46 protein-coding genes, 1 tRNA gene and 1 pseudogene are annotated in these 57,671 nt (G+C 47.5%); 15 read left to right on the forward strand and 33 right to left on the reverse strand.

Annotated elements, in window-relative coordinates; all coding sequences use genetic code 11:
• Nucleotides 1-8: 8 nt before the first annotated feature.
• Together speE and ACSNJE_RS06640 are read right to left on the reverse strand one after the other, a co-directional pair.
• The gene (gene speE, locus ACSNJE_RS06635) at nt 9-836 is read right to left on the reverse strand and encodes a polyamine aminopropyltransferase (RefSeq protein WP_495252269.1); all 828 of its coding nucleotides are present in this window, start codon (nt 834-836) and stop codon (nt 9-11) included.
• A gap of 87 nt (nt 837-923) precedes the next feature.
• Complete coding sequence (locus ACSNJE_RS06640; RefSeq protein ID WP_495252270.1) at nt 924-1,382, reverse strand: pyruvoyl-dependent arginine decarboxylase; 459 nt, start codon at nt 1,380-1,382, stop codon at nt 924-926.
• 162 nt (nt 1,383-1,544) lie between these two features.
• Here ACSNJE_RS06640 and ACSNJE_RS06645 point away from each other — a divergent pair, with 162 nt between their 5' ends.
• Nucleotides 1,545-2,594: a PRC-barrel domain-containing protein gene (locus ACSNJE_RS06645; RefSeq protein ID WP_495252271.1), complete on the forward strand. Its 1,050-nt coding sequence runs from the start codon at nt 1,545-1,547 to the stop codon at nt 2,592-2,594.
• On the opposite strand, the gene ACSNJE_RS06650 is transcribed toward ACSNJE_RS06645, so the two are convergent.
• The 6 genes from ACSNJE_RS06650 to ACSNJE_RS06675 form a co-directional block, all read right to left on the reverse strand.
• Nucleotides 2,591-2,893 (reverse strand): EscU/YscU/HrcU family type III secretion system export apparatus switch protein, encoded by a 303-nt coding sequence (locus tag ACSNJE_RS06650; protein WP_013119937.1) that lies wholly within the window; start codon nt 2,891-2,893, stop codon nt 2,591-2,593. The two genes, ACSNJE_RS06645 and ACSNJE_RS06650, sit on opposite strands and share 4 nt — an antisense overlap.
• Nucleotides 2,894-2,903: 10 nt before the next feature.
• Nucleotides 2,904-4,547 (reverse strand): flagellar hook-length control protein FliK, encoded by a 1,644-nt coding sequence (gene fliK / locus ACSNJE_RS06655; protein WP_495252272.1) that lies wholly within the window; start codon nt 4,545-4,547, stop codon nt 2,904-2,906.
• A 16-nt stretch (nt 4,548-4,563) separates the two neighbouring features.
• Nucleotides 4,564-4,863, reverse strand: a complete 300-nt coding sequence (locus ACSNJE_RS06660; RefSeq protein ID WP_013119935.1) for a hypothetical protein — start codon at nt 4,861-4,863, stop codon at nt 4,564-4,566.
• A gap of 90 nt (nt 4,864-4,953) precedes the next feature.
• Complete coding sequence (locus ACSNJE_RS06665) at nt 4,954-5,793, reverse strand: L,D-transpeptidase family protein (protein ID WP_495252273.1); 840 nt, start codon at nt 5,791-5,793, stop codon at nt 4,954-4,956.
• A gap of 67 nt (nt 5,794-5,860) precedes the next feature.
• Entirely contained in the window at nt 5,861-6,457 is a 597-nt protein-coding gene (locus ACSNJE_RS06670; RefSeq protein ID WP_495252274.1) for a tetratricopeptide repeat protein, read from the reverse strand.
• A 224-nt stretch (nt 6,458-6,681) separates the two neighbouring features.
• Nucleotides 6,682-6,758: transfer RNA gene (locus ACSNJE_RS06675), tRNA-Pro, on the reverse strand.
• A gap of 135 nt (nt 6,759-6,893) precedes the next feature.
• On the opposite strand from ACSNJE_RS06675, the gene ACSNJE_RS06680 reads away from it, so the two are divergent.
• Nucleotides 6,894-8,108 carry a metal-dependent hydrolase family protein gene (locus ACSNJE_RS06680; protein WP_013119931.1) on the forward strand — a complete coding sequence of 405 codons (1,215 nt, stop codon included), beginning with the start codon at nt 6,894-6,896 and terminating at the stop codon, nt 8,106-8,108.
• Nucleotides 8,109-8,112: 4 nt separating this feature from the next.
• Here the strand turns inward: ACSNJE_RS06680 and ACSNJE_RS06685 are convergent, their stop codons facing one another.
• Nucleotides 8,113-11,037: a diguanylate cyclase gene (locus ACSNJE_RS06685; RefSeq protein WP_495252275.1), complete on the reverse strand. Its 2,925-nt coding sequence runs from the start codon at nt 11,035-11,037 to the stop codon at nt 8,113-8,115.
• A 160-nt stretch (nt 11,038-11,197) separates the two neighbouring features.
• Nucleotides 11,198-11,674 carry a ferritin-like domain-containing protein gene (locus tag ACSNJE_RS06690; protein WP_013119929.1) on the reverse strand — a complete coding sequence of 159 codons (477 nt, stop codon included), beginning with the start codon at nt 11,672-11,674 and terminating at the stop codon, nt 11,198-11,200.
• A 153-nt stretch (nt 11,675-11,827) separates the two neighbouring features.
• Here ACSNJE_RS06690 and ACSNJE_RS06695 point away from each other — a divergent pair, with 153 nt between their 5' ends.
• On the forward strand, nt 11,828-12,196 hold the full coding sequence (locus ACSNJE_RS06695; RefSeq protein WP_013119928.1) for a hypothetical protein: 369 nt from the start codon (nt 11,828-11,830) through the stop codon (nt 12,194-12,196).
• Nucleotides 12,197-12,219: 23 nt separating this feature from the next.
• Here the strand turns inward: ACSNJE_RS06695 and ACSNJE_RS06700 are convergent, their stop codons facing one another.
• Nucleotides 12,220-13,254: a NapC/NirT family cytochrome c gene (locus ACSNJE_RS06700; protein ID WP_013119927.1), complete on the reverse strand. Its 1,035-nt coding sequence runs from the start codon at nt 13,252-13,254 to the stop codon at nt 12,220-12,222.
• A 148-nt stretch (nt 13,255-13,402) separates the two neighbouring features.
• Nucleotides 13,403-13,918, reverse strand: coding sequence for a hypothetical protein (locus ACSNJE_RS06705; protein WP_013119926.1), 516 nt, complete (start codon nt 13,916-13,918; stop codon nt 13,403-13,405).
• A 453-nt stretch (nt 13,919-14,371) separates the two neighbouring features.
• Between ACSNJE_RS06705 and ACSNJE_RS06710 the strand changes: the two genes are divergently transcribed.
• A complete protein-coding gene (locus tag ACSNJE_RS06710) occupies nt 14,372-15,631 on the forward strand; it encodes an L-lactate MFS transporter (protein ID WP_013119925.1) in 1,260 nt (419 codons plus the stop codon).
• A gap of 66 nt (nt 15,632-15,697) precedes the next feature.
• Here the strand turns inward: ACSNJE_RS06710 and ACSNJE_RS06715 are convergent, their stop codons facing one another.
• From ACSNJE_RS06715 to ACSNJE_RS06725, 3 genes are all read right to left on the reverse strand, one after another.
• Nucleotides 15,698-18,208, reverse strand: a complete 2,511-nt coding sequence (locus tag ACSNJE_RS06715) for a PEP/pyruvate-binding domain-containing protein (protein ID WP_495252276.1) — start codon at nt 18,206-18,208, stop codon at nt 15,698-15,700.
• A gap of 246 nt (nt 18,209-18,454) precedes the next feature.
• On the reverse strand, nt 18,455-18,688 hold the full coding sequence (locus ACSNJE_RS06720) for a hypothetical protein (protein WP_483030424.1): 234 nt from the start codon (nt 18,686-18,688) through the stop codon (nt 18,455-18,457).
• Nucleotides 18,689-19,277: 589 nt separating this feature from the next.
• Nucleotides 19,278-20,015, reverse strand: coding sequence for an N-acetylmuramoyl-L-alanine amidase (locus tag ACSNJE_RS06725; protein WP_474661602.1), 738 nt, complete (start codon nt 20,013-20,015; stop codon nt 19,278-19,280).
• 237 nt (nt 20,016-20,252) lie between these two features.
• Here ACSNJE_RS06725 and ACSNJE_RS06730 point away from each other — a divergent pair, with 237 nt between their 5' ends.
• The 4 genes from ACSNJE_RS06730 (at nt 20,253) to ACSNJE_RS06745 (ending at nt 25,323) form a co-directional block, all read left to right on the forward strand.
• The gene (locus tag ACSNJE_RS06730; RefSeq protein ID WP_495252277.1) at nt 20,253-21,371 is read left to right on the forward strand and encodes a DNA polymerase thumb domain-containing protein; all 1,119 of its coding nucleotides are present in this window, start codon (nt 20,253-20,255) and stop codon (nt 21,369-21,371) included.
• Nucleotides 21,352-21,594: a DUF6504 family protein gene (locus ACSNJE_RS06735; RefSeq protein ID WP_013119921.1), complete on the forward strand. Its 243-nt coding sequence runs from the start codon at nt 21,352-21,354 to the stop codon at nt 21,592-21,594. Before ACSNJE_RS06730 ends, ACSNJE_RS06735 begins: the two co-directional genes overlap by 20 nt.
• A 6-nt stretch (nt 21,595-21,600) precedes the next feature.
• Nucleotides 21,601-24,693, forward strand: a complete 3,093-nt coding sequence (locus ACSNJE_RS06740) for a DNA polymerase III subunit alpha (protein WP_495252278.1) — start codon at nt 21,601-21,603, stop codon at nt 24,691-24,693.
• 267 nt (nt 24,694-24,960) lie between these two features.
• Nucleotides 24,961-25,323: a hypothetical protein gene (locus tag ACSNJE_RS06745; RefSeq protein ID WP_013119919.1), complete on the forward strand. Its 363-nt coding sequence runs from the start codon at nt 24,961-24,963 to the stop codon at nt 25,321-25,323.
• A 54-nt stretch (nt 25,324-25,377) separates the two neighbouring features.
• On the opposite strand, the gene ACSNJE_RS06750 is transcribed toward ACSNJE_RS06745, so the two are convergent.
• The gene (locus ACSNJE_RS06750; protein WP_495252279.1) at nt 25,378-25,539 is read right to left on the reverse strand and encodes a hypothetical protein; all 162 of its coding nucleotides are present in this window, start codon (nt 25,537-25,539) and stop codon (nt 25,378-25,380) included.
• Between the two features lie 377 nt (nt 25,540-25,916).
• Between ACSNJE_RS06750 and ACSNJE_RS06755 the strand changes: the two genes are divergently transcribed.
• Complete coding sequence (locus ACSNJE_RS06755) at nt 25,917-26,456, forward strand: YpiB family protein (protein WP_474661609.1); 540 nt, start codon at nt 25,917-25,919, stop codon at nt 26,454-26,456.
• A 240-nt stretch (nt 26,457-26,696) separates the two neighbouring features.
• Nucleotides 26,697-27,122, forward strand: coding sequence for a gamma-glutamylcyclotransferase family protein (locus ACSNJE_RS06760; RefSeq protein ID WP_495252280.1), 426 nt, complete (start codon nt 26,697-26,699; stop codon nt 27,120-27,122).
• Between the two features lie 71 nt (nt 27,123-27,193).
• Here ACSNJE_RS06760 and ACSNJE_RS06765 read toward each other — a convergent pair whose 3' ends face one another.
• The gene (locus ACSNJE_RS06765; RefSeq protein ID WP_013119916.1) at nt 27,194-27,409 is read right to left on the reverse strand and encodes a hypothetical protein; all 216 of its coding nucleotides are present in this window, start codon (nt 27,407-27,409) and stop codon (nt 27,194-27,196) included.
• A 519-nt stretch (nt 27,410-27,928) separates the two neighbouring features.
• Between ACSNJE_RS06765 and ACSNJE_RS06770 the strand changes: the two genes are divergently transcribed.
• A complete protein-coding gene (locus ACSNJE_RS06770; protein WP_495252281.1) occupies nt 27,929-28,063 on the forward strand; it encodes a hypothetical protein in 135 nt (44 codons plus the stop codon).
• Nucleotides 28,064-28,748: 685 nt separating this feature from the next.
• Complete coding sequence (locus ACSNJE_RS06775; protein ID WP_013119914.1) at nt 28,749-29,030, forward strand: zinc-ribbon domain containing protein; 282 nt, start codon at nt 28,749-28,751, stop codon at nt 29,028-29,030.
• 86 nt (nt 29,031-29,116) lie between these two features.
• Here ACSNJE_RS06775 and ACSNJE_RS06780 read toward each other — a convergent pair whose 3' ends face one another.
• From ACSNJE_RS06780 to ACSNJE_RS06835, 12 genes and pseudogenes are all read right to left on the reverse strand, one after another.
• Nucleotides 29,117-30,586 (reverse strand): hypothetical protein, encoded by a 1,470-nt coding sequence (locus ACSNJE_RS06780; protein WP_495252282.1) that lies wholly within the window; start codon nt 30,584-30,586, stop codon nt 29,117-29,119.
• 52 nt (nt 30,587-30,638) lie between these two features.
• Nucleotides 30,639-31,571: a hypothetical protein gene (locus tag ACSNJE_RS06785; protein WP_495252283.1), complete on the reverse strand. Its 933-nt coding sequence runs from the start codon at nt 31,569-31,571 to the stop codon at nt 30,639-30,641.
• A 17-nt stretch (nt 31,572-31,588) separates the two neighbouring features.
• Nucleotides 31,589-32,434 carry a cytochrome c biogenesis protein gene (locus ACSNJE_RS06790; RefSeq protein WP_495252284.1) on the reverse strand — a complete coding sequence of 282 codons (846 nt, stop codon included), beginning with the start codon at nt 32,432-32,434 and terminating at the stop codon, nt 31,589-31,591.
• A gap of 14 nt (nt 32,435-32,448) precedes the next feature.
• The gene (locus ACSNJE_RS06795; protein WP_495252285.1) at nt 32,449-33,441 is read right to left on the reverse strand and encodes a cytochrome c biogenesis ResB family protein; all 993 of its coding nucleotides are present in this window, start codon (nt 33,439-33,441) and stop codon (nt 32,449-32,451) included.
• 70 nt (nt 33,442-33,511) lie between these two features.
• The gene (locus ACSNJE_RS06800) at nt 33,512-42,667 is read right to left on the reverse strand and encodes a cytochrome c3 family protein (RefSeq protein WP_495252286.1); all 9,156 of its coding nucleotides are present in this window, start codon (nt 42,665-42,667) and stop codon (nt 33,512-33,514) included.
• Between the two features lie 14 nt (nt 42,668-42,681).
• Complete coding sequence (locus ACSNJE_RS06805) at nt 42,682-45,129, reverse strand: fibronectin type III domain-containing protein (protein WP_495252287.1); 2,448 nt, start codon at nt 45,127-45,129, stop codon at nt 42,682-42,684.
• A gap of 64 nt (nt 45,130-45,193) precedes the next feature.
• The gene (locus ACSNJE_RS06810; RefSeq protein WP_013119907.1) at nt 45,194-46,192 is read right to left on the reverse strand and encodes a 6-bladed beta-propeller; all 999 of its coding nucleotides are present in this window, start codon (nt 46,190-46,192) and stop codon (nt 45,194-45,196) included.
• A gap of 789 nt (nt 46,193-46,981) precedes the next feature.
• Nucleotides 46,982-47,431 (reverse strand): annotated as a pseudogene (locus tag ACSNJE_RS06815) (cytochrome c3 family protein); the annotation flags it as partial.
• A gap of 58 nt (nt 47,432-47,489) precedes the next feature.
• Nucleotides 47,490-48,434, reverse strand: a complete 945-nt coding sequence (locus ACSNJE_RS06820) for an NHL repeat-containing protein (RefSeq protein WP_495252288.1) — start codon at nt 48,432-48,434, stop codon at nt 47,490-47,492.
• A gap of 40 nt (nt 48,435-48,474) precedes the next feature.
• Complete coding sequence (locus ACSNJE_RS06825; RefSeq protein WP_013119904.1) at nt 48,475-49,128, reverse strand: tetratricopeptide repeat protein; 654 nt, start codon at nt 49,126-49,128, stop codon at nt 48,475-48,477.
• An 18-nt stretch (nt 49,129-49,146) separates the two neighbouring features.
• Nucleotides 49,147-49,725: a hypothetical protein gene (locus ACSNJE_RS06830; protein ID WP_474658737.1), complete on the reverse strand. Its 579-nt coding sequence runs from the start codon at nt 49,723-49,725 to the stop codon at nt 49,147-49,149.
• Nucleotides 49,726-50,068: 343 nt separating this feature from the next.
• Nucleotides 50,069-50,977, reverse strand: coding sequence for an ADP-ribosylglycohydrolase family protein (locus ACSNJE_RS06835; RefSeq protein WP_013119902.1), 909 nt, complete (start codon nt 50,975-50,977; stop codon nt 50,069-50,071).
• A 334-nt stretch (nt 50,978-51,311) separates the two neighbouring features.
• Here ACSNJE_RS06835 and nuoE point away from each other — a divergent pair, with 334 nt between their 5' ends.
• Genes nuoE through ACSNJE_RS06850 form a run of 3 tightly spaced genes read left to right on the forward strand, consistent with a single transcriptional unit; the run spans nt 51,312 to nt 54,404 of the window.
• Nucleotides 51,312-51,851, forward strand: coding sequence for an NADH-quinone oxidoreductase subunit NuoE (nuoE, locus tag ACSNJE_RS06840; RefSeq protein ID WP_013119901.1), 540 nt, complete (start codon nt 51,312-51,314; stop codon nt 51,849-51,851).
• A complete protein-coding gene (locus ACSNJE_RS06845; RefSeq protein WP_495252289.1) occupies nt 51,848-53,752 on the forward strand; it encodes an NADH-ubiquinone oxidoreductase-F iron-sulfur binding region domain-containing protein in 1,905 nt (634 codons plus the stop codon). The genes nuoE and ACSNJE_RS06845 overlap by 4 nt, the downstream gene beginning before the upstream one ends.
• Nucleotides 53,745-54,404 carry a 2Fe-2S iron-sulfur cluster-binding protein gene (locus tag ACSNJE_RS06850; RefSeq protein ID WP_052218258.1) on the forward strand — a complete coding sequence of 220 codons (660 nt, stop codon included), beginning with the start codon at nt 53,745-53,747 and terminating at the stop codon, nt 54,402-54,404. Before ACSNJE_RS06845 ends, ACSNJE_RS06850 begins: the two co-directional genes overlap by 8 nt.
• A gap of 131 nt (nt 54,405-54,535) precedes the next feature.
• Here ACSNJE_RS06850 and ACSNJE_RS06855 read toward each other — a convergent pair whose 3' ends face one another.
• The 4 genes from ACSNJE_RS06855 to ACSNJE_RS06870 all read right to left on the reverse strand — a co-directional run bounded on the left by ACSNJE_RS06855 (nt 54,536) and on the right by ACSNJE_RS06870 (nt 57,559).
• Nucleotides 54,536-54,730: a hypothetical protein gene (locus tag ACSNJE_RS06855; protein ID WP_052218259.1), complete on the reverse strand. Its 195-nt coding sequence runs from the start codon at nt 54,728-54,730 to the stop codon at nt 54,536-54,538.
• Between the two features lie 195 nt (nt 54,731-54,925).
• On the reverse strand, nt 54,926-55,609 hold the full coding sequence (locus tag ACSNJE_RS06860) for a DUF4130 domain-containing protein (RefSeq protein WP_495252290.1): 684 nt from the start codon (nt 55,607-55,609) through the stop codon (nt 54,926-54,928).
• On the reverse strand, nt 55,590-56,810 hold the full coding sequence (locus ACSNJE_RS06865; protein WP_461567648.1) for a putative DNA modification/repair radical SAM protein: 1,221 nt from the start codon (nt 56,808-56,810) through the stop codon (nt 55,590-55,592). The genes ACSNJE_RS06860 and ACSNJE_RS06865 overlap by 20 nt, the downstream gene beginning before the upstream one ends.
• A gap of 71 nt (nt 56,811-56,881) precedes the next feature.
• Nucleotides 56,882-57,559 carry a rhomboid family intramembrane serine protease gene (locus ACSNJE_RS06870; RefSeq protein ID WP_474773371.1) on the reverse strand — a complete coding sequence of 226 codons (678 nt, stop codon included), beginning with the start codon at nt 57,557-57,559 and terminating at the stop codon, nt 56,882-56,884.
• Nucleotides 57,560-57,671 lie beyond the last annotated feature (112 nt).

Below are 57,671 nucleotides of genomic sequence, written 5' to 3' on the forward strand. Positions count from 1 at the left end.
CTCACCGCCTATTTTAGCAAATCACTGACAAACCTGGGCAACTCAAAAGCTGCCCGGTGCAATCCCTTGGTATAATACCTGGTCTCAAAGGATAGCTCCTTATCCACAGCCGGGTTTAAGGGATCATATTTCTTGGAACCGAGGGTAAAAGACCAGAGACCGCTCGGGTAAGTCGGCACACTGGCCAGGTAAAGCCTGGCAATAGGAAATACATCGGCAATATCCTTAAACACCCGGGAAATCAGGTCGTTGTTAAAAAAGGGAGATTCCGTCTGTGCCACAAACAGCCCGTCCTCTTTCAGGGCTTTAAATATAGACCGGTAAAACTCCTTGGCAAACAGCCCCACAGCCGGGCCGACGGGCTCTGTCGAATCCACCAGGATTACATCATAGGTATTGGGGTTGTCCTGAACATGCTTAATGCCATCGGCATATAAAACAGTTACTTTCTTATCCTTCAGACCGCAGCTAATTTCCGGCAGGTATTCCTGAGAAAGCTCCACTACCCGCCTGTCGATTTCACACAGTACCGCTTCTTCCACCGAAGGGTGTTTGATTATCTCCCTGATGGTCCCACCGTCCCCTCCTCCGACGACCAATACTTTTTTTGGCGCGGGATGAGTCATCAAAGGTACATGGCTGATCATTTCATGGTAAACGAATTCGTCCTTGACAGTCGTCTGCACCATGCCATCGAGCACCAGCATGCGGCCAAACTGCAGGGTATCAATAATGGCCAAATCCTGAAACTCTGTTTTTTCCCGATGCAGGGTTTGCGAAGTTTTACAGGTTATCCCCACGTTTTCTGTCTGTTTTTCTGTATACCATAATTCCATCGAATTCAGCCTCCTTAATTATGTTAAGCATAAAAAAGGAGTTACCGTAATTCCTGTAACTCCCCCGTCTACTTCCATCAAAGCAAATTAGTACCACATAGGAACAGCCGCCAGGACGCATCCAATGTTAACTACAGTATGTTCAGCAGCAGCGATTTTTATTTCTTTCAGGGGCTTCTGACGAACTTCAAAGGCTTCTTTCACCATTTGTTCAATGGCTTTTTCCGCCTCTTCCTTGGTGCACTTACCGGAAAATTCCATAATCACGCCAAAATCGTCTTCGGATATACCGACACCTACGGCGGCCGCAATAGTTTCTCCCGGCACATCGCTCACGATTGAGCCGTAGGCTGTAGGAACCAGTGAACCGGGTGGGATAACTAAATCGGGATCGTATTCAGTATTTGGCGGTAAAATACTACTTACCCGGATAAGATTTATATTTCCGACCCTAGCCTTTAACAAGGCATTGTCAAAAGCAGTCAGTTTGGTTTTCCCTTCTGCGGCGGCTGCTGTAACAAAATATTTCTTTGGTGTTGGCAACATAGTATAAACCTCCTTATGTATAGTCCTCAAAAGAACATAAGAATATTATACCAAAAATCAAAAAAAAATAAATAAAAATTTTTTACCTCCGCCAAAAAAGGAAGGATATGGGCTCAGTTTCATCAAAGTAAACAACTATACCTTGTAAAGGAGGAATGTTGCATGAATGCAAATCCGGAAAAAAGATTATTCAAAACCCAGGAGGTCATCGGCAAGCAGGTAATTACCCTGCAAGGCGAGGACCTGGGTGCAGTGGCCCGGGTACTGGTAGACCCCGAAACAGCCATGGTAGCAGGGTTTACTTTAAACACCAAAGGCTGGTTCAAAGGCGAAAAAGCCCTCAGCTTTTCTTCTGTCAAAGCAATCGGAAATTATGCCATAACCGTTGAAACAAAAGATTTGGTGGATAACTTAAATAACTTACCCTCCCTGGAAAAACTGGCCAATGATTTCAACATTTACAGTACCAGGGTAATAACCCCCTCCGGCGAATTGATGGGGACTGTCGAAGACTTCAGTTTTGATGCGGATTCCGGTAAAATCGAAAGCTTTCTGTTATCGGGCGGCGTAATCAGAAATCTTATGCAAGGTAAAGCCCTCATCCCCGTCTCAGCAATCACGAAAATAGGCCCTGATGTGATCATTGCGAAAGACAACGCCGGAGAATCCCTGCAAAAAGCCGATTCAGGAATTGTTGATAACATTGACAGTTGGAAGGAGAACCTGCAATCCTGGAAAGGTAACCTGGCTAACCTGAAAGACGATGTGGAAAAGGGATGGGAAGTAACTTTGTCCACAGCTAAAGAGGTCAGCAAAAAGCTTGGCGAAAAAGTAAAAGAAATGAAAGAAGAAGGTACAGATAAATCCAAAGCACTTATCACAAAAACTGCCGCCAAAACTACCACATTTTTGTCCGACAGTAAAAATGAACTGGTGAGTACCTATGAAGCATGGATGGAAAAACTACAGAATTTCAAAAACAGGAACAAACTTTCACCCGAGGAATTATCCTCTCTTCTCTGGAAAAAAGTTGGCAAAGACATCTATGATAACGACGGCCAACTTATCATTGCCCAGGATGGTGAAGTAAGCCCGGAAATTTTGGATAAGATTCAACAGGCAGGGAAAACCAAAGAACTGCTTTTATCCATAGCCACCCGTGATGTAGCCGAAAAGCTGGAAACCCTGGAAAAAGACAGCGAGGAAATTTAATTCCTCGCTTCTTTGTCCAAATCCATGACAAACACCAGAATTTCAGCCACTACCCGGTATAACTCAGGCGGAATTTCTTCCCCCAACTGCAATACCCGCAAGGCATCGACCAGTACCGGATCTTCTTCAATAGGAATATTATATTCCTTTGCCAGCCGGACAATATTTTCCGCCACCAGCCCCTGACCCGTGGCCACCACCTGCGGCGCATCCTGTAAACCGGGTTTATATTCAAGGGCAACGGCTTTTTTTATGTGCCCGGAATTACCCCCGTTATTTTTTTCACTTGCACCCGCCATTTTTGTCCCCCTACACCCGCAGGTCGATTTGATTAATCTTCAGCGGATCTTTATCGTTGTCAGTAAAGACTACACTTCGTTCCTTTTCTTGGACTACTTCGGTAGAAAGAATTTTTGCCGTAAACCCTAGACCCTGTAAACGCTCTTTTAATAATCCAACTTTGGCATCAACGGTTTTTTTCACTTGTTCGTTTTCCACTATAAATCTGCCGGTTAATTCCCTCCCTGTTAACCTCACCCTGGCCCTGACCAGGCCCAGTTTAACCGTATTCAGGGAAACCGTTACCTGGCAGTTTTCATAGTTGACCTTTCTTTTCGTCCCGTCTTTTTTAAATCTGATCAATACCTCATATGCCCCGGCAGGGTTATCAGGGTCAACCAAAGATTGCAGGAAAACAAAACTTTCCCGTCCCGGGTCAACTGTCCGGTTGACCTCCTGGTAGACACCAAACTTATCGACCAGGTCGGAAATCTTCGCTACCAGTTCCCTGGCCGCCTGGTGAGGTTCATCTTTCACAAAATCCAGCAACCGGTTTAAGAGGTCAGGCAGCTTGTCATTTTTGGTATCAGCAAAAATTTCCCTCTGGCGGTCCAAAAATTGATCAAGCTTTGTCATAAACTCCGTTTTGCTATGTATATCTCTGACCTGCACCAGTTTAATAAGCCGCGGCAGAATTTCTCTTGCCGGAAAAGACTCGGTTTCCGCTTCCGAGCGGTTCGGTCCCTCCAAGACATTGCCTTTATGTACGTTTGTTTGTAATAACTGTTGTTCCGGCGCCGTTGGTTCCAGCGCCGCAACCGGTTTTTCCCGTGCACCGTTATACCTACCGACAACGGGCTGCTCCGAACCATCCGGGGCGGCAATAATACTCCCTGATCCAAACAAATTCTGGGTTGCCGTATCTAACGCCCGGTCAGTTCCGCCCGCCAGATTTGCCCGGGCCAAAGCAATTTGCATAACTGTATTCCGGCCGCTTTCCCCGGGCTTTACAGTCAATTGGTTGAGCAGGTTAATGATCCTTTCAACGGTCTGCACTGCTTCGGGGTTCTTCAGTATTTCCGGGCCCGCGCTATCCTTTAAGGCTATCAGCATGTTTCTTAAATCAGCCAACTGCCTACCCAAACTATCAGGGCTATCGATAGAATTTTTTAAGGCGGACAAAATCTTATCTTCAATGGGCAAGCCCATTTTATGCAGGAAAACCAACAGGTCCAAATCCTGTAAGGAGGCCTGTACTTTCTTGGCTCCCGCCAGTACAGCCTCGACGTTTTCCCTGGTCACGGCCATACCCTGATGCAACATCGACAAAGCTATCTGTTTGGTATACGAAGATTCGGCGATGCCAGCCTTTTTCAAAAGCCTACCGATTAAATCATCGGCCTTCCAGTCGAGGTTTTTCCCTTCCGCAAGAAGCTTCAGTTGAATTTTGCCATCCCGCTCGCCCTGGACCAGGCACTGCAGCCTGGCCCCTGCCTCAACATTAGCTTCCAGCCGGGCCAAAAACAATTGACCCTGGTACCGGAGTAGCGCCTGATTTCCTGTCACCTGTTTCACAAATACATTAATAACATCTCCGGGCCTGAAGACTATTCCTGGTTCTCTGTCAACCGATTCGCCGAGATAAGATAATACTTGAAAGATTATTCCGTCCATAAGCTTCCCCCTTTGATTAAACATTCCAATGAGGTATTTTTTGGGGGTTGTACATCTCTTCGCCTTTTAAACACCTTAAATAATATATCAAGTCTTCTTCCTCCGGGTAAAATTGCCGCATTAAAGGGTCATCGTCGTGGAAGTGCTGCAGCGCCTGAATAACATCCTTTAAAATACGCTCGTGACCCGGTTCATATTCTATATTTGCCTCAACAAATATATCAAAGGCCCACCAACCAATATCAGCCGCAGAAATCTTCCTGGCCAGATATTTTTCAATACGGTCTATTACTTCGGTGCGGGTAAGACAAGCCAATGGGCCTCACCTCCCATGTTCAAATATTTAAATAAAACTTGGCAAAGTCCTGCTTTGGAAAAAATTATAACAAGCATATTTTAAAGGCGTTTAAGGGTAACGGAGCCCTAAAGCCTGGTCATAAGCTTTTTCCAACTCTTCATATGTACGGGGCCCTACAATGCCGTCAGGGACAAGGCCTCTAACCCGCTGGAAGGCTATAACAGCGTTACGGGTGGTCGGCCCGAACTGGCCATCCAATTCTTCTTTATAATATCCTAAAGTCTGCAGCCGCTGTTGAACCTGAACTATGTCCGACCCGGGAGGAACCCCAATTTGCAGCAGGCGTCCCGTAAATACCCTGCCGGTTATTTTGACAGGTGTTCCAATACCTACTATATCATATAACTTTATCACATCCTCGTTATACATTCTGATACAACCGTGGCTGGCCGCCGTTCCTATGGACGCCGGGTTGTCTGTGCCATGAATACCATATCCTCCCCAGGGAACGCTTATACGCATCCACCGAGCCCCGAAGGGCCCTCCCGGGTTCATAATTTTCTCAGTGATGACCCAGTCTCCAATGGGAGTGGGAGTACTTGGCTTGCCAACTGCAACGGGCCAAGCAGCCTGGTGAACCCCGTCTTTAAACAGGCTTAAACGGAATCTCTCTGTATCAATAAAAATTCTATACCCTTGTCCCGGCGCAGCGCTAACCGCCATATCCGTTCCTAAGGCGCTCCAGGTATCCGGCCCGACCACACCGTCGGCCTTCAGCCCCCTTGAGTTTTGAAAAGCCACCACTGCATTGGCCGTTGCCGGGTCAAAAACACCGTCAACACGGCCTTTGTAATATCCCAGGTCTACTAACCTTTCCTGAACTGCTTTGACATCAGGCCCCGACAAATAAGGAGTCATTAACCTTAAGAACCGACTGCTAAACAGCAAAAGAAAACACCTCCTTCTTTCACCTATAATATGCAAGGAGGTGTTCAGGCGTGTTGAAAAAGCTTAGTTATAAGTTAAAGTTGCGCAACAGGGCAAAAAGCAGCCAACGCCACTCTTTCCTGCGCCTGTATTTTAACTGTTCTTTATATCCCTGAATTACTTGGTTAAAAATTCTCCTGGCCTTTTCTTTTTCCCCGGAAATCCTGTACAATTCCCCCGTTTCGCAAAGAGTGCTTAATGTAGGGAACCAATCAACAGCCTTATCCAGCATCTGCAGGGCTTTTTCGCGGTTTCCCTCCCGCAGGTAACACTCAGCCAGCCTGGTATACGGCCTGCCATTAAACAAATGGAGGTCCAAGCACAAGGCTGCTTGCAGTTCTTTTTTGGCTTCTTCCAGCATGCCTGAGCGCAAATAAGCTTCTCCGAGGTAATAATGTATTTCCGGTTTCTGCCCTTTGGCCTGTAAACCAGTACGGTTGAAATGGGGTGGAACTTTATACTGTAGAGGTTTTAACTTAAACAGTTTGGCGCGGAATGTAAACAAAAAATCTATAAGTTTTTTATAATACCGGTTTAGTAAATAATATACTATTGCCACACTTAGAAAGGAAACGGCCTCTTCAGGCAAAAAACAGCTTATACCAGACGCCCACCAATCGTCCATATCCATGCCCTCTTTTTAACATAGCTGCCCTTTTCGTTTTGTTTCCGTAGCAAAAAGTTTAAAAACCAAGTGAAAATTCTTCAATCCGTTCCTTATATATACTATGTTTAATTACATTTTACTACGAGTTGTCCAAAAAATTTGTCAAAACGTGTAAAACACAAAAAAACTTCTTTGTGTGACACAAAGAAGTTTTATAATAAAATAAAGTTATTTTTTATTAATGGTCGGGATGACAGGATTTGAACCTGCGACCTCACGGTCCCGAACCGTGCGCTCTACCAAACTGAGCCACATCCCGATAAAACAACGGCAGAAACAAACTACGTAAGATATGATAACATAAAGGCCTGCTCGTGTCAATTGCAACCGCTTCCAGATAAACAAAGTTATTTGTGCTATAATGATAATAACATAATTAAGCAGGAGACTAGCTATGAAAACGATAAAAATTAAGCCCGATAAGTATTACATCATCCATGCCGGCCAGGTTTGGGAAGGGGCCGGTAGCTCAGGTCTTTTACAAAACTGCACCGTAACAATTAAAAAGGGGCGGATTGAACGGGTCTCTACAGGCGGTTTAAAAACTGAAATTAACGATGCCCAGCATGATGCGCAGGTTATTCGCCTGCCGGAAATTACACTGATGCCCGGTTTAATAGACTGCCATGTCCATTTGGCTTTCGATTCCCAAAACCTGCTGAAAACCGTTGAAGAATGGACGACCAACCCAGCCGCTACGCGTTCCCGCATCAAACAATGGATGCAGGATTCCCTTTCCTCCGGCCTGGTAGCGCTGCGGGACGGAGGCGACCTGTATGGTTTTAGTCTTCAGACAAGAGAAGCGCAAAAAACAGGTCAACTTGAGGGGCCAAAAATACTATCGCCTGGCACAGCTCTTTATAAAAAAGGCAGGTATGGACATTTCCTGGGACCGGGAATTGAAACCCTGGCTGATGCAAAAGATCAGATTGCAGCTTTGGCAGAGCAGAAAGTTGACCATATTAAAATTGTTGTTTCCGGCCTGGTCAGCTTTAAAGAATATGGCCTGGTAGGCAAGACCCAGTTTACCGCCGAGGAACTGCGTGCTATCGTGGATACAGCGCACCGGTACGGCCTCCCGGTGATGGCCCATGCCAGCTCCGATGAGGCAGTGTCGACAGCCATATCAGCCGGGGTAGATTCGGTAGAACACGGCTATTTTGTCAAAGATGCTACACTAAAACAAATGGCCGAATCCCAAACCGCTTGGCTCCCTACCGTCGCGCCCCTGGGCAATCTTTTAACGGCAGGTCATGTACCTTATCCCGGGGCCAACCTGGATGTTATCCGGCGTTCTTACGAAGGACAACTGGAAGCCATTAACAAAGCTGTCAATTATGGCGTTCTTTTAGGCATAGGGACAGACGCGGGAGCGAACCAGGTCTACCATGGAAAATCATATCTTGATGAATTGAAATATTACCAAAAAGCAGGATTATCCAACGAGGAGATCCTATCCGCCGCCACCTCTGCTTCCGCGAAGATTGTTGGTATGCATGAGGCGGGCCATCTGAAACCGGGAAAATTACCTTTATTTATAGGCGTTCGCGGCAACCCCTTGCAAAACTTGAACCAATTAAAAAATATCGAATTTATAGCGTATATATAAGGGGTTACGGGCGGTTTTGAGTAGCTCGGCCTTCTTCCTCAAGCAATTCAAGGAACAATTGTACAAGGGCAGGGTCGTACTGACATCCACTTTGTTTTTTCAGTTCCTCCACAGCCCACTCGAAAGTACGCGCCTTCCGGTAAGGACGGTTGGAGGTCATGGCGTCAAACCCGTCGGCAATAGCCAGAATCCTGGAACCTAACGGGATCTGTTCCCCTTTTAACCCTTCGGGATATCCTTTGCCATTAAACCATTCATGATGATAATAGATAATGTCCCTTATTTCCCGGAAACCTTTTATCGGCGAAAGGAGATTGGCCCCGACAACCGGGTGCAGTTTAACAGTTTCCATTTCGTGCTCAGCCAACCAACCAGGCTTATTTAAAACTTCCGGTTTGACATGAATTTTTCCCATGTCATGTAAATAACCGGCCAGTTTTAACTTAGAAACAGTTTCCTTACTTAAACCAAGCTTTTCCGCCATTAATGTGACATATCTGGCTACCTGCCGGCAATGTTCCCAGGTGTAGCGGTCCCGCGAATCAAGCATTTGAATTAATAATTTTATGGTATCCAGCAAAGCCTTTTCTGAGGGGGTAAGCTGGGCCTCCAGCTCTTCAAACTCCGCCAAATAAGAACTCGTTTTGGCTTTCGTTGTCCTCTTAGTCAGGTACATAGCTTTATCTGCCACATCAATCAGTTCCTTGCTGTTGGAAGCGTCAAAGGGATAGGTGGCTATTCCCACCGAGGCCGTTATGTAAAAGACATTCACCGTTTCGGGGTCACTAAAAGGTTCGTTGGCGATATGCTTACTGATTCGTTCAGCTATCCGCGCAGCCTTTTTGGGGCCCGCATTAACCAAAATGACGGCAAATTCGTCTCCCCCGTAGCGGGCAATAATATCATCGGACCGTACATTTTCCCGTAAGATTTGGGCCGTAGTCTTTAGTATCAGGTCGCCAACTGTATGTCCGTATTTGTCGTTATAATACTTAAAATCGTCCAGGTCAACCATAATCAAAGATAAAGGATCGCCCTTTTCCTCAGCTTTTACCAGTAGGCGTTCCAGGGTTGTCAGGAAATAGGTATGGTCATACATTCCTGTGAGCCCGTCGGTACAGGCCAATAGTTCTGTCCTCTCGTAAAGGTCGGCGTTTACCACCGCAATACCGATTTGGTTAGCCAAAGTGTGCAGGAATTCAAGGTCCTTGTCATCATAGAAATTTTCCTGTTTGCTATAAACGGCAATAATCCCTATTTTCTGTTTTTTTACGATGATGGGCGAAATGATGGCTGATTCGGCCCCAATATACTCTCTTAACAAAGGACAGAGATGAGGAAAGACAGACACATTTTTAATCAGCAGTTTCTTCTCCTGCTTCAGGGCCTGATATGCAAGAGTATTTTTTAAGTCAAAATCCTTGGGCAGCTCGGCAAGACCAAAATAACTTACTGTTTTAACAGTATCATTTTCCTGGTCATAAAGGAATAATATGCAGCCTTCAGCCTTCATCAGCCGGGCAACCATCTGCACTGCTTTATTGATGACAAACCCGAGCTTCAGGGAGGAGTTCAATAAATTGCCGAGTTCATGCACAATACTTAGCTCTTTATAGAGTTCCTGGTTCTTTTGGGCCGTTTCGGAAAGTTCCCGGCATAATTCCATGTTTTTCTGTGCTATCTGGGCAGCTTCGTTTAATTCATCCCCAAAGACCAGGCCCGATAAAGACATGTTGAAAAAGGACGCCACCCCTTCGCCTGTCAGGCCGATCTCACCGTTGGAGCAGAATCCCGTAAAACAAAAAGGTTTATTGATGCTTTTGTAAATCTTCTGAATGGCCAACGGGATGAGTTCCCGCAAGGAATTGACCCTGTGTACCGATGAAAAAACCAAACCTGCCATTGGGTTCATAATTTTACCGCGCAGGACAGCTTTGCGAAGAAAGTCTTCCGCTGACTGGAGCAGCATTTCCGATGAAGGTTCCATTATATGCAGCACTGTACCTTCCTCTATAGTTGACAAGCACCTGATTCCGTGTTCCGGTGTTATCGCCATTCCCGGAACCAGGTAATAATATCCTGTAAAATCTTTTAAACCAAAAGGATAACTAAATAGGTAACTATCAACATTTCTTGTTAGTTCACCAAAATCAATACCCAAACAATCAGCAAAATAATCTGCTGCCGGCCGGCCATTTAATTCCAAAAGCTCCTGCCCATTGCTTTTGGTAACAATCAGTTTCATTTCTTTAGGTAAATAATGGTGGACCGTAGCGATACCAAATTTCAGGTGTGTCTTTACGAAAACACCCACTATACAGTCTGTATATACCTTACCGTTACAGAAAAGGTAAGAGTTTTCCCACCCGGACTCAGCGCTTGCACACCCCCCTGCAAGAGGGAGAGAACTCATAGTCCGCTTGCGGATGAGGTCAATAATTTCCTTGCCGTAAAAAGGCTTCCCTTGTTCAGGCCCCGGCATAAAAAACAGGGCAAAGGGCTTTTTGGTGAACTCGTTGAGGTCTGCATCCCCGCATAATTCATTGTAACTATTGAAGAATTCTGCTGCCTGAGCGCTGTTAATCATTTCACAGACAGCGGTGGTATAATCTGCCGACACTCTTTTTCCTAAACCCACTTTAATTTCCAGATGAGGAGAGGCCAACATGATTACAGTTACAGTGCCGCCCATTAGTTTGCCGCAGTATTCTCCGGCAGAAGAACAACCTACCATGGGCACATTGCCTGTAATATTCTGCACTCCCGCCAAAGCACGCTCAAGTTCATGCCTGACAGAAGCAAAAACCACCACAAGGGTGGGTTTAAATTTGGTTATTTGGTTAACGGCTTTATCCGCTGCTTCCCTTCCGGCCTGATAGGAATCCCGCGAATTTGAGCTTCCACAGGCATATTCCAGATATTCAGCCATTAGCCTCACCTGATTTCCAAGTCTCACAGCATATGGAAAATATTTAATAGTTTTTTTCGCCGTTAAGCCAAAAAACTCCTTCTTAATGTTCAAAAATTTTTACTAAATGTTAAATATATTGGACATCATCCAACTCGTTCTATTTCATCGACCCAGCAATTTATTTCATTTCATCGATATAGTTCCGCAGGTCAACCAGGTGCAGTTTCTCTTCCTCTAGTAGTCTGCTGAGAACTTCTTTCACCTTAGGCGACCGGCTCTTGTTATACATTTCCTGGTAAAAAAGAATTGCGTCCTTTTCTGCCTGGATACCTACATGCAAAGCTTCTGCAGGAGTTTTAATCTGCTGTAAAACCGCTTCCTCCCTACCCTCAGGGAATACGGTAGAATGAATTATCGCCTTCAGGTATTCGACGGTTTTTACATCTTCCAGAGAACTTTCAGGTTCAAGAGAAGCAAAAAGCTGCCTAAATGTCCGGGCATGTTCCTTTTCTTCTTCAGCCAGTTTGTAAAATGCCAGCTTCACTTCTTCCCGGTTAAACATTTCGGCAACTCCCGTGTAAAACCTTACTCCCCTTTCCTCAATATCAATCGCCATCTGGGCAATTTCTTTTTCTGTCAAAGTCTCTGTATTCACGTGTAAACTCCTCCAGTTAAGTGAAAAATGGTGGTGTGATTTTTAGTTTGCATCATTAAGCCTGTTTTTTATTCCTTAACAGAAATGTATAAAATCGACGGTTCGTTTAAAAACTAATATAAAGCCAATAAAAACCCGGGGGGAAGCACATTGATGAAAGAGGACAATAAGCTGGTCTCGGAATGGGAAAAAATGGGGGCATCTACAGGCGCAATGTTGGGCCGCTTAATCGGATTGGCGGCAGAAACAGGGCTGCGGGCCCTGGACCAAATTGTTCTGACCCCCTTGGCTAAAACAAGGGATGAAGTTAATAAAGCGGCAGTTAAAAGCGGCTTGAGAACAGAACATGCCAGGTCCGGAGCATGGTCGGAAATGGGCAGACAATACGGCGAAAAAATGGGTAATGCTATCGGCATTGCCATGGATTCCGCTATCGAAGCCACTAAAACAAATATGGTACGCCCTTTGGAGGAAACAGTAAATACAGCAACACAGGCTGACGAGCAGGAAAACAAAAAATAAACCGATAAGCCGGATGCTGGCGTTCATTCCTGCACCCGGCTTTTCGCTTTAAACCAATGGCAATCATTGCAGTTAACTTTATTCGGCCATCCGCCCTTTTGGGCATCTTCTTTGTTCAGGTTATGGCACACAAAACAATTTCCCGTTCCTTTATTTTTAGCCTCAGTACCGTGCCGGGCCATAAAACCCTCCTGCCGGTGGCTGGGCGGTTTTTTCGTTGTATGGCAGTTCATGCAGAAGGTATTAATTCTTATATAACCAAAAACCGTAGTCTGCAGCAAATCCACTTCTTTTTTCATGGTGTATACGTGACAAAGGTTGCAGGGTTTAAAGTCCTGCCGCGCCTGCTCACCATGTTTCGTCATCCAACTGGCGGGCTTGTGCGAATCAGGAACCGGCATGCTGGAATGACAAACGGAACAGGTCGTCTCGACATTTCTTTTACCGTGGCAGTCCAAGCATATATCCATTTTGGGTGTAGTATACTTGTAATCCATTTGTTCCCTTGCTACATCGGGTGTCCATTCGGAAACAGTAAGCTTTCGGGTCATACCCCTTTCCATAATCCTACCGTGGGCCACTCCTTTATGGCAGGTAACGCAGGAAATTCCCTTTTCTTCATGTTTTTGGTGCGGAATTATAGTATCAGACGAAGCAGAAACAATCCTGTTGCTGGAATGACACTGTTTGCATACTTCATCAGGTATTTTATCGGCAACAACTGTTTGGGGCAGATCCGTGGCCCGGTAAAAAAGAAACTCCTTGACCATTCTGGTCTGGTATTTCAACAGGTGAGCAAAACCAGGTTGTTTATGGCAGTCCCGGCATTGAAACTGGGCATGGTTGGACTCCCGCCAGGTAGCATATTCCGGAACCATGGCGTGGCAGCGAGCGCAAGCCTCAGCCTCATTGCCCACACTAACAGGAACAATAACGTATAGGTTAATCCCCAAAAAAATAAAAAACAGGCCAGCCAGGAACAAGACCAGGAACAACTTTCCCTTGTTCAGGCCCCGTTTCTTTCCATTGTCTGTTGCAGGGACAGGAATTTGTACCATTGCTACCAACCCTTGCTTGTCATAATTAGATATATGCTGCTTCCTGTCCCCATTATATCATTGGCTCAATACCGCGTCATGTTCCATAGAGCATGTATTTTTTACCCTTGACAGCAACCGGGATTAAACTGCAGAACCGTTGGCCCGGTTAATGAGATAACCCGGGAATAAAGGTATAGAGGTAAGGCGAACTGTCAGCAATATAGTAGGCCTGCCGGATGGGATCGAATCCTTCCACCTGCCACGTATACCAATTGTTCAAACGTTCGCAAAAAGCCCCCAAACCACCGGAATCTTCCCTGATTGTCAGGCCTTCCTCAACTTCATTTTCGGTAAACAATATGGAAAATTCCTCCACCTTGTCAAAATTTAAAATATCATGTACCAGATTGAAAAAAGTGCTTCTTTCACCCAGCTTTGACTTAATCCTGATATCGTGGTCAATATCACAAGCACAATGGGGTTCTTGCAAATCGTGTATTTCAAAAAACCGGTAATCGGGGAAACGGTCTTTTACCAATAAAGCGACTTTTTCTACTAAAGCCGGTAAACCTACGCCGCAGCCATAACCGTAATTAAGAGCCATTCTTTTTATGGAATTTTCCACTTCGGCAGCATTGGCTGCAGGTTCCGGCTTAACGCAGAATACTATGGAAATGCACACCTAATTTCCCTCCTAAGAACCAAAAACTATAATAATTTTGGTAATCCTCAATCTGTACAAACCGTAAGTCATCAACTGCATAAAAAAGTATAAAACAATTCCATACTAAAGACAAGAAACTAAAAGTTTTGTTTTTCTGATATGACTGAGCCCTTACTTTTAAGGGCTTTTATTCTTGGTTAAACGGTCGGGTGAACGGTTGAAATATTGATCCCTTTTTCCGGTTTCCGTTGGACTATCGAATTCGACCGTTCCCCTAGAGAGTGTGTCAATTCAAGGATTATTGCGTGCATTATCCCAACCCTGGTGGTAGTATGAAACTACAAGAAGCCGACAATCTTAATTTTCAAATTTCCGAGAAAGGAGCTGGTCAAACGTACATACAACAATATAACTGTTCTACGGACTTATTCTGCTGATTCTACAAAAATATGAATTAAAGGGGTGTTAAATATGACTGCTAATTCTAACAAGGGTTGGATTGTTACCCTTGCAGGTACAGGTATTAACCTGGCTTTGGGTGTTCTATATGCCTGGAGCGTTATTGCCAAACAATTAACGAAATCCTGGGGCTGGAGCGCATCAGACGCTTCCCTGCCATACGCTGTCGCCTGTGGTGTGTTTGCAGTCGTCATGGTTTTTGCCGGCCGGGCTCAGGATAAAGTTGGCCCGCGAATAGTTGCTGCATTAGGTGGCGCTTTAACAGGTATAGGCATGATTTTATCCAGTTTCGCAACGCAGAACAGCTTGTGGCTGATGGTTATAGGTTTTGGTGTGCTGGCCGGTACAGGAATCGGGCTCGGTTATGCCTCCGCTACACCGCCGGCAGTAAAATGGTTCCCGCCGGCCAAGAAAGGTATGATTACAGGTATTGTTGTCAGTGGTTTCGGTTTGGCTTCCGTGTATATAGCACCCGTTACCAACAAGCTGTTGGCCACCGTCGGTATTAACAAAACCTTTTTGACTCTGGGCATTGCCTTTTTCATCGTAACCGTACTCCTAGCCCAACTCCTGCAAGACCCGCCGGCCGGGTATGTTCCGGCAGGGATGCCGGCCCCATCGGCAACCGCCAAGACTGCGACCTCGAGGAAACACGATTACGACTGGCACGAGATGGTAAAAACTCCGCAGTTCTATCTGTTATGGTTAATGTATGCTTTTGCTTCCTTTGCCGGCTTGATGATTATCGGTCATCTGGCTAAAATTGCTGCCGCCCGGAATATTGATGTCGGATTTATCCTCGTTGCCGTATTGGCTATAGGCAACGCCAGCGGCCGTATTATTGCCGGTATGGTATCTGATAAGCTGGGCCGAACCCGAACCATGCTGCTGGTCTTCCTGTCCCAGGCTGCAGTCATGCTGCTCTTTGCTAAATTAAATACCATGGCGCTGTTAATTGCCGGAGCTGCCGCCGTTGGATTCAACTACGGCGCCAACTTATCCCTCTTCCCATCCACTACTGCCGATTTCTTTGGTACCAAGAACCTCGGCGTTAACTACGGACTGGTATTTACTGCCTGGGGCGTCGGTGGTGTGTTCGGTTCCATGGTGGCCGGGAAAATCGTTGACATAACAGGAACTTACAACATGGCCTTTATCGTGGCTGCTGTACTCTGCGTGATGGCGGCAGCACTTTCCTTCCTGACCAAGGCCCCGGCCCCGATTATGGTAAGCAACCCGAATTTTGCCGGTTTACAAAATGAGAGTAAATAATCGTTTCCGGGGGCTGTCTTAACAGACAGCCCCCGAAATATTTACCCCATTTAAAACATTGATGAACTATCTACCCCTGTATACGATACCCCTGGTACCGTCCACAGTTATAATCTCACCTTCTTTAAGGATCTGGGTAGCGTTGCCTGCACCCATCACTGCCGGAATACCGTATTCCCTGGCAATTATGGCAGCATGGGAAGCCGCTCCCCCTGAATCAACCACCAGACCGGCAATTACGGAAAACAGCGGCGTCCACGCAGGATTTGTATAAGGCGCAACTAAGACATCCCCCGGCTTGACCCTACCAAAATCTTTGGGGTCATCAATAATTCTTGCCGGGCCGGTAACGACCCCGGCGCTGGAGGCTACCCCGCGCAAAGTGTCGCGCGTACTGTCTTCGACCATATTCCGGCATTTCCAGCGATGAAGACGTTTCTCCTGCTCAATCTTTCTTTTTTCAATCTTTTTATAAAGCGACCTGATATCTATTTCCTCTATACCATAGAAAATAGTGTTAACCAGTTCTTTAATTTCGAAATAGGTTAAATAGAAAATATCCCTTTTATCTTTTAATATACCCCGCACCACTAAACGTTCTCCGAGGGCCAGGTACAATATCCTGAAAACATGCATTCCCTTGGTAACGTGATAGTGGCTGTTCTCACGAAAAACAGCGAAATTCCGGCTGTGTTCAACCAGCCTGGCCACAAACTTTGGCATGCCGAGAAAACCGGCCAGACCCCGCGATAGCCTGCCGTAAACTTTTTCTTCCGCTGATTTAACCCGCTCCTCAAGGTTTTTCCGCCTGCGGTCGCTGCCGCCCACTAATTCGGCTGTAATACCCCTGATTATTCCTAACACTACTACCGGTGTATCCTGCCAGGTAGGGGAAGCAATACCGCCCAGGCCCATATCCGTCTCCCTTTCTCCGTATTCTTTGATAAACTTTTCGAATTCCTCCAGGAAAGCAGGACCTCCTTCCACCTGGGGCAGCAATTTTATAGCCTCCGCCAGGTCCGTTTCCATGAGCGTTTTGACCACAGCCGGTCTTGCCCGGGCAAACTCCGCCAGTTTATGCAGCTTTTCATTGATGTCCAGGGTAATGCACGGAATACCTGCCAGCAGGTTTTCCTTGATTTCCTGGGCTTCCCTGCCAAAATAGAAGCGCAGAATCCAATCCAGCACATTGCTGGGTATGCGGTTCCACATGAAATAATGGTACCTCATGACAATAAAGAAGTGCAAATGATTAAATGCCTCGGTCAGATAATCTATAATTATCTCCAACGGTAAACCGGAAACATCCCGGTTTTGCAGTCTTTCCAGCATTTCCAGCAAGTAAACCTGTTCTTTGGCCCATTCCTCCGCCGGATTCGTTTTCAGTATTTTAAACAGGCGCAGATAGCTGACCATACGTGTAATACCAGGCCTTATTTTAGGGGCAATAAAAAACTCGGGAAAAATACCCTGGTCAATTTTCTTCCAGTCTATATAGTCGATCTTATACCCGTGATTTTCCATAGCCTCAAAAAGGGCCATCATTAAAACCTTGACCACAACTCCGTCAATAGGGTGAACCGGGTTGGGGAAACGTTCCTCCACCCATTTCATAACTTCCCGCTGCATATAACCTAATTTTTTCAGATTGATTTCCGGAAACACAAGAACTTCATCACCGAGGGTAGTAATGGAGCGGGTCTGCAAAAAATAGAACTTGCCCTCATGAAAAGCCCATTCCACATCCTGGTAATCTTCGTAAAACCGTTCAATTTTTATCCCGTTTAAGGCCAGTTCCCGGATATCAAAATCAGTCAATAACTGGGTACCGGAAGGATTGTTGACAGTTTTGGACTTGATATTACAGCTCACATCGTTCTTTTCCACCACATAACTGTCACCCGTTACGGTTCCCGATACCAGGGCTTCGCCAAGGCCGGAAGCCGCTTCAATAAGAATTTCGTTTCTTATATTAGTTACCGGGTTAGCGGTAAACATGACGCCCGCAACCTGGGCCGGGATCATTTCCTGTACTATCACAGCCATCCAGACTTCTGCATGGTTAAAACCTTTTTTGGTACGGTAGTGGATAGCCCTGGGCGTCCACAATGAAGCCCAGCATTTTTTTACCGCCTCCAGTACTTCTGGAAGACCTTTAACGTTAAGGAAGGTTTCCTGCTGGCCGGCAAAGGAGGCATCGCTCAAATCTTCCGCTGTGGCCGACGAACGGACAGCCACTTTGAAATTATCTTTTCCGTGGGCAAGTTGGTAATAGGCTTTACTAAAGGCCTCTTCTATCTCGGGGAGCAATTTCAGGTTATCGAATAACCGCGCTATTTGCTCGCTGGCTTCATTAAGTCTATCCATGTTAAAAATATCGCAGTTATCCAGTATTTGCAGTAATTCCCTCTGCAGGCCCGTAGTTTCCATCTGTTTGCGATAAGCCAGCGAAGTTAATATAAATCCCGGTGGCACCCTTAATCCCCGGGCCAGGTCACCCAGGTTGGCCCCCTTCCCGCCCACCAACGGCAGGTGTTCCTTCCGCGCCTCCAGTATGTCCATTACCAACTGCTCCATCCCATTCGCCTCCCCAGCGCTTACTCTTGATTCTTTAGCCCATGCAGGTACCGTGGCCACGTCTTTATTTTATCCCCTGCCTCCCGCCGGTGTCAAACTTTTTCACGGCCAGAGTACAAAGCTCCTTCTTCCGTCGTCCTCCATCTGCCGCTGCACCAACGCCCTCGGGATGCCGCTGTGCCGGTGAAACAACCGTTGCTCCGAGGCTATGCCTCCCCATCTAAGGAGGGGTGGAGGGGTTCTCCGCTACCAGGGAGCTTGGTGCTGCAAACCCTTGCCGTTCAGGCAGTGTTCCCGAACTCGATGGCTCATGTTGCATTCCTCAAAAGTCAGGCCGCCTCCCGTCCTGGCGCTCAAGCTGCGTTGAGCGCCGGACTTCCCGGCGGCCTTCGCCATCTTCAAACATGCGGGAACTCCCTGCCTGCCCGGCAGCGGTTTTGCGGGCGCAGTCGCTCCCAAACGGTAGGCGGAGAACCCCACCCACCCCTCCCTGTTGCCGGCAGGCGCTGCATGGTGAAATAACCGTTGCTTTAAGAAAAACAGAAGATACCGCTATGGAGGTAAAACAATAAGTTGCGACTTGGTGGAGGGTGGTTAGACAGTGTTAACGACAGTGAGGGCTTGAAATTGCCGTTTCCGGCACGGGCACATCAACCCCGAGGACGTAATACTTAAACCACAGAGCCCACAGAGGACACGGAGAATTAATGGTAAAAGCAAGGTATATAGCTTATCTAACAATGAAATTGTAATTAGTTTCTTAGTAATTTTTTTGTTCAATTTTTTCTCTGTGTTTTCTCTGTATTCTCTGAGCTCTCTGTGGTATTTTCTGCAACCCAAAGAAAACATTTCAAGTAATGACTTCTCTGTGGTAAATCGTTTTCGCCCGTAACCTCGGAGCAACGGTTGTTTTACCTCCGTAGCGGGTATTTGCCCGGCTGTGGTTTTGCAGCACCAAACTCCGGGGTAGCCGGGTCACCCCACCAATCCTGCCATTGCAACATGGTCCGGCCACAGCGGTATTAAAGCACCGTGTGGTAGCGGAGAACCCCACCCACCCTGCCATAATTTAGATGTTGGCGCCGGAGTCCAGTTTATCCAGCAGCCTGGCCAGTGTGGCCGCCATTTCGCCCCAGGTAACATTAGCATCCAGGTTATGTTCGCCAAAAACAAGCCCTGCATCTTTCAGACGCTGAAAATCCCTGATAGCCCAATGAGTGGGTGGTTGAGACGGCGGTTGCGGCGGCGGAACAGGCGGTTTCGCCGGCCCTTCCAACCGCAAAGCTTTCGTAACAGCTTGCGCTATGGCGCCGGCCACCTCTTCACGAAAACCGTCTTCTTTTAATTTCAAGGCGTCTTCCCGCCTGTCAATGAAAAGGTTCTCCAGGAGTATGGCCGGGACTGCCGTTTCTCTCAGTACGGCAAAGTTGGCCTTTTTTTTGCCCCGGTCAGGAAACCCAGCCCTTCTGTAGAAATCAGCTATTTCTTTATGGATTATATCCCTTAGGCGCTGCGTCTCTTCCCAGGCGGCCGTATAGATGAAACTCTCAAATCCTGTACCGCCGCCGGCATTGACATGAACAGACAGAAAAAGATCAGCCCCAACCCTGTTGGCATATAGAGCCCGTTCCGCCAAACTGACAAAAGTATCCGTACTCCGTGTTAACCGTACATCGGCATAATTAGCCAGTTTATTTCTTAATTTAAGCGCTATATCAAAAGTAATATTCTTTTCCTGCAGGCCATAACCCAGCGCTCCCGGGTCGTCTCCCCCGTGGCCGGGGTCAATGACAAGCTTTTTAGCCATATCGGAACCTCCTTGTAATTTATTTGCTCTATTTTATGTTCCCGCTGCGCAAAAAGTAATTCGGTACCCAATATGCAGACTTTTATTGACCGGCAGACTGAACAAAAAACAAGCCCTCATTGCAACGAAAACTTAAATAGAGAGGTAGCTTCACATCACTGATTTTTTCCTTCCTTGACACGGGAAAAAAAAATTTTTATAATAAGTTTATCGAACATATGTTTGGTGGTGATGCTTTTGTACACCGTAGCCCATATCTATACCGGCTTAAAATATCGCAACGATGGTTACAAAGATTTTACCCGGGAAGCGCTGGATATGCTGGCCAACTTTTCTCCCAGAGCGGAAATTTACAAAGACAGGGAATTTTTTCTCGACCTGACCGGTGCAAAAAATGTTCACAAAATTTTGGCAGATTTAACCGAATTGCTGACGCCTGCCTATTGTGATACCATGGTTATTTCCGTTGCCTGCACAAAACTTACGTCCAGGGCCTGCTCACTGGCGGTGGTAAACATGCCAAAAAAATATATCGGGACCCTGCCGGTAAAGTTGAAGGTAGTTAATAAAAATGTCATCCTGGCCACGGTCGGTCCGGATGAAAAAAACTTTTGGTCTCTTCTCCCTGTTCATTTGCTTTGGCCGTTAGATAACCGGCTTATCCGACAACTGCAGTTTTTGGGGCTGAACAGTTGTAAACAGGTACAGGAAATTTCCCTGGCAGAACTGGCCCGGCATTTTGGCAGCCAGGCCCATTTCATTTACCGGTACTGCCGTGGCATTGATTATGAACGGGTTCGTTCCGTTACAGGTTCAGACAGGCAGTTAATGAGGCATTACCCTTTGCGAGGATGTGCTGACAGGCTGCAGTGGGATCTGCTGTTCCGCCAGGCCGCCGACAGCCTGGCTGCGGAACTTTCCGCCCGGCTGGAAGGTTTCCGGGAGTTAAAACTGACCGTTCAGGATGAAAACCATCGGATAAAAACAGCAGCCAAGAAATTTAACCGCGTCCTGTTTACTTCTTCGGCAATTCAAACCAATTTACACCTGTTGATAAACCGGCTGAGTTTGTCCGGCCCCCTATGCAGCATCATGATTTGCCTGCAGGGGATCACCCCGGTCCCGACACAACAGACAGAACTGTTTGCCGAAAAGGCGCTCGCCAAACCGCAAGCAAAACCGGCCCGGGAAAAACTGGCTGAGGTTATTGAAAACCTGAACCGCAAATATCCTTCCCAACCGGTAAGCCTCGGAGGATTTTTAACCATCAGCAGGCGGGAAAAAATGCTGCAGCTATGGGACCCTTACCGTTTTACCAAAGAAAAGGTGAAAATGCTTGGGGAAACTTATCGATAGACCTATTGCTGTAAATTATAACGCCGAAAAAGGCCCGGTAAGCATATGCTTCGATGGTAACGTCCTGCGGGTAGCGGAAGTTCTGGAAATCTGGAAAGATACGGGGGCATGGTGGGATGGCGAAGGAGAAAAAACTTTTTTCCGAATCCAAACAGAAAACCAGGGCCTTTGGGAAATATACCGCGAAAACACAGAATGGTACTTATATAAAATATATGATTAGGGAGGAATGTCTGTGTCTTTTGTACACTTACACGTCCATACCCCTTTTTCTTTTCTGGATGGAGCCGGCAAAATCGAAGATTTAATAGCCAAAGCGGTGGAAATGGGTTGTCCGGCTATAGCCATGACTGACCATAACAACCTTTGCGGCGCCGTAAAATTTCACCAATTGGCCACCGCTGCCGGAATTAAGCCCATAATTGGCACAGAAATTACCATGCAAGACGGCCATCACCTGACTCTGCTGGCCCGTAACCCGCTGGGCTATGCCAACTTATGCCGGATCCTGACCGATGGCCATTTAAATAGTCCAAGAGGTTATCCGGCAGTAAAGCTGTCCACCCTTGCAAAACATTGCCGGGATATAATTATCCTTTCCGGATGCCGGATGGGAAAAATTCCTTCCTTAATATTGCGGGGCAGGTTCCGGGAAGCCCTGAATACAGCCGCCGAATACCTGCATCTGTTCGGCCGGTCTAATTTCTTTTTGGAACTGCAGCCGCCGCTCTTGCCCGGTTCCCAGGCCTTAAATAATTACCTGGCGCAATTGGCCGAACAGTTAAAAATGGATATTGTAGCTACCAACAACGTTCATTATTGTACAAAGGAAGGCTTTCCCGTCCATGACTTGCTGACCTGTATCCGGACCCTGACTAAACTGAAAGATGTTCACCCTGAACGCCGTTTAAACGCAGAAAACGACCTGAAATCACCGGCAGAAATGGCAAATCTGTTTTATCAATACCCCCGGGCCGTCCACAATACCCTTATGATTGCCGACCGGTGTGCCCCCGCCCTGGAACTGGGGGAAAAGATTTTCCCTTCTTTTCAGGTCCCTTCCGGCGAACCGGCCGCCGCTTACTTAAGGCGGCTTACTTACGAAGGAGCCCGGAAAAGATATGGCCGCCTTACCCGGGCCATTACGGAGCGCCTGGAGCATGAACTTGATATCATCTGTCGCCTGGGTTACGAAGATTATTTCCTGCTGGTCTGGGATTTGGTTGATTATGCGAAAAAACAGAAAATCAGATACGCCGGCCGGGGTTCTGCGGCCGATTCAGCGGTCGCTTACTGCCTCTTTATCACAGAGGTGGACTCTATCAACCGCGGCCTTCTTTTTGAACGTTTTATGAGCCTGGAAAGGGCCCAAAAGCCTGATATAGACATTGACTTTGACTCCCGTTACCGGGACCGGGTGGCTGATTACCTATACAAAAAATATGGCAGCAACAGAGTGGCCGGTGTCTGTACCTACAATACTTTCCGGGCCCGGTCAGCTTTCCGTGACCTGGGCAAGGCCATGGACTTTCCTGCAGAAGAAATCGATTTAATCGCCAAAAGGCTGCCCTTCATCCGCGCCAACCAGATAGACCTGGCCCTGGAAAAATTCCCGGAGCTTCGCGAGGGGGGGCTCCCCCTCGAAAAGTACAGGCAGCTTTTTGGTTACTGTGCAGCAGTATCAGGTTTCCCCCGTTTTATCAGCACCCACCTGGGAGGCATCGTGGTCAGCAGGGACCCCCTGGTTAACCTAACCCCCTTGCAGAAAGCAGCCAAGGGAATTGTCGTAAGCCAGTTTGACAAGGAATATATTGAAGATTTGGGGTTGGTAAAACTGGATTTGCTCTCCTTGCGCACCATGTCAGTGGTAGAAAATGCTACCTTGACCATCAGGGCGGAAAACCCGGAATTTGACTACGAAACCATTCCTCTTAACGACAAGGCCACCTATGAACTTTTAAACACAGGCCAAACAATAGGCGTTTTTCAATTGGAAAGCCCCGCCCAAAGAGCCCTGCAGAGCCGGCTACAGGCCTCCTGCCTGGAAGATATCGTAGCCAGCGTGGCTTTAATCAGGCCCGGCCCTATTAAAGGGAATATGGTGGAACCTTTTATCGCCCGCCGCCACGGCAAAGAACCCGTTTCCTATTTACACCCCAAATTAAAGCCGATCCTGGAAAAAACCTATGGCGTAGTCCTGTTCCAGGAACAGGTTATAGAAATAGCCACAGTAATTGCCGGTTTCACGCCCGGAGAAGCTGATCGCCTGCGCCGGGTCATGACTCACGCCCGCTCGCACGAAGACATGCTGGGCATTGGCCGGGAATTTGTGGCTAAAGCAATTGCCAATGGAATAAGCAAAGAAATAGCGGAAACCATTTTCGGTTATATTGTGGGGTATGCCAGTTACGGATTTTGCGAAGCCCATGCTGCCGCTTTTGCCACCACGGCATATAAAACTGCTTATCTGGTTAAGCATTATCCCGCTGAATACTACGCAGCTATCCTCAGCCACCAGCCTATGGGTTTTTATGGCAGCAATACTATTTGCGTGGAAGCCCGGCGCCGGGGGATAAATATCCTGCCTCCGGACATAAACTTAAGCCAGCGGGATTTTACCGTAGAAAAAGGAAATATTCGCATATCTTTAAGCCAGGTTAAAGGAATGAAGGCTTCTGTCCTTGATAACATACTGGCCGAACGAAATATTGCCCCTTTTTCCGGTATCGACGATTTTTTAAACCGGGTAAAAATCGACAGAGCGCTGCTGACCCACCTGATTTTATGCGGTGCTTTTGATTCGCTACATTCAAACAGGAAACAGCTTCTCTGGTGGGTTAACCAACAGAGAACATTTAAACTGCAAAAAGAAGAACGGGTTTGCCAAAACGGAAGCTTACCGGTAAATCTGCCCTGGCCGGAAATCGCTGACTACTCGGAAGTGGAGAAATTCAACTGGGAGTATAAGATTTTGGGTATTGATGTACGCAGGCATTATATGAGCTACTGGCGGGCTTACCTTGATAAGCACGGTTTTACAAACAGTTTGAAAATAAAATCCCTGCCCCACGGAGCAAAGGTCAAGGTGGCGGGCCTACCTATCCGTCCTCACCGCCCGCCCACAAGGTCCGGTAAAGTTGCCGTTTTTCTATCCCTGGAAGACGAATTTGGCCTGGTGGATGTTACCCTCTTCGAAAAGACCTATCAGAAATTCGGCAATATAATTTTCAGCAGGCCGACGCCTCCGCTGCAAATCTACGGTACCCTGCAGCGCCGGGGTAACGGAGTCAGTGTCATAGCCCACCACGTCAGAACCCTGTAAACTGTCTGCCACGTCAGGACCCTGTCAGCTATCGGCCCCGTCAAGCCGTTGCCGAAACCGCTTGCCCCCCAAAAACAACCACTCACCCCCGGATTTGGGCGTTTCACCCACAGTAATATTAACAACAAAAAAGCTGGCCGTATAAACATATAGAAGAATACGCCCCAATACCCTGGGTATTGGGGCTTGTCTTTTGAGGTCACCAATTGCGAGTTAACCTCATATGTTAAAACAAAAAATATTTTATCAAAAAAGAGGAGGATAAGCATGAAATACAGTGAACAATGCAGAAAGCATTATCCAGGCCCCGGCCATATGCCCGATTATGGGATGATGCCCGATTTTGATTACGGCGCAGGAATACCGTGTCCCCCGGGCGGCTATATGCCCGGTTATGGAATGCCCGGAATGCCGGGAATGCCCGGTTATGGAATGCCCGGAATGCCCGGCTACAAAATGCCTGATTATACCGGTCCATATTTCCCCGGTTATCCAGGCGATGCGGAAACAGCCGCCCTGGTCAGGGAAATCCATGACATGACATCTGAAATCAAACATCTCTGCCACGAAATGCACCATATGATGATGCAAATGCATAAAGATATGAAAATGAAAATGCCGAAGGGCTAAGGGGAATGCCGCTGCACAGTGCCGCTATGGAGTAAAACCACCGTTGCTCCAAGGTTACGGGCAGAGACAGTGTAAACTCCGTTCGGTTGAAATCCTGAACCCGGCCAAATCGTCATCCGTGACTCGTGGCCGGGTTTCCGGCGTCCATGCCGGAAACAGTGATTTCAAGCCCTTACTGTCGTTAACACTGTCTATCCGCCCTCCACCAAGTCGCAACTTATTGTTTTACCTCCACAGCGGCAATTCTTTAATTCGGGCTCGTCCCCCTAATTTTCTCAGAATGACCTTCTTGGATACCTAAAATGCCGCTAAGTCAGCGGTATTTATTTCATTTGACTGCATATGTATTATTAATTCAACAGTTCGATTAACGCTGTAACGGTAAAACTTCTGTCCCTACGCAATTACAGGTGCTGCATAATGGCTCCGGTTACAGTGCGATGGCCGGTTGGTTGGACATGGTAACAAATAACCACTGTGAGCCTTCAGCTAAAGGATTACCAGTTCAGGAATAACTTACATAGGGCAAAACGGCAGGTATTTTCTCTTCAACATCTAAATAATTAAGAATCAATTAAGGGCAGGTGAGTTACTTGAAGAGAACAACTAACTTAAACAGAAAAAGAGATTTTATACGTTGGTTCCTTGGTAAACACCAGTTAAAAAGTCCTGAAGCGGCCCGATTACTCCGATTTATATTAGAAAATGACCATATCTTAAAAAAGGTCAGATTTGTGGAAAACATTCGCTATTACTCTGATGCCGTGCTTATTTCTTCCACTGATTCAAATACTATTCCTTATATTTTGCGTTTGGAAAACCAATATTATTTCGACGTGGAAGAGTTCATCCATTGTCTTGCGGCATCACCACCCCATAGGCTGTATGTATGGTTATCATTCAACAAGGATTTTATCTGCAGTTTTTGCCCGCATATGCAGGAAAAATCAGCATCAGGCAGTCTGACCAGAAGGCAGATACGCAACCTGGAAAGAGAAATTACAGAACAGATCCTCCTTAGAGAATCAGCGGAACAAAAGCTGCTGGAGTTAATTGACAAGGCGCTGGACAAGGGAAGTAAAGAAGAGTTCTTTCGCCTGACTCATCAATTGAAGAAGATTCAACAAGGATAAAAGGTCCATGGCGACTAACGTCATGGACTTTTTTGCGCAAAACCCGCCAGATTTTTTCCCTTAATTATTTCATGAAAAGGAAATTCATATATTAATAACGAAAAAATAAAAATAGGATAAAATTCCGGAAAAAGATTAACTAACAGGTTGTCGGTCAAACGGGATTTACTGAAGACACAAGGAACCGTTGCTTCCTTGGCATAAAATTTCTCATATTTATAAAGGAAAGGGGATCAGCTTATGTATTTAAACAACCTCTTTGTTTACGGCACCTTATTACCCGGACTTGAAAACCATGAAAAATTCATAAAAAAATACCGGCCGGAAGTCTATAAAGCCAGCGCTAAAGGAACCATGTACTACATTCCTGAAGACAATTACCCGGTTGTACTGGACGAAGGTGGCGGGGAGATAAAGGGTGTTCTTTTTGTAACCCGGGAATTACCGGTAATCCTGCCCGAACTGGATGAAATCGAGAAATTTACCGGGGTAGAAAGTCAGAGCCACCTGATAAGAGAAATCAGAGACGTGAAAAATCTGGAGACCGGGGAAGTTGTCAAAGCTCATATGTTTTTATGGCCCCCATCCAAGGCCGATTGGCTGAAAAAGAACGGCGTTGTAATTAAAGACGGCGACTGGAAAAGATTTCTTGAAAATATGAAATAATTTTGAAGGACTGGTGAAAAGTTAATGCCGGCGTTCTAAACGTCGGCATTACTTTCGAACCGGCCCGCCCACTATTTGTTTTTTGCAGCCTTTTTCTGTTCTTTTACCTCTTTAACCAGGGGTTTATAGAAGTTAACAATATCTTCTTTAAACTTTTTGGCGCAGTCTTTGCAGATACACCAGCACGCTTTGTCAATCTTGTCTCCTTCTTCCAGGATCAACGTACAACTTAACTCCCCCATTTCAGCGCCGCACATATCACAATTGGCACAGGCAATTTTTGTCATTCTACCACCCTCCCTTTTTTAAATTGTTATAATTGCTCTTAAAGTTAATTATAATTAATGAGGTGGCAAAAGGAAAGAATTTTCCGCTAATTAACATTTTGGAACAAAAGATTTTTAAGGTTCATCCAGCCAGAGATCAAAAGTAGCGCTGCTTATACAGCATCTGGAAGGGTGGGTGGGGTGTCCCGGCTACCATGGAGCTTGGTGCTGCAAACCCTGGCCAGGCAAATACCCGCTACGGAGGTAAAACAACTGTTGCTCCGAGGTTACGGGCGGAGACAGTGTAAACTCCGTTCGGTTGAAATTGCCGGACCCGGCCAAATCGTCATCCGTGACTCAATGGCCGGGTTTCCGGCGTCCGTGCCGGAAACGGCAATTTCAAGCCCTCACTGTCGTTAACACTGTCTATCCGCCCTCCACCAGGTCGCAACTTAATGTTTTACCTCCATAGCGGTATCTTCTGTTTTTCTTAAAGCAATGGTTATTTCACCATGCAGCGCCTGCCGGCAACAGGGAGGGGTGGGTGGGGTTCACGGGCTACCGTTTGGGAGCGACTGCGCCCGCAAAACCACTGCCGGGCAGGCAGTGAGTTCCCGCATGTTTGAAGATGGCGAAGGCCGCCGGGAAGTCCGGCACTCAACGCGGGTTGAGTGACCGGACGGGAGGCGGCCTGACTTATTAGAAATGCGCTATGAGCCATCGAGTTCGGGAACGCTGCCTGAACGGCAAGGGTTTGCAGCACAAAGCTCCCTGGTAGCGGAGAACCCCTCCACCCCTCCTTAGATGGGGAGGCATAGCCTCGGAGCAACGGTTGTTTCACCGGCACAGCGGCATCCACAGAGCAATGGTTGTTTTGCCTCTACAGCGGCAAACTAAGAAAACTCTAATATGCACAAATTACCCTGGTTTAACATAAGATAAACCGAGGTTAGCACTCAACTCAAAAAATAAACATAAGGAGGGTTATATATGGCTGATGTTAAAACTCAAGAATGGTGGGGTAACTTTGCGTTTATTCTCTTCTTAGTTCTTATCCTTCTCTTCTTCGGAGACGGAGTTTGGTAGAAACTGTTGGACCAAAAACACAACAAATAAAATACTAATACCAACTGAAAAAAAGAGGTCAAATGCTTCCTTGGACATTAGTCCCACCCCGCGAACATTTGACCTCTTTCTTTTATCTTATAAAATTTATTGATTTTTTACCATAATTCGATTATAATTGGCATAGCATCTTATTCGCGTCGGTATAGTTCAGTGCCTCATCCTTATAAACGGAAGTGAACTAACCTCTCGACGGTCAGAATAAGTGAATCCCCTAAGGTAAGGAGGTTAGAAAATGTTCCAGGACAAAACTCTCGTTTGTAAGGAATGCGGCGCTGATTTTGTATTTTCAGCCAGTGAACAGGAATTTTACGCCGAAAAAGGTTTTCAAAATGAACCTGCCAGATGCCCTGAGTGCCGCGCAGCACGCAAACAGAGAACGAATAAAGGCAGCAGAGGCCCCAGGGAAATGTACAACGTTATCTGCAGCAATTGCGGCGCAGAAACCCGGGTTCCTTTTAAACCGTCCCAGGATAGGCCCGTATACTGCAGGGACTGTTTTGAAAATCTCAGGTAAAAGTTGATAGTCATGTATAACTGACCGGAGACAACAATGCTCCGGTCTTCCTATTTTCCAGCTTTATTTAAGACTGTTACCTATTTTTAAAGCCTTTTCGGGACAAACAGATATCTTCCGTCCTCTTCACCAATCACTTCATAATTATCATTTCGGAGCAAATCTTCCAGAACGGGCATTTCACTGTCGACAATAAAGATGACGTTTCTATCCTTTATCTTTAATACTTCATTTAAGGCCCTTTTTTCTGCCAAAACGTCATGAAAATTATGCATTTCTTCCCTGCTGTACAATTCAATCCTGATATCCGAATAAACATAATTATTTTCACGCCAGTCATCTTTGTTCAGAACAAAAAGAAGATAATCTGAAAGATATTGCTTGCAAACAATCAGATTCTGAGTCATGGGCAGCCTGGCCAGCAGGTTTTCCAGAGGCAAAGGATCGGCAGGCAAAGGTTCATCAGACATCTTTTGGGAAACGAAAAATCCCGTTAATCCTATCGCGACAATGATGCTGGTACCTATAAGAACCGCTCCGATTTTTCTTTTCTCTTTCAGAATATCGTCAACAACAGGCCCTGTAATAAAAATAAATACGGGAACTGTAAACATCATATTCCGGTAACTGTAAAGAATCAGGCCGGTAAAAAACAGACCCAAAAGATAATCCGGCAAAGCCCTCTTTTTATATATCAGAGACAGTACCGTCAGAACAGCCATCAAAAACGGCACAAAAAAGAATTTAAATACGAGGAACAGGGGTAACTTATTATCGTGGCTGAAGTAACGCTGCAGTATCCAAAAAGGGGAAAGCCATTCAACCACTTCATTGTGCCGGATATTTACACCGGAATGAAGCAGGTCCATCAAAAAGTCAGAACGATTATGTATTAAAATAAAAAGCACAGTTATCAAACCCAGGGATACCGGCAAAACCCCTGTAAAAAAATAAGCCTTTTCTTTCTCCCCATCAACATAGGCGCTTACCGCAAATAAGGCTATGACTGCCAGGCCGTAAACCCAGAAACCGTGAACCTGGCTCCACACCAGCAGTATCAGTATCATCCCGGCAAAGAGGCCGGCTGTCGGTTTTTGCCTGCCTCTGTCAGCAACAATGAAAAGAACGGTAAAAAAAATTAACGACAGGATGTTAGGCCGGAGATTTAAAAAAGGAAGGGTGAATAACATAATAAAGGGCAGTAGCAGCAAAAACGCCTGTCTGCTGAAGTACTTTAGGCCCAGATAAGTAAACATCAGTCCTATAAGAACCGAAAGGACTGCCCCGATCATTTCCAAACAAAAAAGACCGCCCATTTTATAAACCATGTAAAAAAACAGTTGAGCAAGCCAGGAATGATAAATCATGGGGCTGGCTTCATGGTTATAGACCAGGAAACCTGTCGTGGGAACGCTTTGATGGGTGTATATATACCTTCCTACCAGCAGGTGATACCAGGTATCGTCATGAACCTGTATACTTTCCATGAGGGCTGCTGCTGCAAAAACAATTATCACAGGTATAACAACTTTCAGGTTGTTTTTCAGAACTTCCATGGCCTCTCACCTCAGGTTGTTCATCATGAATTACCCTGACAGACATATGCGACTAATAGCCCCAGACTGATATGGCATGCTTTTCTGTGTTGGCTATGTAAATAACCCGGTTTTTCCGGTCAATGGCCAGTGTAGACGGATTAAGCAGTTCTTTCCCGTAAGTAAACATAAATTTCCCCAGATTATCAAAAACAAAAACTTTTCCCACTCCGTTATCCACTATATGTATCCGGCCAAAACCGTCCACGGCTATACCCTGCGGGTTTTTCATCCCGATATCCGCCGTCGGAAAATCATAAGCAAACCAACCGGCACAGTTAAATACCTTGACCTTTCCTCCGGCCGGGTCAGTGACCACCACACGGCCGTCCGATGTTACAACAATGCCATAGGGGAATTCCAGCTTCTTTTTTTCGTTGTCCCCCTTCACCTCCATGATCATTTCCCCGTCCTGAAATACGGCCAGCCAACCGTTAATATTCACATCGGTGACATAAAGTACTTCCCCGTAAACCGCAGCGCTGACCGGTTTTATCTGCCGTTTTTCCGCAGTTTCATAATAAGCATCCAGCAATCTGCCGTTCGGGGCATAGAAGCCTATACCCCCGTTCAGGTAGTCAGCAATCAGCAGTCCTCGCGCAGTGCTGACCATCCCCTGGGGCGCTCCCCGGCTTTTCGTTATCTTTGCCCTGAAACTGCCTTTTTTTACACCTTCCGGCGAAAATATATCTACCCTTTCTTCTCCAAAATAACTGACAAAAAGTTTCTTCTCGTAAACATAAACCCAGGCCGGTTTTTTGTCGTCCGGAACCCTGATTTCCCCCAAATAAACAGGCACATCTTTCTCTCTTAAACTACGATGCTTCAGAGTTAAAGGTTTATCGGCCTTTCTGTAAACCATCCAGGCTGCTCCCGTTGCTACCGCTATCATTACAAAAAGGGCGGTTATAATGAAGCTTTTTTTCTTCCACCTGTTTTCTGCCATAAATCCCTCTCCTGTTTCTAATCAACGGGTCTGGTAATCAAATCAAGATTGTGATAGGTATCAGGCGTAACAATCCCTACTGCCCAAAAACTGATTATATTTGTTAACAGGCATCCCAGGCAAAGCCAGGCCAATTTTTTTCCTTTCCAGCCAAAGGTGAAATGCAGGTGCAGATAAATACCGTAAACAAGCCAACTAAGCAGGGACCAGGTTTCCACAGGGTCCCAGCTCCAGTAACTGCCCCATAAAAGTTTTGCCCAGATAGAACCGCTCAAGAGCATTACAGTCCCTGCCATAAAACCGACCAGGACAAGCTTCACCGAAATCCGGTCCAGCCTGGACAGTTCAGGGAGAAAACGGAACCTGTCGGGCGTTTCTTCCTTACAACTATTCTTTATCAAGTACAAAATACTTGTCCCCGCGGCAAAAACGTAACAGGCCGTGGAAAGCAGGGCAAAAAGCACATGAACCACCAACCAGTTGCTCTTATAGGCGGCTGTTAACGGCTCAATCGCAGGGTTGTCGGCATAACCCCAGCCCATGACCAGGAAAGCAAAAGGTACGGAAATTAAACCGACAGGTCCTGTATGGCTGTATATACGCCTGGCCGCCAGGTACACCCCTACAGCCAGCCAGGCGACAGTAATATTTAATTCGTATAAAGTCCTGACCGGTAGATGTCCGGAAGTTACCGTTCGAGTTACAACAACTACAGTGTTGGCCAAAAAGCCTGTCCAGATGATAATTTTTTCTATTTTTCCGGCGGATATCTTACCGCGGGCAAACCAGGCAATATAAAAAAGGGTGGCCACCATGTAACTGCCAACGGTAACCCAAAAAAAGAGCATCTCCGTTTTGGACATCTGTGTTCTCCCCCTCATCTGCGGCTGAAAAAGACCCGGAGAAAAAGCCCGGCCACAGCCAGTATACTGCCCAGGTAAATGAAAATTTCACCCGGATCACTGGAAACGTCAAACTTTTCCCAGAAACGGTGTTCTACAAACTTAACTTCAAATTTACCGACTTTTTTGCTCTGACCCTGCCGGATAATTGTTTCGGTTGAATTTTTGCCATCCTGCTGCCCTGATATTTTTATTCCGGTGGCCGGCTTTACGGGAAATACCTCATTCTGCACCGGCCTTCCACCGGGAGAAATATCCGGGTAGAACCTTACTTCCCATTCGCCCAGGCCTGGTATAGAAAACCGGTCGTAATAAACTCCATCCCGGTGGGTGGCAATATTCAGGAAATCATCCAGTACCAATTTCCCCTGTTTTTTTACCTGCAGGCGAACCGAATACCCCCAGTTCATGGAACGCCAGTAGTAACCCATAAACTTTACGGGCCGGTTTATTTCCATTACCCGGCGGTTTGGAAAAGTACCAGTAAAAAAGTCCATCTCACTCCGGACCTGCCCGACGTTGTTGCCTTCCCGCACCAGCTCCAGTTTTTTCAGACCTACCGTGTATTCCTCAAAAACATGCAGTAGGCCTTTTTCCAGGCTTTCCATGTCAGCAGGAAACTTTATTGCTACACCCTCTGGAATCATGACACTTCCTCTCATGCCAAAGAGAGATGAAACAGCAAATCCGAACAGAATCACCACCATTCCCGCATGAAAGACAACCGATCCCCAACCGGCAGCATTAAAACTGTTGCCTCGGGGCTTTCTGAGCCGGGCAGACACCCTTATCAGAGTACAGACCGTCATGCTCACGGCCAGGCCGAAAAAAAGAATACCTGTTAAGACCGTAGCAAACAGAGACCCCGGCCCGTTCCGCCCCGGCAAAAGGTAAAACCTGGCCAATATCCCGCCCAGCAGAGCCAGCATCAACACGAGGGCTGCAGTTATATATTTTTTCCCTGTCATTGCAATGTCCACCCTTCATGGCAACGGAATATGAAAACAGGACAGGTGGCAGTGCCACCACCTGTCGCCGTTAATATGTCTTGGCACCATGGTTGCAGGAATAGGATGATATTCCGGACACAGACAGAGTATCACAGCTCCGTGTTCCCGTCGTGTCAACAGTCTTGATAAAGAATCCGTTAAGGCCCTTCACCGCCTTGTAACTGCCGTCGGACTGGGTTGAGAAGGCAGCGTTTTCACCGTGCACCGAAACATATTGCGTGCTGTTCTGCATGTATCCGGCAAAATGGCAGTAGCGGCATACATTGGTGCCAAAGGTCGCCATAAAAGCGTCCGCTGCCGCCGAGCTGACTTTGGTGGTCAGGTCGCCGTAATGGTTGGACTTCCTGTGATAAGAGCCGCTAGGGTCACTGTCCGCCAGCGTTGCGGCAGATGAATCATTACCGTACTCCGTCGCCGGGTGGCACTCGTTGCAGAAGCTGGCACTCCGCGGGTTTCCTTTCAGGATATAATCCCAGTTAGACCCGTGCGGCCCTCGCGGCTTACCGCCGGTGGTATCGGGGTTGCCGTGGCAGTCGGAACAGGTCATATTGAACCGCCGGTTCGGATTGCTCGGGTGGAAGGCATACCCCGGTTTTGACGGGTCATTGGGAAACAGTTTATCGGCCTTCGCATTAATCGTTGCATTAGTAAAAGAGGTCTTTTTCGTAAAACTGAACCCGTGGGTTGAAACGTTATTCGGATTGAGATAGGCCACTATCCGTTTACCGCCCGATGTCGCCCCCGAATAACTGGAATGGCACTTAAAGCATACCATATATTCCTGCAGTTCAGCCGGTTCCGTAGACACATCCGGGACAAATTGATAGGTATAACCGTCAATGGCATAGGGGTTGTTCTTCCATGTAGGGTCGGTCGGGTTCGGCGTATTTACAGCCGGCGAAGCAATAACCTTGACCCCGCTGACTCCTTTAAAGGCCTTGGATAACCGGGTGGTTAAGGGCTCTGAAGCATTCATATCCTGTACCGCATGCACGTTGTGGCAGTCCAGGCATTCCACATGCCGCTCCGCGGTCCGGATATCCTCATCGAAGGAGTGGACCAGGAAAGTCCCGCCCGGCAGGTGGCCGATGCCTTTGTCCTCCCAGAATTTAAGGTTACTGGCGGCGGTTATTCCATTATGGCATGTATAGCACACATTTTCTTCCCAGTCAAAGACATTACCTACAATATTTGTTACATTGCCCCAGGCATCAATAACAGCCGTGCCGTGAGGATCATGGCAGTTGATGCATTTTCCTTTCTGGTCTGCCGCAGCAGGTTCAGTATAATAGGTCCCGCCCGGCCAGGACGCCTTTGCCTTATGAACCCCCTGACTGAAAACGCTGAAGCCCGGATAACCGACTGTTTTGGCCTTGATAGCCGGATATTCATGGCACTTGTTGCAAATTTCGCTGTTCGGCCCGTCATTCATGACCAGCATCTTGGGAATAACCTTATTCGGATCGGTGCTGCCGTCAGTGGTGCGCCCGTGGCTGTTGTGGCAGTTCAGGCAAACACCCTTTTCCCACACCGTTTTGTTGTAAACTATCGGCGTGTTAAAGTCGGCCAGCCACTGGGCATTAAGACCGTGTTTCGAGTTGTTGTATACTTTGGACCCGTCAAAGAGCCCCGTATCGGCCACAACATCTTCTCTGTCGTGACACTTCAGACATAACAGGTTCTTTTCTGCTCCCGCCTCGTTTACAGGGTACCGCAGCATTGCTCCCTCCGCATCTTTATGGGGTTCATGGCAGTTGATACACTCACCGTTGCCGTAATCAGCAAGCTTCATTTTACTGTTATAGGGTACTCCGGTAGACGGATTGACAGCGGAATTACCGTGATAGGTCTTTTCGTAGACCGACTTGCCCCCGTATTCGCCATAAGCATAAGCGTCGCCATGACAACCGTAGCACAACGGATTAAGGTTCTGACTGGTACCGGCATTGGCGGAACTCTTGATATATTCCCTGGTCGTATTTTCCGTCCCGGGCACAAATCTGCCGTGAGGGTCATGGCAGTTGTAGCATCTGCCCGCATCTTCGTATACCCTCTCCCCTACCCAGTAGCGCGGAGTATAACCGCCTGAATATGTCACATGGAACACATAATCGGTGCTGTCATAGGCCTTGCCGTGGGCAGTCTTGTTGTACTCCACGGCTCCCGCATATCTGCCGCTGGCAGAGGGATTGGTATGGCAGATAAAGCACAGGTTGTTGTCATCGGGCGCCCTTAAAAGGTGCTTATAGTCAGACCCATGCGGTACATGGCACTTGGTACAGTTACTTTCATACTGGCTGTTGTCCGACATTTTATAGACCGGAAAATCAACATTATGCTTGGACTTATAATAAGCGGCAGTAATTTTATGATTGACCGTAAACTTATTATAATCAGCAGGCTGGGCTTTCCCCTGTTCATGGCAGGACATGCACAGCCAGAGTTCAACGGAATCGTCGCCTGTCCTGGCAGTAGTTGCCGACACCGGCGCTGTCAATTCGGACATATTACCGGACCGGTCATAGGCAGCTATCCTGTAATAGTACAGGGTGTTGCCTCTGAGACCGGTATCCGTAAAGGTCAGGTTTTCCGTCTCACCCACGCGCAGGTATTCGATATTGTTCCGGCTGCGGTATATGGCATAAGCCACTACCCCATCAGTCTCCGCCAATGGATTGGACCAGCTAAGTACCATCTCGTTCCTGCCGCCGGCCTGAACAATCAGGTTCCTGGGTTTGTTCGGCGGTGTGGTATCGTCTGACAGGTTATATGGCAAAGTGGCCGCAGATACCGTTGATGCCGTGGACTGGTTACCGTGCAGGTCAACTGCCTTCACCTGATAATAGTACGTAGTTCCCGGTTTCAGCCCGTAATCCATAAACCCGGTGGTCGTGGTTGAACCGGCCAGGTAATAGGGCCCTCCGGCCTGCAGTGCACGATATACATTGTAGCCACCCAGGTCACCGGCCGTGTTGGCCGAAGCGCCCCACGACAGCCGCATGGTGGTAGTCCCGGGGGTTAACACCGGCCCGGAGGACACCCCTTCCGGTGCTGTGGTGTCGGCTCTCTTAATCATCAGCATGGCACCGTAATCGGCGACCAGCGGATTACGGCGGGCACTGCTGTATGCCTTGAAGTTAAAAATATACCACCATCCGTCGGTTCCGCTTGGCACGGTAAAACGGAATCGCGCATAACCATATTCATACTGCGGCGTTTCCCAGGTAGGTGTCAATGACGACGCCGGGCCGTCGAAATCGCTCCAGGTTAACGCCGGTGAGACGTAGGTAGTACCACCGGGATATTCGGTGAAGACTTTGGCGTAAACAGTCTGCCCCGGTTCAAAGACAAAGGCTTCCTGCGTCCTGGCTGCATCCTTGTAAAACCTGAAACCTTTAACTGTCGCCCCGTATTTAATCACCTGATAGGGCTTGAGATTTACGCTGGTGTTGGTGTAAACATCTGCCTCCAGGCGATAGGCGCCGCTGTAAATATTGGCCGTGGGAAGCTGGACATTAAAGGTCAGTATATCCCACAATCCGTCTTCCGATTCTGTATAGGCAGCCGACGTAAAGGTGGCTCGGGTCACATTCAGGTGGTCCTTAAAGTAAACCTTGTTGCTGGCCGACGGATTCAGGCCTCCCGAGCTCTTCTTGCGTTTAACCTTAACAACAGCGTTTGAACCAAGGGGGAATTCCGTGGTATGATTAGCGTTTACATCCAGAATTTCAAAAACGGTATCACCTTCCGTGTAATATCCCTTTTTCACATAATTGTCCGCGGACAGGGTCCGCCCATATACAGGAGCCGTCAATGCTGAGAAGTTGCCATTATCATCAACGGCCTTAACCTTATAATAGTACCCTTGTTCCGGCGTCAGAGCGGAATCGGTGAAGCTGGTCAGACCTGTTGTTCCCGCCAGCACGCCCGTTGCCTCAGTAAAATCAGAAGTAGTTCCCCTGTAAACATGATACTGGACCACCTTGTAATTGTCGGTGGATGCTGTCCAGCTCAGGGTCAGCCGGGTGCTGCCGGCGTTTTCGGGCACAGATACCTTGAGGTTTGTCGGCACTGTCGGCGCCGTATGGTCACTGCTCAGGCCGGGCGTCACGGTGACAGGAGCAGCAAGGGGCGTCAAATCAACGTTATCGTTATAATCCCGGGCATATACCTGATACCATACGGGTATACCCGGTTTCAGGCCACCATCTTCAAACCACACCATGTTGGTCGTCTGCCCTGCCTCGTTGTAAACCCTGTTATTCACCGTACCGTATTTGGTCCAGGTGCCGTCAGCGCCTACTTTGCGGTAAACATAATAACCGTACACATCGGCAGATTCGGAAGCAGGCCAGTAAACCTCTGCCGCTACCGCGCTGGTTGCCTGAGCGAACAAACTAACCGGGTTCTTGGGCGCTGTCACATCTCCTGCCGTAGGCCGTTTATCTTTCAACATATTGGCCCTTGGATTATGCATATGCGGCTTATGGCACATGAGCATACAGTCATTGGTACCCTTGCTGTTGGCATCGGTAATCGGATGGTAAGCAGTCTTGGCTACCACACCATAAGGCCAGGTCTGCTGATATACGCCGGGCGACACCTCCTGCATAAACCCTGTCAGATTCTGTATCCGCGTGGTATAACCGTTCTCACCGTGGCAGGTAAAGCAGTTATAGTCACTGCCCACGGGATCGGGGTCATGGGGGTTGTGGCATATGGTACACTGGGTCGGGTTGTCCTTCCAGTGTTCGGGAATGGTTACCCCATTGGGCCCGACCAGCGGTATGCTGTCAATCTTCACATTTACACCGGGCGATGTCTCACTGGTGTAATATACGTAAGAAGATACCCCCTCACCGGTATACTCCTTGTGGCAGGTAATACAGAACTGGCGCGGTTTATACGGATTCACGATGTTGTTCATGTTTTCTGGGAAATATACCTGCTGGGAAACCCCCTGGTATACCCAGGTGATGGTCTGGTTACGGGCATAACTGTTCTTGTCCCGTAAGTAGTTGTTATTAGTGGAACCGTGCGGTACATGGCACTCGGCACAGTACATCTTGGCCGTCGGATAGTTCTTGTACCGGTGCCCTTTGGCCTCGTACTGGGTCTTCAGGTCAGGGATCAGGTCTCCTTTGCCGTCCCTGGTCTGCCCGTTATGGCAGTCCACACAGAGTTCGTCCTTGGGCAGTTTTAACAGGGGCGGGAACATGGACCCGTGCGGTACGTGGCATTTGTCACAGTTGCCCCGGAAGGTGCTGTTGTCGGAAAAGGTCTTTATCGGAATCTCGTAATCATGGGGCGTACCGGTATAAAGGCTTACATTTATAGTGTACGGCGACCTGTAGGCTGCATCCGCCACACTGGAATGGCACTTCAGGCACAGGGACCTCTCATCCAGGCCGGGCAGTTCCTCCTTAATCAGGTCCGCCCTCGGGTCATGGGGGTGCGGCTTATGACACCTGGTCATGCAGGTATTATCTTTGGTGTCAGCATCTGTTATCCGGTGGTGAGACTGCAGCCCGGGGTATACCCCTTCCAGTCCCGCCAGGGCGCGGATATCCACGGCTTCCCCATCAGAACTGTGGCAGTTGTAACATTTGTCTTCGCCTCCGGTCGGTGGCCAGGGTTTATGGGGATCGTGGCAGATGACACATTCCCTGGTCCCGGTAGATTTATGGTCGGCAATCCTGTCCGGGTACGGCAGGGGCTGAATCGTCACCTGTCCCACCTTGATAGTGTAAACAGTATCATAAACCCGGGCAGGTTGATCCGACGTGGGATGACAGGCCAGGCAGAACTGCCGTGACTTACCCTGCACTGATATATTGTTGGGGAAGGTAATCCCCGTCTGGTACTTGTTACTGGTATCCAGCAGATAAGAAACGTTATCTGTCCCGTGGGGGTCATGGCATTCCGTACACAACAGTTTCTTGGTCGGATTGGCTTTGATGTAATGGCCGCCGTGGCTGGCCGCATTGTACTTGGACGAGATGTCCACTTCGCCGGGATAGCCGTCATGGCAGGCCATACAGGCATAAATTTTCCCGTTGTCCGTTGCGGCGTCTATGGCCACTCCGTCTATGGTTTTTCTCAACAGGCGCACATTGGTAGAAGCATGGTGTTCATGGCATTTCAGGCACGGGTTATCTATCCCGGGGCCATAAGGGTTGCTTGAGGCATCCCGTTCCAGGAGAGAGTGTTTCTTTCCTGCAAACTTGGACTTCTGGTCGCTGAGAATGGTCCGCTGGTCAGGGCTGGTGCCGTGGCAGTGCCAGCAAAAATCTTTATATGCCGGTACTTCTTCTCCCGTATCAGGGTCAATTACCGTACCCAGCGTGGTGGAATCTGGCTTGTAGACCCAACTGCTGGTAATGGTCGCCCGCAGCCCATACGGGTTGGTGCTGTTGTGCAACCTGTGGTCTTCAATATGGCACTGTTCACAGGTAACCTTTACCTGGCTGACAGGCCCCGGTTGAAGGACCGGATGCCTTGAATTACGGTCAAAAGTATCAAAATCGTGACAGGCGGCGCACTTCAATGCCGGCGAGTTACCGGTGCGGATATAGGATTTGTAAGTGCCGCCGGAGACATAGTGGTCGTAATTATGGCACTTGATGGCACAGGAAAAGCCCGTCTCCTGAAGATTGACGCCATAAGCCGGTATATATGCCAGCCTGTTGGGGGTATAGGCAGTTGAATAAACGGCAATACCTACCTGTACAGCCCAGTCAAAACTGATGTAATGCCCGTTATCCAGTGTCCACCCGGGCTTGCTGTTATTAAACATGCTCTTGCCGGAATGCGGGTCATGACATGCCCTGCAGCTTACCTTCCACTTAACATGGGTATGGTAATTTTTCCCGTTACCATTTCCAAAATTACTTCCCACGGTCGGGTTCATATTCCCGTTTATGCCGACATAATATTGGCTATCGTGACAGCGGAAACAAATCGTATCTTTTTCCGTATTCCAATTTGCTGTCCATTCAACAGGGCCGTAAACCTTGGAGTTTACAACAGTTGTAGTGAATTTATCATTATATGGGTCCCTGAGCATATAGCGGTTGGAAATATGCCCGTGCGGTTCGTGGCACATGGTACAGGTGTTCCGTCCGTAAAAATTCTGTTCATGGGTAGTCCCCAGGTAGTTGTTGGACTGGTTCCACAAATAAACGCCTGCCTTCACGGTACCGTTGTCATTTAGGACCTTGGTTGTTGTAAACCCGTGGTCCTTATGACAGGTAATACAGAAATTGGCAGAATTGGATGTAATAATCAGCGGATAATCCTTGGACCCATGAGGCGCATGGCAGTTCCGGCATGTGATACCTGTCAGCGTTGAACTGGGCTCAAGGGTATTGTGCTTGGAATTGATAAAGGCCGTTTTATGGTCCTGGCCGAAGGGGTTGGGCAAGTCGGAATTCAGCCCGTGACAGGCCCAGCAGAAGTCATTGCCCCGCCTTTTTATCCTGCCGTCTTCCTTGGAAACAGTTGACAATAACCGGTAAACCGTCTCGGTCACCGTATCCCCGTCTTTCTTAATTACCATAGGCGAACTGTAATGGGGGTTATGACAGACATCGCACGAATACCTGCCCTCCGGAACCTTGTGGTGCGAAGGATTATTGACAGGATCAAAGGCCGCCTTGGTGTTATATTTGCTCTGTGAGCCGTCATGGCAGGTATAACAGGAATCTGTTATAGAACTATAGTAAATCAGTTCGGCGCCCCTGGATGAATGAGTAGAGTGACAGTTCTGGCACAGGGTATCATTGGAACTGGACTTGTAATTCCCGTGGGGACTAACTCCGTAGTCTACCGTGGGTGTAGCCGATACATAAGAACTCATGGCCGACATTTTTCCGGCCACATCAACAGCCACCACTTTGTAGTAATAAGTTGTACCGTATTTGACTGTACTATCCGTAAAATATACCGCTTTCATTACAACATTGGGCGAACTGCTGATTTGATAACTTATGGTTGAATTGCAAGGAGTTTGTGTCAACCTGGCGTAATTTCCCGCCGGTTCGGTGGACCTGTAAACATGATACCCGACTATGTCGCCTTCCGTATTGGCGCTCCACTCAAGTCTAACAATCCTCTTGGATGGGTCTGACGGGTTCTCAGTCAGCGACGCTTTCAGCCCCTGGGGCGCAAGTGGAGCTGCACCGTCAGTCCGCGGCGGCGCCAGAGTGGTAGTGGAACTGCTGAAACTGTAAGGCGAAACGTTTCCACATTTATCCACGGCCGTAACCATGTAATAATAGGTGGTTTCCGCCAGCAGTTCCCGATCGGTGTAGGACGTGGATGTGGAGTAACCAATATATTCATAGGGGCCCGAAGCAGAGGTGGCCCGGTAAATTTCATACCCGTCAACCCCGGTACTGTTGGGAGCAGGATCTGATGCAGGATCCCAGGTAATTGTCACAGAACCGGCCGTTTGGTTGCTGAACCTGATATTGGCTGTTTTGGATGGCGACCAGTCCGGCGGGGTTGTATCATCATATACGGTGACGGCCACCGTCTGCTCATTGTACCCCAGCCTGCCTGTACTGGATGTACCAATGCCCAGCACCCGCAAATTATAAGTACCAAAGGGCATCTGGTCATCAACTTTGATATTTACGCTAAACACCTCATCATGAGCGGTCCCATTGCGATCTATGTACGGCCCGGAAGTGGAACCGTCATCAAGGGTAACACCTTTTTGCCCATTTGGGTTTGTTGTAGCCGGAAAGGCCGTCACCCAGATATATGGGCTTTCCACCGGCGCCCCGTACATGGTGGACTGTTCGGCCCTGGCCCAGGGTACATCTCCTCCGGACATCTGCGACATGGTCCACTTGGAGGCATCAGCCACCTGCAGGGCCCCCGCCACAGTAAACCGGCCGTAGCCAAGGCCGACGGTCCGGTAAGTCATGTTGAAACTGCCGCCCCTGGTGACAGTCACGGCGTTGGTCCGCGGTACTTTGCCGTTGATCGTTTCGATAGTCAGATAGCCCGTTTCATATGTATGGCAGGAAGTACAATAGGGCACATCCCCGGTGGTGGAACTGTCCACATGGTTATTGGGCCAGCTAAGGGCCACGGCCGGCACAATTAGGCACGTCCCCACCAACAGCAGGACTACCAGCCATTTTCTGTTTTTCATTATTTCCTTATACATTCTCATAGTCCCTCACCCTTTTAATCGGGATGGTTGGTCTTATCATGGCAGTCTTCACAACCCGTGGTTTTGTCAAACCGTTTCAGGCAGGTGGACTCAAACCCGTCGCGTCTGATATGTTTGCCGGTATTTGTGGTACCGTGGGTGTAGTGGCAAGTCTGGCAGATAATTTTTCCGTTTTCGTAAGGCAGATAATCAGGCAGGGGGACTGCGTAAGCCGTCTTGGTCACATACTGCGCGCTGACATTAACCGGGTGCATGTACATATGCATGGATGCATTCGACAAGGTCATCCCCGGCTGCTGCGTAGTGCTAATAGCATTCCGGCTGGCGCCGGCCCCCTGGTTAAAGTCACTGTGGCAGGCGCCGCAGAATTCAACGGCCCCCCTCACATAGACAGTTTTTTCCCTTTTGTTGGCAGGGTCTGTGACAGCATAGGCCTCCACCGTGATAAGCGGGGGATTTTCGGTATTAAGAACATTCATGTTTGTGCGTAAGTTGCGGTAATTATCGGACCCATGGGGGTCATGACAGGAACTGCAGGACAGGTTGGCATCAGCCACCTCAACGTTCTCAATATTATTGCCCGGTGCAGCGTAGTTATATATATTGAGGTCATGTCTGGAAGTCGGTATGTAAGCAGAACCGGCCGCCGTTGCTCCTCCTATGGACCCGTAAGGTCCGGCAATGGAATTGTACCAGGTAGTCCTGTAAACATCTGTCCAAACACCGTTGGGGTCTTTCGTCTGATCTGACGTGGGCCCAAGTAACTTGCCGTTAATTACATCATACTTGCTCTGGGTCCCGTCATGGCATGTTACACATAAACGGTCGGCATTGACTTCCTTTATCAACTTGGGTCCCAGGGCCGAATGGGTATAATGGCAGTTGCCGCAAAGCTCTGGGTTGTCCCAATAGTATCCGTGTGGGTTGCCGTGTGGGTTGTTCCCCGGAGGAAAAACCCTAATGGTGCTGTAACCCATCTGACCACTTCCGTTAATGGCATAAACCCGGACAAAATAGTTTGTATAAGCCGTTAGAGAACCTTGATAATATGTATATTGTGTCTTGCCCGCTTCATCAGCGATGGTCGCCACCGGCGCTCCCCAATCATTTGAGGTGGAAACATAAACTTTGTAACTTACAGCTTCAGGAACGTCCTTCCAGTACACAGAAAGGTTAACCGTAGGTGTTGAACCTGTCTTAACCGCAGTTATTTTTGGCCTCAGGTCATTTAAAGTGGTAAAGGAATACTCCCCCGAAATACCCAGATTACCGCTCAGATCCCGTGACTTAACACGAAAGTAATAGGTGGTCAGGTTTTCCAACCTCTTCAGGTAAACGGCATGGGCAGTGGTTCTGGCATCGTACGAAATTGACCATTTGTAAACACCCGGTTCGGTGCCGTAATCCACAATGGAGTTGCCGGGCTCACTTGTATTCCAGTAGATCGTAACCGTATCGGCGGCAATATCGCCGGAAGAAACATTGTACACACTGGGAGCCACCGTATCAAGTTCGGCAGCGGTGGTAAATACGCGGTCTGCACTTACTGTTGTGTTGCCTGCTGCATCAGTCACAGTAATCCTGTAGTGATATTGGGTATTTAAAGAGAGACCGGTCAAATCAACTTCATGTTTAAAGTCCCTGGCCGTTTGCGTCCTGTAAAACCCGTAAGCTTCCGTCGGGCCGTAATCAATCCGGTAAGAGGTGGATTCATTGGTGGAAAAACTGATGGTTGCAGCAGTTCCGGCAATTTCTTTTTCCGTCACCGATGAAATAACAGGCGGAGTAACATCCCAGACAAAAATATCATCAAAGTACACCTGTCTGTTAAATTCGCCCAGCGCAATCTTGCCGTAGTTCAAGGAAGTATCGGCTGTGAATCCGATTAACTGGTTGTTGCAATATATTTCAATATTTGAACCCTTAAACTTGACCTTTATAACTGCCGGGTAAGGATTATTGGGAACAGTAGCGGCGTCCTCGCCTATATAAGGTACCTTCGGGTTCGTTGCCCGCTCCATAGTCAGCAGGTTATACCTTACTCCGTTTTTCTTGCTGTATAAGACAAACCTGGCAGAATTGGCACCGGCAGCCCCTGTCTCATCACAACTGTATTCCAGGCCGTAGTGGTTGTTTTCGTCCTGCCACCTGCCGGCAATATAGAATTGGCCTGTCCGGTCATTGGAATATACTTTGGCTTCCACCGCATAGTCCGTCCAACTGAGTGACCCGGCGGCAGCCCAGTTGGTTTCCGTATCCGGTTTGGTTAATTCCGTATATTGGCCGTTGACAACTGCCCAGTTACCCTTTACAGAAGTCCAGTCATAGGCGCCCATATTAAATTCGTCGCTGAAGTAGGTACCCTGCTGTGACCGGGCCGGAGAGGCAAAATAGGCTACATTGGCCGCTACAGTTGCAACGGCAATTAAAATTAACAATTTTTTGTATCTAAACTTCCGCATGCCTCTCTCCCCTTTCATCACAGACAACTGAAGTCTCAAAGTATTCTCTGTGCGCCATAAACATCTATCTGCCAAAGACTTGAATCCTGTTGTTTTCCCGGTCAGCCACGTAAATCCTGCCTCGGTTGTCCACAGCGACAGCCGTTGGAAAATTAAACTGGCCTATATCCAGCCCCCGCTGGCCTATTGTTTCAATTTCATTGCCCTGCTTATCCAGAACATGGATCTTATGGGCCAGGGTATCCGCAACATACAGGTTGCCCGAGGTTTCTTCAAAAGCAACCCCTTTCGGATTGGCCGCACCTTTACCGCTTATCCTGTCGGGCAGATACCGGCCGTTCAGGTCAAAAGTATCTATCCGCCCATTATTTGAATTAGCGAGATAAATTTCGCCTGCATCTTCATTTACAGCTATCCCGTTCACATATGACAATTCACCGGGATTACTGCCGGCGCGCCCAAAGTACCGGACAAACCGTCCGCTGTCATCAAACACCACAATCCGGTGTTGGCTGACATCCGAAACATAAACATTCCCACTCCGGTCAACAGCCACAGTAACCGGAAAAATGTTGCCGCCAAGTTCTCTCAGGTCTTTTCCCCTGGGTAAAACGCTCAGCTGTTTGCCGTCAAAATTTAATACCTGGACACGGCGGTTGTAGAAATCAGCAACATAAATTTTCCGGCCGTATACCGCAATTCCTGTCGGGTAGTTAAATTCCCCAGGGCCTGCGCCCTGTTTGCCCAAAACAGCTTTAAAAGCTCCGTTGGCATCAAAAACTGCCACCCGGTGGTTAGCGCTGTCGGCCACAAAAACATCGCCCCATTCACTGACAGCCACTCCCAATGGCCTGCTCATAACGCCGGGTTCATAAATACTGAACAGGTATTTATGCTTATCCGGTGGAGTAAAGGTTACAGTAAAAGGGTTGCGCTTGGTTCGGAAGTAGTACCAGCCAAAGAAAATAAGCGCAGCAATGATCAGAATCAAAATGGCTATTATTAAATCTTTTTTGTTTACCTTTTTTTCTCTGATTTTGTTCAGTAAAGCATTCAGCCGCATTACAGTACCTCCGGTTTACTTTTTGTGGCATTCTTCGCAGACAGCCTGCCTGTCCAGACGAATCAAGGCAGTGGAACCGGTTCTCTGGCTTATTCCCTTCCTGGCAGTACCGTGGGAATGATGACAGGTAATGCAAACTATAGTGTTGACGCCTGTCCCAACTTCCAGGGGCAAAGACGTTGTGAGGTACTCGCCTTTATAGTAGAGGGGAGTGTTTACTGCATGGATAAACTTGTTCATAGAAGCGGCAGTAAGTGGAAAACCGGGCTGCTGGGTGGAGGTGGCCGCCACGCTTCCGCTTCCCGAAGGCTGGTTGTAATCACTGTGGCAGGCCGAACAAAAATAGATACTGCCCGTATCATAGGTAATATTTTCACCGTACCCGCTCGATTTGGCGGGATCGGTTTCCGCAAAAGCCCGAAAATTAACATTTACAGACAGCGTATCCGTTACCCGGATAACTGTTCGCAAGTTCCTGAAGTTCCCGCCTTTCCCATGGGGGTCGTGGCAGCTTTCACAGCTCAGACCTGTCAGCCGGTCACTCACGCCACCGGGAGCCACATTAAAAGAAACACCAAGGTTATGAATGGAAGTAGGACTATTATTAATGGCTACATTGCTCTCAGACGTATATCCTGCATAAACAGCAGAATATACCGATTCTCCCACGGGCAAATTCTCCTCTGTACGCAACGCTCCGAATGGCCCGCCGGAAGTCTCAGCCCAGTCCCCGTTAGGAAGTTTGACCCTGCCGTTCATAACGTCATATTTGCTTTGAGTTCCGTCATGGCAGGTGGTGCAAAGAGCTACGGCATTGGGCGCTTTCATCAGATAAACTCCGGATGCGGCATGGGTGACATGACAGGCAGCACAGTAACTGCTATCGATTTTATACGAACCATGCGGGTTGTTGTCAGGGGGAAAAGCTACCCCCACCGCAGTACTCCCTGTGCTGTCCTGTATTTTAAAGTAATAATTTACGTAGTTCCTGCATCCGGTATATGTAAAAGAAGACACAGTCACACCAGTTGCCTTCTGGCTCCAATCCTGGCCGTCAAGACTGCAGTATATGGTAAAGGGAGGAGTACCCTGGAAATAGACGGTGCTGACACTCGTTGTAGGAGATTCATAAGTGATCTTAACCCCGTCAATAGTAACTGCTGCCAGGGCGGGGGAAATAACAGTAAAGAGGAAAAAACAAGCCAATATAAGCGATTTTCTCATTAACATTCCTGGCATCTCCCCCTTTGGTGATTTCACCGGTAAAATTTAAACTTAAAGAATCCGGGTCAATTAACTATCTGAATTCATATATAACTACCCGGTTGTTTCCCCTGTCGGCAATATACAACTTTCCTCGCTGGTCCATGGCCAGCCCTTCAGGAAAACTAAAATTGTGTTTGTTTTCACCAAGGCTGCCAAACTGACCCCTGTATTTACCGTCCGCTCCGAAAACTACTACCTGTGACCGCACTGAATCACTGACGAACACAAGCTTGTGGGATCTGTCATAGGCAATGCCGCCAGGCGCCGACAGATATTTCTGTCCCCATGACTTTACGGACTCTCCGTTTTGCAAAACTACAACCTGTTTATTTTCAATATCTGTACCGTAGAACTTCCCTGTATCCGGGTCCCAGCACAAATCTCCGCTAATGTTGAAGCCTCCCTTTTTTGCGCCCCCCGGCAGTTTTTTCAGTTTTCTGTCCTCTGATGAAAACGTATATAAACTCCGGTCATGTTCGTTCACAACGAACACCCGGCCCTTTTCCCCCACTATAATCCCATTAGGGATAAATTCCGCTGGTTTGTCAGCAGAAACGGTATATTTGTATTCACCGGAACTTTTAAACACTATTACTTCTTTCCTGTCATGGTCGGATACGTATAGATCTCCGTTCGGCCCCACCGCTATTGCCACCGGATTTTTTAGTTCCGCCAAACCCGTTCCCGGCCCGCTGAAACTATATAAATATCTCCCATTTTCAGCAAAAACCATAATTTTTCTGTTTCCGGCATTTGCTACAAAAACCTCGCCTTTAAGGCCTACTGCCACGGCAGAAGGGTGGTTTAAGGTGTTTGAACCATAACCAAATATAACATTATAAACCCGCAGACCCGAGTAGGCCCATTGCTGGGTATTGCGCTGCCCCAAAACGGTTATTGCCAATACCAGGAAAATAATGAGCAGCAATGACACAGCAATCGTATTTGGCGTTATCAGGCGTTTTGTCTCCAGCATCGGTAATTTACCTCCAAAGCTGTATCAGTCTTCATCCATTTCACTTCTTTTTTACCTGAGCCTGCAGTTTATAATAGGCCTCTTTGGCTTCCGAATGGCCCGGAACCAGTTCCAGCGCCCTCTCATATGCAGCCAGCGCCTCTTCATTATATCCTTTTGCTTGATAAGCTTGTCCTAACAGATAAGATGCATCCGCCGAAGCAGGGTCCAGTTCTGTAGCTTTAACAAGCTGCTTGATAGCATCATCATACCTGTTTTGCTCAAAATACATCTTCCCCATGTAAAAGGGAGCCAATTTATGATCAGGGCTAATTTGTAAAACCTTGTTGAATTCCTCTTCCGCTTTTTCCAGTAGACCTATTTCCTTATAGCTTAAAGCAAGGTTAAAGTGAGCCGCCGGATTACTGTCATTAATCCGGACAGCTTCTTCAAGGTTCTTTACAGCCTGTTGATAATCTCCTTTTCTGTAATAACGCCAACCAAGTTCAACTAAAGCATTGTCGTTATCCTTTTGCCTGGCTACAATACCTTTATAATATTCTATTTCTTTGTCCAGGGGATTGATGGTCTCATATTGGTCCCAAAAAAACATCTCTCCAATCCCAATACCCAAGGCGAATATAACAATGGCAATAACAGCAAATATAGTCAAAGCTTTGGTAAATGGAATTTCGTTACTATAGCGCCCCTCCATTACCATCCCTCCAAAAAATTAAAGTCCTCCGACCCTTACCACATCCACCAATCGCATCAATTGTTCATGGGATACTTTCCAGGCTAACCATTTATCATCTCTTCCCGGTTCCTTTGTCAGCACCTGCCCCATGTATTTTCCGCCAAGTACAATCATAATACGGTCTGTTTCAATGACCCTGTTTTTAAATTTGTCAGCTGTTTCTCCATCTTTAGCCGGAATCTTTGTACTTATTTTTTGCGGATTGATAAGCCATACACTCAGCGCCACACTGTTACTCTGAATTTCATAAACAGCCTTTTCCACTTCCTGAACCCCTTCTAAAGGTGAAGCCAAAGGTTCACTTACAGAAGTGACTACATCTTCGGCTAATTGCAATACCTTTCTGAAATTAGGATTTTTCCTGCCAATTATAATGTCCCCGCCCGGAAGATGCAGGTAAAACTGCACCACCTGAAGAGAGATAAATTCCTGGTTTCGGGTTTCCCTTTTTGTTTCGTTATCCGACTGGTGCAGCAACCAATATAAACCTCCACAAATGGCAATGAATAAAAAACCGCCAATAACCCATTTAACATAGTTTTTACCAGTACGCATGACCCCGACCCTTCCTTAGTTTCTTAAAGTTCATATTGTTTTTTCATATTGTTTTATATAAAAACCAGCCTTTCTAGTCATTATTTATATCGAAAAAACTTAATAAAAAGTTAAGCAAAAGACAAGGCTTTTTTTATGTTTTGTTATATTTTCGACAAGCCCCTATAATTCCCTTCCGATACTAGAAATATTTTTCTGTACAACCAATTATTTTGGCTTTTTTCACCGTCATTTTGGCAAAAAAAGCAAGAAATTCTCCTGCTTTTATCATGCTGCTTTCTAAATTTTTTAAAGTCCCGGCTTACATTGCTTTTCTTTGCAGAAGCCGATTTAGGTTGGCCCCTTATGCCTTCTTACTTCTTATCCTATATAGTTCCTGTGCCAATTGCGATAATTCGTCCCTGCATACTATGGCTTTCTTCCACCTGTCCGGAATACCTTTGTATCCGTAATACGCTCCTGCCAGGCCCCCTGTTACCGCCCCGCAAGTATCCGCATCATCCCCAAAATTGACGGCTTTAACCACAGCTTCCTCAAAATTGCTGGTCCTGAGTAGACACCACAGACTTGTGCGAAGCGTGCTGACCACATAACCGCCGCTGTCAATCTCCGATTCCCCGGCATTTTGCAGAAAGCTATGGTAGGTATCTTCCCTGTCCTCACGCTCCAGCATACTCCAAATAGCGCTATTTATCCCGGAACCGGTGAGAATCTCCCGCAAAATTAAACAATATAATTCACAGGCAAATAAGGCATCAGGATGGGGGTGGGTAAGCATAGACTGCTTACGGGCCATGTCCCTTATTAATTGTTCATCAAGGTACGCCAATGCAACGGGCGCAGTACGCATCAAAGAACCGTTGCCGGCCGCATGCTCGCCTCTGATTTCCATGACCCGCCCGGCCGTTTCTTCCCAGGTCAAACCTTCGGTGAGAAGGTTTAAAGCAATCTTCGTCGTGGTCCCGATATCTGGCGGATCCGTCTGAAACCACTTGATAAATTCTTCCCGAATACAAGGTATTGGGTCAACAGGGTTACTGACAATGCCCCGGGCGACAGCAACAGTCATTTTAGTGTCATCGGTGACTTCACCCGGTTTAAGCCGCCAGTGCCCACCGCCGGTAAGTTCCGTCAAACGTCCGTATTTCTTCCTGATTTCTTCCCGGCTCATAAATTCCAAAGTCGCTCCCAAAGCATCCCCACACGCAACGCCAAAAAGACAACCCTTGATCTTATCCGCCATATTAGTCATACCAATGCTTCCTCCTATTATTTTCCTTTAATCATTATACTTTGTCGTCCCGCCGGTGACAAACAGAATCCCTTTTTCATTTCATTTTCTGAAATACTTAGCAATAATCGGCCGGTTGACTTTCAGGTTAAGGCCTCTTTTTACCATATATATAAAATAAATTTATATCCTATTAAATACTCCGTATATATTATTTTTAGTTTTTTTGTTGTCCTATTTAAAGTTTTAGTTTAAAATAGAGTTGTGGAAATGAGCAGAATTTTGCGATAATTTGGGGGAAGTTTCGTATTTTAGCAGGTTGCCAGCCATTTTTTAAGGAGGGAGAGGATAACGTATGGGTATTCAGCTTTCAGAACAGGAATTGAAGGAAATTCGCTCGGTCACGGAGAAAGCGCTGCAAAAGAATAATGCTGACCGAGAAAAATTGCTGCCCATTCTCCAGGAAGTACAGCACAATCTGGGATACGTGCCAAAACAGGCAATGCAGCAAATATCTGAAGCACTCGATATTCCCGAAGTAGAAATCTACGGAGTCACCACCTTTTACAACCAGTTCCGGTTGAACCCGCCCGGTAAGCACCAGATTAAGGTATGTATGGGCACGGCCTGCCATATGACGGGCGGCCATATCATTATGGACTCTTTTGCCCGCCGTTTAAACATTAAAGAAGGAGAAACCACACCGGACCGCGAATTCAGCCTGGAACGGGTAGCCTGCGTTGGCTGCTGCGCCCTGGCCCCCGTGGTTGTTATTGATGAAAAAATTGAAGGAAAAGTAAGGCCTACACGTGTCGATGGTATTCTCCTGGGCTTTGAAATGGAAAAGAAAGCGCAGGAAAAACAAAAGCAGGAAGAAACAGGTGAGAGCCAATGAATGCTACAGTAGAAAAAAATTATGAAATCCTGAAAAACGATGCCCTGCAGGAGATTTCTAAGTGGCAGGAAAAAGCCCGCGTTCTTGTTGGAACAGCAACATGTGGGAGAGCAGCCGGAGCTTTGGAAGTTCTCGATATTTTCCGGAAAGAAGTTGAAAACCGCCAATTGGATGTAGAGGTTATGGAAGTAGGTTGTATGGGACACTGTTACGCCGAACCCATGGTCATTATTTACAAGCCGGGCTTCCCACCTCTATGTTACGGCTCTGTCGATGAGGGTATTGCCAAACGCCTGGTCTCAGATTACCTGGAAAATGACGACCCTTGCTTTGATTTTGCCATGGCGGCCCTTGAACCCAATGACATGTTCCCTACTTTCGAAGATTTTCCGCGCGGTGTTTATGAACAAAAAATTGTTTTGGCCGATTGCGGTCTGATTAATCCTGAGGACATTAATCAATACCTGGCCCGTGACGGTTACAGTGCCCTGGCCAAAGCCCTGTCTATGAAGCCCGCGGAAGTGGTGGCCGAAATCAAAGATGCCAAACTGCGGGGCCGTGGCGGCGCCGGTTTCCCAACGGGAGTAAAATGGGAAATCTGCCACCAGGCCATAAGCCCCGAAAAATACGTAATCTGCAACGCAGATGAAGGCGACCCCGGTGCATTTATGGACCGGGCCCTGCTGGAATCAAATCCGCATCAGGTAATTGAAGGCTTAATGATTGCGGGCTTCGCCGTTGGAGCCTCCAAAGGTTACTTTTACGTAAGAGCCGAATACCCGCTGGCTATTACACGGTTGCGCACAGCTCTGGAACAGGCGCGAGAAAAGGGTATACTGGGAAGTTCTGTTCTCGGTAGTGATTTCGGGTTTGACATAGAAATCTTCCAGGGTTCGGGAGCTTTCGTTTGTGGAGAAGAAACAGCCTTAATTGCCTCCATGGAAGGAAAACCCGGGATCCCTAACCACCGGCCTCCTTTCCCTGCCGTTTCCGGTTTGCGTGGAAAACCTACGGTAATAAATAACGTCAAAACCTTGTCTTACGTTCCGCATATCATTCGTAAAGGTGTTGACTGGTTTAAGAGTATCGGTACCCCTGATAGTCCCGGCACCGCTGTTTTTGCGCTGGCCGGTAAGGTTGTCAGCACTGGTCTGGCCGAGGTTCCGATGGGTACCACATTACGGACCCTGATATATGACGTCGGTAACGGTATTAAAGATGACAAACCCTTCAAAGCCGTGCAAATCGGCGGGCCGTCAGGCGGTTGCCTTCCCGAATCCTCACTCGACCTACCAATAGACTTTGATTCCTTACAGCAGGCAGGAGCAATGATGGGGTCAGGCGGTCTGGTTGTGTTAAGTGAAGACGACTGCATGGTGGAAATAGCCCGGTACTTCCTGGAATTTACGCAAAAAGAATCCTGTGGTAAGTGTACCTTCTGCCGTCTGGGCACCAAACAGATGCTGGAAATCCTTACAGATATCACTAAAGGCCAGGGCAAGCCAGAAGATATAGACTTACTTTTAGAGCTGGGAGAAGATATCAAAGCAGGTTCTTTATGCAGCCTGGGTAAGACTGCTCCCAACCCGGTTTTAACCACCATTCGCTTTTTCCGCCATGAATACGAAGCCCATATTCAGGAAAAACGGTGCCCGTCACTCATGTGCAAAGACTTAATCAGTTATATTATAGACCCCGCAAAGTGCAGTAAACTGTGTGATGCCTGCGTAGGCAGTTGTCCTGTTGAAGCCGTTTACACCAAGCCCGACATGCTAAAAGACATTCACCAGGATAAATGCGTCAAGTGCGATAACTGTTTGGTTACCTGCCTACCCTTGTACCAGGCAGTCGTGAAAGTATCACCGCCTGTTGCGGTAGAAGGGGGTGGCAACCATGAGTAAAACGGTAACAATAACAATCGATGATAAACAAATTTCGGTTACCGAAGGCGAAAAACTCCTTTGGGCAGCGCTGGAAAACGGCATTTATATACCGCATCTCTGCGGCGTTAAGGAAGCTGAACGTCCCGAGGCCAGTTGCCGGCTTTGTTTCGTAGAGGTCGAAGGAATGCCTAATCCGGTTACGTCGTGTACCCTGTCTGTAAAAGAAGGCATGGTAGTCAGGACACGCAGCCCACGGGTAGACAGATTAGTCCGGACAGGTTTCGAACTGCTGCTGTCCAATCACCGTTTAGGTTGTGCCAAATGTGCCAAAAACGGTAAGTGTGCTTTACAAAAAATGGCCAAAGAACGGGGACTAAAACTTAAGCTTACCCGGTTAAGAAGCCTTGTAAAGGAAACGCCTGTGGATGACAGTCCCCAATCGTTCAGTTTCGATCCTTCCCGCTGCGTTCTTTGCGGGCAGTGTGTTTGGGTAGATAGGAATAAAGTCAAGGTAGGCGCCATCGGTTTTATCAAGCGGGGTATGGACCGAAAGGTCTCAACTTTTGGGGAGGTAAAACTGGCCGAATCCCGCTGCACCCAGTGCGGTGAATGCGTCAAGGTATGCCCCGTGGGCGCACTGACAGCATCTTCGGAAAAAGAGAGCCATTAAGGCTCTCTTTCCTTTTAATTATTAAGTTTTTTACCCTATTTAATTTTCCAAATGAATTAGAGCAGTGTTAATTGGAAGGAGTGTAGTTAATACAAGGTGCGGCTTTTAGTACAATAGCTGAGGCTGCGAGGTTACCTGGCCAGCACGATTAGCGCTCTTCGCACGGAGCCGTTGTCGGTATACAAGAGCTTAGTGGAAACGATATCCCACCCTACCGAGCAAAATTCGTTCAACGTGGTCTCGAACTCCTTGATCTGGGACTCCCTTTCCCCAAGATCACCACAATCGTCCAGCCGAGCTACCTCAACAACCCTGTACTCCGCCATTTCAACCACTCCTTAATTTAATTTTATATAATATTATATTGGATGATACAGACTAAAAAACCTCCTGCAAATGAGAAATTTACAAATGGGGATAACCGGCCCCAGGTATTTTGGTTTGGATTTGAATACATGCAGTTACAAAAGCGCTTTTACCCTGGCCAAAGCTTCTCGAAATTCAAGATAGCGGGCCCCTGTTTATTTTAGCTTATTTCCTTCGGGCACCCAGGACCAAAGTTTTTTCGGGACGTGCTTCCTGGCTAATTTCTTGTTCAGGCGGCCTTCCACCGTCTGCGAATCATAATAAACATCCCAGAAAGAGTCGAATTCATGTTCATCAAATTCCAACCCCAATTGACTGTATGGGTAAACCCTAACCTGGTTGTTTAGTAAAATATAGGCCTCTGAACCTCTTATAATAACCACTGTCTCCTTCGGATAACGGCGCCGGAAATGCTGCAGCAATATATCTTCTATGCAGTGTCTGAACTCCGCCCTGCCCACTAGGGTTTTGGTCCGGTTTTTTGCCGGGTGGAACCTGATAAACCCCTTGACCCGGTGAATTTCGGCCCAGACCTGCCTGGCCCTGGAGTACAGTTGCGCCGCTTCAGGTGTTAATTTCCCCAGTACAACGCCGATTCCCTGCTCCAAAGCCTGATTTATGACTGTAAAAATAAGAAAATTATTGTCAGCAGACCGAAAACGGGCCGCATAAAGCAGTATTTTTTCCAACTGATTAAGCTGCCTGGGCCGGTAAAGCCAATCGACCCGGCCGTACTTTTTACAGTATTCATCGGCCAGTTGTTCCAGGGTATAATCTTGATCTCCCGCACCGGCTTCATCAGCCAGAAACGAAACTCCCTTATTTAACCGCAGAAGCAAGGCTGCCTTCAAAAAGGAGCGGGGAGTTAACCCGCGATAAATCAACACCTTCATCACTCCATAGGGCCAATTGTTCTACATGTTTAAAGCTGTTATAGATTTTGCCGTTTACAGTCAAAAAAGGCAGCGCCCTTGTCACCACCACACCCATTCGTTTCAATTGGGTTATCTCGGTAATCCGGCAACTCTTCCGGGCCTTAATAATTCTGCCGGCCGAAGTATGGCCAATGCCGGGCACCCTTAGCAATTCGTAATACGAAGCTTTGTTTACTTCCAATGGATACCGGTCTATATTTTTTAAAGCCACTGCCAGCTTAGGGTCCATCTCCAGCGGCAGATTTCCGTTCTTATCAAAGGACAGTTCTTCAAAGGTTAAGCGGTATTGCCGCATCAGAATGTCGGCCTGGTACAACCTGTGTTCCCGCAGCAAAGGCGTTGCCGCCACATCTTCCAGCGGGGTTTCCGGGATCGGTTGAAAAGCGCTGAAATAGGCCCTATGCAAACCGTAATTCCGGTACAAATTGTTGACGCTGCCCAGTATTTCTGCATCACTTTCTCCTGCCGCGCCCACGACAAATTGAGTGGTTTGGCCGGCTGGCAACCTGTTTCGACCCATGAGTTTGTTAACCCATTTCATTCTCACAAGCACATCATCACTCAAATTCTTGGTTTTGCTTAAACTCTTTAAACGCTTTTGATTAGGAGCTTCTACGTTTATGGATACCCGGGTAGCCAGCTCGGTGGCTTTTTCCACATAATCATAGGTCGCACCGGGTAAAATTTTCAAATGGATATACCCCTTGTATTGATATTTAAACCGCAGGAGTTCCACGGTGTTCAGCATATCAGCCATGGTCTTTTCCGGCCGGTAGGAAACTCCTGAACTTAAAAAAAGACCTTCTACATAATTGCGCCGATAAAATTCCATAAATAATTTGGCCAGTTCTTCCGGCTGAAAACCGGTTCTAGGAACATCCCGCTGTACCCGGTTAGGACAGTAGAAGCAGTCTTTTTGGCAGGCGTTGGTCATCAATACCCGAAATAAGGAAACACATCTTCCATCGGGCAGGAAGCTATGGCATACCACATTGCGTATGGCTCCCTGAAAGCCTTTGCTGTGGCCGGAACTGCACCCAGTCGCAGCACAAACATCGTATTTGGCCGCTCCTCCCAGTATCCTCATTTTTTCCAAAGTATCCAAGGCCCGCCACACCTCCGGTGATTCCCTAACAAAATTATACAGAACAAACGTTCGCACGTCAATTCAAAAATCTAGCGATAGGCGCGAGCTCTTTTGGGGAACAGCCTGATAAGAATCATGCCGGCAATGAAACCTCCTATGTGAGCCCACCAGGCCACCACATTACCGGGCGCCCCGATTGAGGCCAACCCGTTAAAAGCCTGAATCAGAAACCAGAGGATTAAAAATATCAAAGCCGGAATTTCCACAAAAGTAAAGAAAAAGAAAATAGGAATCAGGGTAACTATCCTGGACCTGGGAAAACAGACAAAGTAAGCCCCCAAAACCCCGGCTATGGCGCCGCTGGCGCCAACCAGCGGTTCTTCCGCCAGGGGATTGGCCAGGACCTGGCCTATGCTTCCCGCAATTCCCACCAGCAGGTAAAAAATCAAATACCGAAAATGCCCTAACCGGTCTTCGATATTATCGCCAAAAACCCAGAGAAAAAGCATATTGCTTAAAACATGCAGCCAACCGCCATGCAGGAACATGGTGGTAAAAAAAGGTATCAAGACTTCCGGAGAAAAATTCCCTGTCAAAAAGCTGGCTGTGGCAATTTTCGGTACGACTCCGTACCTGTAGAAATAAAGGGTTAGTTCCCGCGGCCCCATACTAAGTTCGTGAATGAATATCAGTATGTTTACCATTATCAAAGTAACATTGGCAATAGGAAAGGTCCGCGGTCGAATGCTGTCACGAATGGGTATCATCTTGCTCCTCCATATAACAGTTTTCTAATACCATAATAGAATTATTATAACCAAATTAACAGGGTTCCTGCTTTATTGCCTGTAATTAATTGAAGCAAATATTCCCTTGCCT

It is taken from the genome of Thermincola sp. GK-1 (assembly GCF_059412445.1).

What these genes read in the sequence shown, in the direction of transcription:
- ACSNJE_RS06855 (WP_052218259.1), bottom strand. Translation starts at nt 54,730, where the DNA reads ATGGCGGAGTACAGGGTTGTTGAGGTAGCTCGGCTGGACGATTGTGGT.
- ACSNJE_RS06745 (WP_013119919.1), top strand. Translation starts at nt 24,961, where the DNA reads ATGAAATACAGTGAACAATGCAGAAAGCATTATCCAGGCCCCGGCCAT.
- ACSNJE_RS06760 (WP_495252280.1), top strand. Translation starts at nt 26,697, where the DNA reads ATGTATTTAAACAACCTCTTTGTTTACGGCACCTTATTACCCGGACTT.
- ACSNJE_RS06830 (WP_474658737.1), bottom strand. Translation starts at nt 49,725, where the DNA reads ATGCGTACTGGTAAAAACTATGTTAAATGGGTTATTGGCGGTTTTTTA.
- ACSNJE_RS06715 (WP_495252276.1), bottom strand. Translation starts at nt 18,208, where the DNA reads ATGGAGCAGTTGGTAATGGACATACTGGAGGCGCGGAAGGAACACCTG.
- ACSNJE_RS06780 (WP_495252282.1), bottom strand. Translation starts at nt 30,586, where the DNA reads ATGGAAGTTCTGAAAAACAACCTGAAAGTTGTTATACCTGTGATAATT.
- ACSNJE_RS06785 (WP_495252283.1), bottom strand. Translation starts at nt 31,571, where the DNA reads ATGGCAGAAAACAGGTGGAAGAAAAAAAGCTTCATTATAACCGCCCTT.
- ACSNJE_RS06870 (WP_474773371.1), bottom strand. Translation starts at nt 57,559, where the DNA reads ATGATACCCATTCGTGACAGCATTCGACCGCGGACCTTTCCTATTGCC.
- ACSNJE_RS06805 (WP_495252287.1), bottom strand. Translation starts at nt 45,129, where the DNA reads ATGCGGAAGTTTAGATACAAAAAATTGTTAATTTTAATTGCCGTTGCA.
- nuoE (WP_013119901.1), top strand. Translation starts at nt 51,312, where the DNA reads ATGGGTATTCAGCTTTCAGAACAGGAATTGAAGGAAATTCGCTCGGTC.
- ACSNJE_RS06645 (WP_495252271.1), top strand. Translation starts at nt 1,545, where the DNA reads ATGAATGCAAATCCGGAAAAAAGATTATTCAAAACCCAGGAGGTCATC.
- ACSNJE_RS06725 (WP_474661602.1), bottom strand. Translation starts at nt 20,015, where the DNA reads ATGGCTAAAAAGCTTGTCATTGACCCCGGCCACGGGGGAGACGACCCG.
- ACSNJE_RS06685 (WP_495252275.1), bottom strand. Translation starts at nt 11,037, where the DNA reads ATGGCTGAATATCTGGAATATGCCTGTGGAAGCTCAAATTCGCGGGAT.
- ACSNJE_RS06640 (WP_495252270.1), bottom strand. Translation starts at nt 1,382, where the DNA reads ATGTTGCCAACACCAAAGAAATATTTTGTTACAGCAGCCGCCGCAGAA.
- fliK (WP_495252272.1), bottom strand. Translation starts at nt 4,547, where the DNA reads ATGGACGGAATAATCTTTCAAGTATTATCTTATCTCGGCGAATCGGTT.
- ACSNJE_RS06650 (WP_013119937.1), bottom strand. Translation starts at nt 2,893, where the DNA reads ATGGCGGGTGCAAGTGAAAAAAATAACGGGGGTAATTCCGGGCACATA.
- ACSNJE_RS06700 (WP_013119927.1), bottom strand. Translation starts at nt 13,254, where the DNA reads ATGGTACAAATTCCTGTCCCTGCAACAGACAATGGAAAGAAACGGGGC.
- ACSNJE_RS06790 (WP_495252284.1), bottom strand. Translation starts at nt 32,434, where the DNA reads ATGTCCAAAACGGAGATGCTCTTTTTTTGGGTTACCGTTGGCAGTTAC.
- ACSNJE_RS06695 (WP_013119928.1), top strand. Translation starts at nt 11,828, where the DNA reads ATGAAAGAGGACAATAAGCTGGTCTCGGAATGGGAAAAAATGGGGGCA.
- ACSNJE_RS06800 (WP_495252286.1), bottom strand. Translation starts at nt 42,667, where the DNA reads ATGAGAATGTATAAGGAAATAATGAAAAACAGAAAATGGCTGGTAGTC.
- ACSNJE_RS06710 (WP_013119925.1), top strand. Translation starts at nt 14,372, where the DNA reads ATGACTGCTAATTCTAACAAGGGTTGGATTGTTACCCTTGCAGGTACA.
- ACSNJE_RS06740 (WP_495252278.1), top strand. Translation starts at nt 21,601, where the DNA reads ATGTCTGTGTCTTTTGTACACTTACACGTCCATACCCCTTTTTCTTTT.
- speE (WP_495252269.1), bottom strand. Translation starts at nt 836, where the DNA reads ATGGAATTATGGTATACAGAAAAACAGACAGAAAACGTGGGGATAACC.
- ACSNJE_RS06810 (WP_013119907.1), bottom strand. Translation starts at nt 46,192, where the DNA reads ATGCGGCTGAATGCTTTACTGAACAAAATCAGAGAAAAAAAGGTAAAC.
- ACSNJE_RS06850 (WP_052218258.1), top strand. Translation starts at nt 53,745, where the DNA reads ATGAGTAAAACGGTAACAATAACAATCGATGATAAACAAATTTCGGTT.
- ACSNJE_RS06775 (WP_013119914.1), top strand. Translation starts at nt 28,749, where the DNA reads ATGTTCCAGGACAAAACTCTCGTTTGTAAGGAATGCGGCGCTGATTTT.
- ACSNJE_RS06765 (WP_013119916.1), bottom strand. Translation starts at nt 27,409, where the DNA reads ATGACAAAAATTGCCTGTGCCAATTGTGATATGTGCGGCGCTGAAATG.
- ACSNJE_RS06820 (WP_495252288.1), bottom strand. Translation starts at nt 48,434, where the DNA reads ATGCTGGAGACAAAACGCCTGATAACGCCAAATACGATTGCTGTGTCA.
- ACSNJE_RS06670 (WP_495252274.1), bottom strand. Translation starts at nt 6,457, where the DNA reads ATGGACGATTGGTGGGCGTCTGGTATAAGCTGTTTTTTGCCTGAAGAG.
- ACSNJE_RS06845 (WP_495252289.1), top strand. Translation starts at nt 51,848, where the DNA reads ATGAATGCTACAGTAGAAAAAAATTATGAAATCCTGAAAAACGATGCC.
- ACSNJE_RS06795 (WP_495252285.1), bottom strand. Translation starts at nt 33,441, where the DNA reads ATGACAGGGAAAAAATATATAACTGCAGCCCTCGTGTTGATGCTGGCT.
- ACSNJE_RS06825 (WP_013119904.1), bottom strand. Translation starts at nt 49,128, where the DNA reads ATGGAGGGGCGCTATAGTAACGAAATTCCATTTACCAAAGCTTTGACT.
- ACSNJE_RS06835 (WP_013119902.1), bottom strand. Translation starts at nt 50,977, where the DNA reads ATGACTAATATGGCGGATAAGATCAAGGGTTGTCTTTTTGGCGTTGCG.
- ACSNJE_RS06680 (WP_013119931.1), top strand. Translation starts at nt 6,894, where the DNA reads ATGAAAACGATAAAAATTAAGCCCGATAAGTATTACATCATCCATGCC.